Below are 56596 nucleotides of genomic sequence, written 5' to 3'. Positions count from 1 at the left end.
AACGACGGCCGCGGCAGCGACGACTGCAACGGCCACGGCACCCACGTCGCCGGCACGGTCGGTGGCGAGACCTACGGAGTGGCCCAGGACGTGCGACTCGTCGCGGTCCGAGTCCTCGACTGCCAGGGCAGCGGCTCCAACTCCGGCGTCATCGCCGGCGTCGACTGGGTCACCCAGAACCACACGGCGGGCTCGCCCGCGGTCGCCAACATGAGCCTCGGCGGCGGCGTCTCCAGCGCACTCGACTCGGCCGTGAGCAACTCGATCGCCGACGGCGTCACCTACGCCCTCGCCGCAGGCAACGACTCGGGTGCCAACGCCTGCAACGGCTCCCCCGGCCGTGTGGCCGCGGGTCTGACCATTGGGTCCTCGACGAACACCGACGCGCGTTCGAGCTTCAGCAACATCGGCTCCTGCCTCGACCTCTTCGCCCCGGGATCGAACATCACCTCGGCGTGGCACACGAGCAACTCCGCGACCAACACGATCAGCGGCACGTCGATGGCGACCCCGCACGTGGCGGGTGCGGCAGCCCTGCTCCTGCAGGCCACCCCGAGCGCCAGCCCCGCGTCGATCGCGAGCACGCTCGTGGCGAACTCCACGACCGGGAAGCTCAGCAACATCGGGACGGGCTCCCCGAACCGCCTGCTGAACATCGGCACCGGCGGGACGAACCCCGACCCCGACCCCGACCCGGACCCCTCGACGTGCACCGCGATGCCGGAGAAGGAATCGGGCTCGCTGAGCTCGGGCGGCACCGCCTACCACCCCGGAACGAGTGACTACTACTACTCGGCGTCCGGCACCCACGTCGGCTGCATCACCGGCCCGGCCAGCGCCGACTTCGACCTCTACCTCGAGAAGTGGAACGGCTCGAGCTGGGTCGTCGTCGCCAGCGGCCTGTCGGCCACCTCGGAGGAGCGAGTGACCTACACCGGGACCTCGGGCTACTACTCGTGGCGCGTGAAGTCCTACTCGGGCTCGGGCTCCTACACCTTCGGGTTGGACCGCCCCTGAGTGGAACCTGATTCACGAGCAGCGTGAATCAACCCCCTGAGACCAGCCGGCCCCACGACCTCGCGTCGTGGGGCCGGTTCGGCGCTGTCAGGCCACGGCGCGGAGGAACTCCTCGAGCAGCGGACCAGCGGTCGCTGCACCGCCCTCACCCTCGACCACGAGCACCGCCACGGCGAGGTCGCCCTGGATCGCGATCATCCAGGCGTGCTCCTTGAGGGCTCCGGCCTCGCCGAACTCGGCGGTGCCGGTCTTCGCGAGAACCGGCTCGCCGGGGACGTCGGAGAGGAAGTCGGCGCTGCCCTGCTCGACGACGCTGCGCATGAGCGCCTTGAGAGTCTCCGACTCGGCTGCGGTGACGGGCCTCGCGGGCGCCGACGCCGACGCCGACGCCGATGCGGACGCCGATGCGGACGCCGATGCGGACGCCGATGGGGAGGCGTCCGACGAGACGTCCGAACCCACTCCACCGCCGTCATCCGCCAGCACCAGCGTCGGCGTCACGGGCTTGCCTGCAGCGATGGACGCCGCGACCGTCGCCATGCCGAGGGGGGAGGCCTGAACCTTGGCCTGACCGATCATCGACGCAGCCTCGTCGGTGCCGGGCTGGGGTTCGGGCACCGAGCCGAGGAAGGCGGACACCCCGAGGTCTGCCTCTGCGGTCAGTCCCAACCCTGCGGCCGCGCTCGGGAGCGCAGACGGGTCGAGCTTCTCGCCCGCGCGGATGAACGCCGTGTTGCACGAGTTCGCGAAGGCCGTGCTGAAGGGCACCGACCCGAGGGCCGACGTCGGGAAACCGTCGACGTTCTTGAACGTCCGCCCGTCGACCGTGACCGTCGGCGTGCACTGGATGCTCGACGTCGGCGTCACGCCGGAGCGAAGCAGGGCGAGGGTCGAGACCGTCTTGAACGTCGAACCCGGCGCATACCGACCCTGCGTCGCCGTCGACTGGCCTTTGCTTCCCGGCCCACTCGCCGCCGCGAGCACGTGACCGGTGGAGGGCTGGATGGCGACGATGGCTGAGGCAGGAGCCACATCGGCGAGCACCGACTCCGCCGCTGTCTGGGTGGCAACGTCGAGGGTGAGCGTCACCGCGGAGCCAGGCTTCGCCTCCGTCGCGAAGAGCGTCCGCTCCTCGGGCCCGCCGCTGGTCACGACCGAGTGGCTCGGCTGTCCGCCCAGCTGATCGTTGAAGGCCGACTGGATCCCGCCGATACCGACGGTGTCGCCCGCGACGACGCGACCCTCGGACTTCTCGACGATCTCCGCCGTGGCATCTCCGACGACGCCAAGGATCGGGCGGGCGAAGCCGGCGGTCGGGGCGAGCATGCGCTCCCCTTGGAGGAGGCGGACCCCGGGCTCGTTGACTGCCAGCGCAGCGTCTGCCTCCTGACTGCCGACGCGCACGGTGATGGCCTCGACGAACGCCCGCTCCCCCGCTTTCTGCACCGCGGCGACGAAGTTGTCGACGTTGATGTTCATGGCCTCGGCGAGCAGTCGGGCGGATGCTGCGGCCTCGGCAGCGCTGGCCTGGGTCTTGTCGATCCCGACGCGATAGACGTCGCGCGCCTCCACGATGGGCTGATTCCCGGCTCCCACGACGTTGGCGCGGGGCGGCTGCTGCCGCTTCGTCCGGAGCGCCTCACCGTCGACGAGACCCGGCGCCACCATCGCGGGGCTCCACACGCCAGCCCAGACGTCGCCGGACTTCCGCAGTTCCAACGGCGTCTCGTAGGTCCAGGACTCCTCGGAGCCTGGGAGTCTCCATGTATGCCGCAGGGTCGCCTCCGCCGTGGCGTCCTGCGGCTCCGCGACGGTCACGACCGAGACGGCGTGCTCGGCCTTCCCCATCCCTTCGACGATGGGCTCGAGGTCCGGCCCTCCACCGTCGGCGACGACCGTGCCGTCCGCGAACTTCCCGGCGGCAAGCCCGGACGCGACCTTCTCTGCCGCCGCGCGCGCCTCCTCGGCGTCACGCCCGAACCAGGTCAGTCCGCCCCACACACCGACACCGACCAGCGCCGCCACGACGACCGCGATCCCGGCCTTCACTCCCCACCCACGTGCACCCACCGAGCAACCCTCCACGAAACGGACGTCCAGTTGACCCGATCACCCAGCGGACCGGCATACGCGAACTGTGTCATCCGAGGGGACGAAAGGCGCGGCGATATCGTCCCCAGTGGGGGATTCTCACGGAATCGTCACACCGGCGTCGGCGGTGAGAGCCAGCGAAGGATGCGCTCGACGGCGAAGGCGACGACGAGCGCGAGGGCGACCCCGAGTCCGGCGGCCGCGAGGGCGTTGTCCTGGACCCAGCGCCCGGCGAGAGTGCCCAGTCCCACCGACCATGCCGCCCAGAGGCCGCCCGACACGACAGTCAGCGCGGCAAAGCGCTTCTGCGAGAAGGCTGTTGCCCCGGCCGTGAGGTTCACCGCCGCGCGACCGACGGGAACCCACCGCCCGATGATGACGATGAGAGCGCCTCGCCGCTCGAACCGGGTCCGGGCCCAGGCGAGCGCGCGCCGCCCTCGATCGGTCCGCTCGAGGAGGCGGTCCAGGCGCGCGTGACGACCCAGGAGGTAGGCGATGTTGTCCCCGACCCACGCACCGGCGGCCCCTGCGGCGAACAGTGCAAACCAGTGGGGCGCACCGGTGGAGGCACCGACCGCCGCCAGCCCGACGAGCACGCCCTCACTGGGCAGGGGCGGCACGACGCCGTCGACGGCGAAGAAGACGAAGAGGACGGGCACGAGCCACCCCGCGCCGGCGTGCAGCGCGATGAACTCGTTGAGGGCCTCGACCATGACTCCAGTGTGACCGTTGCCCACCCACGCCCCTGCGAGTGGGCGGGCAACGGTTGGTCGTCATCCCGTGGGAGGGCAGATCAGGGCAAGGCGCGGATGATCGGGCAGCTGTTCACCGACGACGCGCCCTCGAACCGCTTCTGCATCCAGATCGATGCGGTCGGCAATCCCTCGGGGACACCTGCGATGTGGTGAAGGGTGCCCCGGTCCGTGTCTCCCGGCAGAGCCGGCAAGCCGAGCGGAACATAGGTGACACGAGCACCCTTGCCGCACCAGTCGACGGCCAGCTGACGGGCCTGCTTGTGCGGCACGGTGCCGTCGCTGAGCTTCGTGGTCACGAGGACCGGTGCGGTCGGCTTGCGCGTGCCGATCTGCTGCTCGTCGACGATGTCCCGCACGTGGGGGAGTTCGGCGATGATCTCGGTGAGCGACTTGCCGTCCTTGGTCCACTCGGTCGAGCTCGAGAAGCCATAGGTCGCCGCAGAGTCGGGGATGCACTGGGTGCTGATGTCCCGGAGCGCGGCGAAACCCTTGTCGTTCATGCGTGCGTCGACGACGGGCCGCAGCTCGGGGTAGGACTGGATGAGGCCGTTGAGCGTGTAGCCGAGAACTGCGGCGATCGCGTTCTTCTCGACGCCCTTGATGACCTCGTGGAGGTTGGCCGGCGGAGCTCCGGCGTAGGCGCCGACGAGGTTGACGTCGGGTGCGTATGTCGGCTGGAGCTCTGCTGCTGCAGCCACGGCCCCGCCGCCCTGGCTGTAGCCCCAGAGGCCCACCTTGGTGCCCGCCACGATGGGGCTGTCCGGGAGGTTGCGCACGGCGCGGACCACGTCGAGCAGCGCATGCGCCTGGTCGGCCCGGTTCATGTAGGTGTGCAGCCGGTCGGTCGAGCCGAGGCCGATGTAGTCGCTGAGGGCGACGTCGTAGCCCTTGGCGAGCAGGCCGGACATCTGGACGACCTCGTAGTTGGCGTTGAACGTGCCGCCGTCGGAGCCGATGCCGATGAGGAGTGGGTGCTCGAGACCGTAGGAAGGCGCGCACTGGTCGCCCTGACCGATGGTGCCGAACGCGAAGGCGACGACCGGGCGCGGCCCCGGGCCGCCCCACGACTTCGTCGACCGGATCAGAGCGCCGGTCGCGGGCGCGGGGAGACCGTTGGAGTCGGTCGTCGAATACATGAGCCGCGTGGACGTGCCCGGGAAGACGACCGGCAGGTTCAGAGCCGTCGGCATCGGCTCGGTCCGAATCACCGTGCCCGGGGTCGACGGGATCGACGTTGGCGGGTCGTAGAAGGCCGGCATCTCGACCCCTTTGGACTCGACAGCGACCGCTGGAGCCGTGGCGAGCACGGCTGCGGGACAGGCAAGGACGGCTGCCGCGACGATGGCGGCAGCTCTGGATGGACGCATGGGTTCCCCTGACGAAGTAGTGGCACGGCGAGCCCAACAACGAGGCCCCGTCGCGTAAGTTAACGCAGAGTAGCCACAGCGCGCACTGCGTCGTCCACGGGCTGGCCACCCTCGCCCGCATGCCGGACGCGGCGGCGCCCCCTCGCCACCTCACGAGGGAAATCGACTGCGGAGTCAGGCGACGAAGACGCAGAAGGTGTGCCCGGCGGGATCGACGAAGACGTAGAGGGGCTCCTCCTCGTCGTCGGTCCGGTCGAGGCGCACCTCCGCGCCGAGCCGCAACGCCACTTGCTTGTGCCGCTCGAGTTCCTCGACGCTGTCGACGAGGTAGTCGATGTGCACCTGCTGGGGCACGGTGCCCTCCGGCCACGTGGTGCGCTCGAGGTGCTCGACCTGTTGGAAGGCAAGCTGTCGCGTGCCGTCCGGCTGGGTGAGGACGAGCCAGTCGGCGTCGTCCGGTGAGCCGTCGGTCGGTGGTTCGTCGCCGTCGCGATAGACCAGTCCGAGGAACTGCCGATAGAACTCGGCCACCTCGCGCGGTCGCTCGCAGTCCAAGACGGTGTGCACGTATGCCGGGTGCTCGCCCATGCCTCCCACCTCACCGCAGACGTGGGGCCGTGGCAACCGCTGGGTAACACCCAGCAGTAGCCCAACCTTCGGACCCGTATGGCGCCACCCGGGGTTCCGCCCGGAGCCCGCAGGGTCTTGAATGAGCCTCATGATGGCTCACGGTGACCAGGCGAGGGCACTCCCCGTCACTGGCCACACCAGCGCGTGAACACCCGAGACGCCGCCGCTCGCGCGGCAGCGATCGAGCGCGTGTTGGCAGGAGACAAGGCTGCCTCAGTGGCGGCCGATCTCGGCGTGCACCCCAGCACTGTCCGACGCTGGGTCAAGGCGGCTGCGTCATCCGACGCGACCCCCACGACTCCCCCCACGGTCGCTCCAGCGACCACCCGACCCACCAGGGCTGCAGCCGTGTCGGCCACCCGGCAGTCACCGACGAGTGCGATCGCCGCCTTGCCTGCGCAGCACGAACCGGATCCGTTCATGTCGGCCCTGCTCAAGGCACCGGAACCACGCCGGGTGGCGGCACCCTTCGTCCTGGAGCCCGTGACGCTCGACCCGGTCGAACTCGACCCAGTGGAGTTCGAGCCGATCACCCTCTTCCCCGAACTCGATCCTGCGCCGCGCCCCGCGGCCCCTGCGTCCGCACCCGACTCCACCTCCGCCCTCGACACTGACGCCGCGATCGAGCGCCAGACGGCCGAAGACGCTGCGGCACAAGGCATCGGGGACCGGACGGTTCGGAAGTCGAAGGACGGTCGCGGCGACGTGACCGCCGAGCCATCGGAGTCCGTGGCCACGGCCGAGCCTGACGACGGGAGGGACCACGGCCTCGACGAACTCTCCGTCCTCGCGACCGAGTCCGGCGACCGGATCGTCCGCTGGGGCGAGCGCCTGCCGATGCGGGACCGCTACGCCCTCGTCATCACGGCGTGGCTCGGCTGCCTCCTGCTCGCGTGGGTGGCGCCGGAGTCGCACCCGGGCCGATCGATCCTCGTGGCGCTCCACCTCCTCGCAATGACGGTGTCCTTCGGGTCGGTCATGGCGCTCGACTGGCACGGCCTCCTCTGGGAGCGTCGCCAGCGCGCGATCGAGGAGTCGATCCGGCTCAGCCATGCGCTGTCCCCGCTCATCTGGTTGGGGCTGGCCGCGCTGTTCCTCACCGGCGGACTCCTCGGCCCCGACTTCAGCAGCCCGATCGCCTGGATCAAGCTCGTCGCTGTCCTCGTCCTGGCGCTCAACGGCGTCGCCACCGCGCAGTTGCGGCACCACCTCGCCTCGGCCACGTCCGACGGCCTCCGCAGCCTGGCGCCGGGCCCACGCAGGAAGGTGGTCTTCTCGAGCCTGCTGTCGCAGGCGTGCTGGCTCACCGCCGTTCTCGTGGGGATGGCCACCACCATGGGCCGCTGAACCCTGGATGTCCGAAATCTTGGGAACCCTGTCCGACCGCCACGGGCGCGGAAGGTGCGCACCCGGCATACGGTGAAGAAATGGACGCTGTTCGCCGTGTCGTCGTCGTCGGCTACCCGGGTGCCGAGCTCGTCGACATCGCCTGCGTGACGTCGGCGCTGCAGATCGCGAGCTACCTCAAGGGCCGGCCGCTCTACCGCATCGAGGTGGCCTCGCCCGGCGGCGCTCCCATCCGCACCGCAACCGGACTGACCCTCGCGAGCGACGTCGCCCTCGAGACGGTTCGCGGCCCACTCGACACGCTCGTCGTCACGGGCGGGCTCGGCTACGTCGACGCCATGGACGACGAGCGGCTCGTCGCCCACGTCCGCCGCCTGGCCCGTGAGACGCGGCGGGTGGCGTCGGTCTGCACCGGCTCCGGGATCCTCGCTGCGGCCGGCCTCCTCGACGGGCGACGAGCCGCGACGCACTGGCACCACGCGGCCTACCTCTCCGATCGCTTCCCCGAGGTCCGGTTCGACGACGCACCGATCTTCGTCACCGACGGTGGGGTGTGGACCTCGGCCGGCGTGACGGCCGCACTCGACCAGACCCTCGCCTTCATCGAGGCCGACGCCGGTGCGGAACTGGCCCGCCACGTGGCACGACACCTCGTGACCTACCTCCAGCGCCCCGGCAATCAGGCCCAGATGAGCATGTTCACCGCGGCGCCTCCGGCGCAGAGCGAACTGGTGCGCGACACGGTCGAGTTCGTGGAGTCACACCTCGGTGAGGACCTGTCGACCACGGCCCTCGCCCGCCGCGTCGGGGTCAGCGAGCGCCACCTCGGCCGGCTGTTCCACGAAGGGCTGGGGACCAGCCCGGGGCGCTTCGTCCGGCGCTGTCGCGTCGAGGCGGCGGCCCACCTCCTCACGAGCACCCGGCTCACCGTCGAGGCGGTGACCACGAGGTGTGGCCTCGGGACGGTGGAGACGCTGCGCCAGGCGTTCCACGCGCGCTACGGAGTGTCGCCGTCCCACTACCGCGCGACCCAGACCGGGGCGCCCGCCGTCGTGGGCGGCTGACCGCCGGCCCAGCACAAAGATCAGTGAACGCACGGACGACATCGCCCGCCCGCGGTGTCAGGGTGAGGCGTGCTCATCCAGATCACGCTCGACCACGCCAGGCCTCCGACCGGCAAGATCGCGGTGCTCGAGGGGGGCACCAGCGCGCCCTTCGGGGGCTGGCTCGAGCTCATGGCCGTTCTCGGGGACATCGTGGACTCGGCGGGCGACGAAGAGCACCAGCTCGGCCCGCGAGCGCAGTCCGAGCTTGGCGAGGACGTGTGACACGTGACTCTCGACAGTGCGTCGGGAGACGACGAGGATCTCCGCGACCTCGGGGTTCGACAGACCCCTCGCGACGTGCCTCGCGACGGTCTCCTCAGTCCTCGTGAGGGCTCCCCAGCCGGTTGTCGGCCGCGACTCCGCGCGGTGTCCCTTGAGCCGGACACCGCGGGAGGCGAGGCGCGCCCGGGCGGCGCGCACGTCGTGGTCGGCACCGACCGCGCGATAGGCGCACAGGGCCTCCTCGCCCACGATGACCGACTCCGCGGCATTCCCCTGCCGGGCGAGTGCGACGGCGGCGAGCTCGCTGGCCTGGGCATGGGCCAGACGCCGAGGCGTCGTGGCGAACAGGTCAGCGCCGGCGCGCACCTGCTGAGCGTCCTCCTCGACGAGACCGCCGACGACGAGGGCGGTCGCCCGAAGATGCGCGACGTCCGGGTTGGCCGCAGCGGCCACCGAGACCACGCCACGCGCCGCTTCGGCGCTGTCTCGCGCCCCCACCTCGACTGCCAAGGCCGCCAGTGGGACGGCAAGCTGGACGCAGTCCATGACCATGGTGCGAGCGAGACATCGCTCCCACCCGCTCCAGAGGATGTCGAAAGCACGGTGCGAGTCGCCGAGTGCGGCCGCATGGCTGCTGGCCGGACCGTAGATCCACGCGAGCCCCCGACCCAGACCGGACGTGGCGGCAAGGTCGCCGAGCCGGGTGATCCACGGCTGCGCCGCGTCCGGACCGTCACGGTGGAGCGCGACCCAGGCGCGCGTCCCCAGGATCGGGCCGTCCATCTGGAGGTCGACCTTGTCGCGCAGCGAGTCCCTCGCCTCGAGGTCTGCCTCGACGTCGTTGAGGTGACTGCTCAGGGCCCTCGACCGAGAGCCCAGATAGAACGCCGAGAAGACTCCCGGGAGGTAGCCCAGCCGCTCGGCGAGCCGCCGGCCACGCTCGAACATCGCTCGGCTCTCCGGAACGCGGTCGAGGTCGGCGAGGACGATTCCAGCGAGCTGGTGTGGGAAGGCCTCGATGGTCTCGAGGCTCGGCTCCGCATCCGCGACCTCGACGGCGCGCGACAAGAGCTCGAGTGCCTCCCCGAGGTCTCCACGACAGGCGGCGATGTGCCCGCGCAGCACGGAGGCCAGAGCACCGGCGGAGACGTTGCCGGCGTCGGCCGCCGCCTGCTCGGCGGTCCGTGCCCGGGCGAGTGCCTCCTCGGTGTCACCGACAAGGAGGCGAGGCCAGCCCGCGAGCGCAAGGTGTGCCGCGCGGTCCTTGGGCGACAGTCTCGGGCTGCGCCCCGCGCGCAGCGCCTCGTCCTCGGCGCCGAGGACGTCACCCCCGAACAGCACGGCCTGCGAGAGGGTCACCCTCAGATGGCTCTCGAATCCGTCGGCTGCGCCTCGTTCGAGCGCGTCGCGCGCAAGGTCGGCAGCATCAGCGGTCCTGCCCAGCCGCAGATAGACCCGAGCGATGCCAGCCATCGCGCGCACGTGCGCCGGATCCGTCAGCGCCGTGGCATCCATGACGTGGCGCCACAACTCGAGCGCGGTGCCGCCCGACATCGGCACGACACGGTCCGCGAGCTCGAGGGTCCAGGGCACGAACTCCGCAGCCGGTGGCGCTCGCAGCAGGTGCTCGGCCACGGCGACCGGGGGCGCCCCCACCTCGTCCAGCCGCCGGGCGATCTCGTGGTGCAGCTCGCCTCGAATCGTCTCGGGCACGTCGGCGAGGAGGACTTCCTGGATCAGTCCGTGGCGGAACGTCAGCGTGGCCGCGTCGACCTCCCCGAGAACGCCGGCAGCCATGACCTCGGTCAGGGCCGGCATCAATTCGCTGACGGGCTGACGTGCGATGAGGCGCAGGTCAGCGATGGGGAACCTGGCCCCGAGGACCGATGCGAGGAGGAGGAGATCCCGTGCCGGGGCGGAGAGGGCGGACAGGTGGTTCATGATCATCAGGGCCAAGGACGGCGGTCGGTCCGGCGACGAGTTGAGCCGAGCCGTGCCGTCCGGGGCCACCGTGAGGGACCCGTCGCGCTGGGCGACTCCGAGCATCTCAATGAGGAAGAGCGGGTTGCCGCCCGCCGACTCCAGCTGATGCGCGACGGTGTCGTCCACCCTGGCCCCGGTCACGACCTCGGCCAGTTCGGTGCAGGCACCGTGTCCGAGGGGCCCCAGGTCGATCGTCGTCAGCAGGTGGCGGGCCTCGGCCTCCGAGGCGAACTGGTCGAGGTCCCCGCTGTGGGGCAACGGGCGGGTGGAACACACGATGACGATCGGCTGCTGGGGAAGAGATCGGGTGAGCCGGACGAGGACTGCCAACGTCCCCCGGTCCGCCCACTGGAGGTCCTCGAGGACCAGGGTCAACGGACCGCGTGCGGCCAGCACGTCGATGAGGTCGAGGACGTGCTCGCCGAGGCCGAGGTCCGAGTGCCCGTCGGCGGCCTTCGGCCCGGCAAGAGACCCCTTCCCCTCTCCGACGTCCACGGCCAGGGCATTGAGGAGCGGCCAGTAGGGGCGACGCTGCCCCATGGCGTCCGCACCCGCACGAAGCACTCGACCGGCCGAAGCGCCCACCTCGCCCAGGGCCGCCTCGATCAGGGTGGTCTTGCCGATCCCGGGTTCGCCGCGCACCAGGACGACGCGCCCCTCCGCGTGCCCCTGCGGGCCAAGGGCGTGGGTGAGGGCCCGGAGCTCGTCGTCACGTCCGACGGGGCGCATGCGCTCGCCCCCCTGCGCAGCGAGCGCCATGGGACCCCTTCTGCCGGTCTGGCCGGCACCGGCGCGACTGGCAACTGCGGAGACAGCTGATGCCGCGACCCGTGCCCTTGACCTCTCACGGTACCTCTGGCCCATGGGTGCCGGAGGGCGTTTCCGCAGGCCCGGGGACCCTTCGGCCCTACGTTCCCCGACTCGTCGCGGAGTGGTTGGAGACCATGCCCGAGGAACGACATCGCGAGGTCGGGGGCACCGTCGTGCTCGCCGACATCAGTGGCTTCACCGCGCTGACCGAACGGCTCGCTCGTCTCGGCACGGTGGGTGCGGAGCAGATGAGCGACACCCTCGACTACACGTTCGGCGAACTGCTCACCGTCGCAGCCTCGGACCGGGCCGACCTGCTCAAGTGGGGCGGCGACGCTGTCGCCCTCCTGTTCGACGGCGAAGAGCATGTGGCACGCGCGGCTCGCTCGGCACACCGGATGAGGGCCGCGCTGCGAGGTCTCGTCCGCCGGCGCGCACTCCCCGTCCGAGTGGACCTCAGAATGTCGATCGGGGTCCACACCGGCACCTTCGACATGTTCCTCGTCGGCGATCCGACGAGCCACCGAGAACTGCTCATCGCGGGTCCCGCCGCGAGTGAGCTCGTGCGGATGGAGGCCCTTGCCGACGCCGGGCAGATTGCCCTGAGCGCAGACACGGCGGCACTGGCCCCCGCTGCCTGGCGCGGCCCCCTCGTGCCTCACCAGATGGGTCCACCGGGGCGCCTGTTGAAGTCCAGCCCGGCGCTCGCGGTGGTTCCCACCAACGCGGATCGGCCGCACCGCCAGCCCCCCGACACCGACGTCTCGCCGCTCGTCCCGCCAGCCATCCGAGCGCACCTGACTGCCGTCCACCGCGATGCGGGTGCGGCCACCGCGGTCGGGGCACCTGGCGAGACGGGCGAGTCGGGTGAGTCGGGTGAGACGGGCGCGGCGGGAACGTCCGAACACCGTCCGGTGGCTGTGGCCTTCGTGGCCTTCTCCGGCGTCGACGAGATCGTGCGCGAGCACGGCGGCCCCGCCGCGACGGAGGCGCTCGACGCCATGGTGCGCAACGTCCAGAGCGCCTGCCTCGCGCACGACGTCACCTTCTTCGAGTCCGACCTCGGTCAGGACGGCGGCAAGATCATGCTCACCGCCGGCGCCCCGCGCAGCACCGGTGACGAGAGCGAGCGGCTGCTCCGCACCGCACGCGACATCATCGACCGCGCTGGGGTCCTGCCCCTCCGGATCGGGGTGAATCGAGGGCCGGTGTTCGCAGGCGGATTCGGACCGCCCTTCCGGCGCACGTACTCCATCAAGGGCGATGCCGTGAATCTCGCGGCCCGGCTCATGGCCAGGGCTGGCCCGGGCGAGGTCCTCGCCACCGACGAGGTGCTGTCCCGCTCACGCACGCACGTGCTGACCGAGGCCCTCGGCCCGTTCGCCGTGAAGGGAAAGGCCGCCCACGTCCACGCGTCCCGGGTCCTGGGCCTCGCCGAGGGCCGGGCCGTCGCACGGCCGGAGGTCCCCTTCACGGGCCGGGTGCGCGAACTCGCGCTGCTGCGCGACACGGTCGACCGCCTCCACGAGCGGGCCGGCTCGGTGGTGGACGTCACCGGCGCACCGGGCATCGGCAAATCCCGCCTCGTCGCCGAACTCGCGCCCCCCGAGGACCTCGTGGTGCTCTTCACGCCGTGCAGCGACTACGACTCCAGCACCTCGTGGTTCCCCTTCCGCACGCTGCTCCGGGACCTCCTCGGCATCCGGCCGGAGGACTCCGGCGCCCAGATCCTGCACCGGCTGACCCTGCGCGTCCAGGACTCCGCCCCGCGCCTCGTTCCCTGGCTGCCACTGCTCGCCCCAGTCCTTGGCGTGGAGGTCCCACCGACTCCGCAGACGCGGGACCTCGCTCCGAAGTTCCGGCGGAACCGACTTGAAGAAGTGGCGATCGAGTTGCTCGGGGCCGCCCTGCCCACGGGGACCGTGTTCGTCCTCGAGGACGCGCATCTCATTGACGAGGCATCCGCCTCTCTGCTGCAACGGCTCCTTGCAGAGACCATGGATCGGCCGTGGTGCGTGATCCTGACTCGCCGCGACACCCTCTTGGTCGGGGCCACCGGTTTCGTCCCCGCAGCCGGCCACATCGTCGAACTCTCGCTGGGCCCCCTGTCGGCGGAGGACTCGGTGGACCTCATCGAGGCGGCCGCCGGGGATGCCCACCTCGGGATGCGGGCGATCGAGGCGATGGCCGCCCGCGCGGCCGGCAACCCCCTCTTCCTCACGTCCCTCGCCGGGGTCGCACAACTCGAGGGCGAGTCCGGCAGCCTGCCCGAGTCCGTCGAGGACGTCTATCTCCGGGAACTCGATCGGCTCACCCCCCGTGCGCGGACCATGCTCCGGTATGCCGCGGTGCTGGGTGTTCGTTTCCACCCGAACCTTCTCGAGGGCCTGGTCCCGCAAGCAGGGGCTGGGGCCCTCGCGGAGCTCGAGGAGTTCATTGAGAAGCAGCCCGACGGTGCCATGCAGTTCCGCCACACCCTCGTGCGCGATGTCGCCTACGACGGCCTCCCCTTCAGGCTCCGGCGACAGATGCACGCGCGAGTGGCCCGGTTGCTCGAGACGGACCACGGTGCGTCCGCCACCTCAGCCGCCCTGAGCCGCCACTTCCATGCGGCCGGGATGCACGAGCAGACGTGGACCCATTCACTCGTCGCCGGAGAAGAGGCCACGAACTCCTACGCCCACGGCGAGGCCGCCGTCTACTTCGGCCGCGCCCTGGAAGCCGCGGGGCACCTCCCCGCGCTGGACCACGAAACCCGCTCCACGGCATACATCCGCCTCGCAGAGGAACGAGACCTGGCAGGGCAGTCGGTGGGTGCGATCACGGCCTTCCGCGCTGCCCGAGCCCTCCTCACTGACGATCCCGTGGGGCAGGCACGGCTCCTGGAGCGGGAGGCTCGCGTCACGCTCAGGCTCGGACGTCACCCGCAGGCCCTTCGGACTCTCACGCGGGCGCTGCACACCGTCGGTGCCTACCCGGGCCCGGAGGCGGATGCGGTGCGCGCGGAGGTGACGACGCGCTACGGGTTCTGCCGACACCTGCAGGGCCGCCCGGACGACGCGATCCGCTGGACGACGACCGGCGCCGCGTGGGCGGAGTCGAGCGGCGACGTGGCCGTGCTCGCCCGGGCCTACAACGCGCTGCACCTCGCCTATGGCGCCTCGGCACGGGACGAGGACCGGCCCTACGGCCGGCTCGCCCTCGAGGCCTACGAAGGTCTCGGGGACCTCAGCGGCCAGGCGCACTGTGCCAACAACCTCGCCATCGACGACTACCACGCTGGACGCTGGTCCGAGGCCATCGCGATGTTCGAGCGTGCCGCGACGATGTTCCACCGCGTGGGCGACGAGGCCAACGAGGGCAACGTGACCTACAACGTCGGGGACGTGCTCGTCGCCAGGGGCGAGTTCGAGGAGTCGTTGCCGGTGCTGCGTCGGGCGCTACGCCTCGCCCGGGGAGTCGACGACGAGGAGCTCGTGGCGCTGGCCCTGCGTGAAGGTGCGCGGGCCCACGCGGCGCTCGGCAACGAGGAGCAGGCGTGGGAGCTGTTCGGCGACGCGCGCGCCAGGTTCGTCGACCTCCACCTGCCCATCGAGACGGCCCTGCTCGACGCGGCGCAGGCCGAGGCGCTCGTCGCCATGGGCGCTGTCGAGGACGGCCTCCGCCTTGTCCAGGAGGCGCTGGACCACGCGCTCGCGCGCAAGGTGACCGATGTGCTGCCGCGCCTGCACCGGGTCCATGCGTTCGCCCTGCTCGCCGCAGGTCGGGCGACCGATGCGATGGACGAGGTGCAGCGCGGCCTCGCGGCCGTGACCAGCGTGCAGGGCACCTATGACGAGGCGCTGCTCAGGCTCGTGCAGGCCGAGGCCATGGCCGCCGTCGTCGCGGAGGCGGAACGCAGTCGCGCCGAGGCGTGGGCGACGCTCGATCGACTCGGTGTCGTCCGGCTGGCCGCCCACGCGCTCGGTGCGGACTCTCAGATGCTCCCGCGGACGTCGTCGAGGAACAGCACCACCAGGTGAAGATCCCCGGCGTTGTCGCGCTGGCTCGCCCTGTAGTCCGTGCAGTACTCCAGCGTTGCGTCGATGACACCCTTCGCGCTGCACGCGGGGACGGGCGTGAGTGCACCGAAGGCGGTGCGCGACCAGAGAGCGGTGAAGCCGTTGACGCCAGCCCTACCGCACATGGTCTTGTCGCACACGAGCTCCATGCGGGCCGGGTTGGCCCGGTCATAGAGGTTGGTGCCGTTCGCCGTCAGGTTCGCGATCATCTGGGTGACGAGGCTCCCGCGCAGGCAGGCGTCGGTCGTGCGGCACTCGGCCAGCGTCAGCGCCACGTGACTGGAGGCTCCGCGAGGCAGGATGACGATGCCGCAGAGGGGCGTGGCACGGTCCACGGTCGTGCACGCGGCACCGTCCGCGCCCGCGGTTCCGTTGCGCAAGGCCGCCGAGTCGCCCTCGACGAACTCAAGGAACCGGGTGATGTCGAAGGTGTTGCTCGTGGCGCGAATGGCCTTCTTTCCGTTGCCCACGGTGGCGGTGATCGCGACTCCGTTGGCCTCCGCGGAGTAGCTCACGGTGAAGACCGCAGTCGTCGTGCCGCCCGGGATCGTCGCGGACGAGGGGCTCAGCGTGCCCGGTCCGGACGCCGAGAACGTCACGGTCTGGGCCGAGGGATAGGCCGCGTCGAGCGAGCCGCCCGTGCCCGCCCTCAGGTCGACCTCCACGAGGAAGGAGTCGCCCTGCGCCGCCAGCACCGCCGGGATGGCCGCAGCCGGTGCACCGCCGAGGCGCTCGGCGATGAACGCCGGGTCGCTGTAGGCGCTCACGACCATGCTCGTCGGTTGCGGAAGGGGCGGGCCAGCAGACGCCGGACCCATGGCTCCCTGCGCGAGCGCGAGGACGAGCGCGAACGCCGCGGCGAGAATGAGGGTGACCCTGGAGCGGGGCCGGCGCCGACGGTGAGACCTGGGCAATCGAGGTGACGGGTGTGGCTGACGCTCGGTCATGACAACTCCTGGCAACACTGGAAGGTCGACCAAGCGTGCACGCGTGGCCGCGGCTCTTCCCACTCTGGCGTCGATCACCTGACGGGGCATCCGTGTCCTCACTGATCTTTCGATCCGATCCGGCCGGTGGATTCCGGTATGCCGTCCGCACACCTTCCCGGCGAAACTTCCGTGAGTTCACCGATGCCCTTGGGGTCGCGCGACCCAAGGATCGAGGCATGACCTCGACCCTCGGCAGGGACGTGAGCGTGAGCGAACCCGGATCGGGCAACACCCTCAGCACGGCGGCCCTCCCGCGGAAGGGGCGAGTGGCTCCTCGGACCGTGCTGCTGGTCGCGTCGTTCGGGGCACTCCTCGCGTTCCTGGACGCGACAATCGTCAACGTCGCCTTCCCGAGCATCCGCGAGTCGTTCCCCGAGGCCACGATCGGATCGATCTCGTGGGTCCTGAACGCCTACAACATCGTGCTGGCCGCGTTCATGATCGTGTGTGGGCGGCTGTCCGACCTCCTCGGACGCCGCCGGGTCTACATCTCCGGCATCCTGCTCTTCACCCTGGCCTCGGCGTGGTGCGCGGCGGCGACGTCGATCGACGTGCTCGTCATCGCCAGGATCTTCCAGGCTCTGGGGGCGGCGATGCTCATCCCGGCGTCGCTGGCCCTGGTCGTCGAGGCCTTCCCCGGCGAGCACCGCGCCCACGCGATCGGACTGTGGGGTGCCGCGGCAGCCGTCGCTGCCGGCCTCGGACCGCCGATCGGGGGCGCCCTCGTGGCGAGCGGTGGATGGCGCTGGGCCTTCCTCATCAACATCCCCCTAGGCATCGCCGCCCTCGTGCTGTCGCGACGCGTTCTCGTGGAGAGTCGCGCCCCTGGCCGCCGGAGGATGCCGGACCTCCTGGGTGCCGTCCTGCTTGCGGGCGCGATGGGTCTGGGCACGACCGCCTTGATCAAGGCCCACGAGTGGGGTGCCGGCGATCCCCTCCTGTGGGCGGTGGTGGGCGGGTGCCTCGCGCTCTTCGGCGGGTTCGTCCTCAGCTCGCGCCGTCATCCTTCGCCGCTGCTCGACGTCGATCTGCTCAGGAGCCGACCGTTCCTCATCTCGAACGTCGTCACCCTCATCGCCGGTGCCGGATTCTTCGCCTACCTTCTGACCAACATCCTCTGGCTCCAGTACGTCTGGAACTATGACGTGTTCCGGGCCGGGCTGGCCCTGGTCCCAGGGGCGCTCACGGCTGCCGTCGTGGCGGGCGTGCTCGGACCGGTGGCAAGCCGACGCGGTTATCGGGGCGTCATCGTGCTCGGCTCCCTCGTCTGGGTCGCTGCCTTCGTCTGGTATGTCCGCGGCGTCGGCACGGACCCCGCCTTCCTCCGCGAATGGCTCCCCGGTCAGATCCTCAGCGGCATCGGTGTGGGTGCGACCCTCCCGCTCCTCGGGAGCCTCGCCCTCGAGGCCGTGCCGGGCGGGCGATCGGCGACCGCCTCCGCGATCATCTCGAGCACTCGCCAGGTGGGCGGGGTCCTGGGCATCTCGATCCTCGTCATCATCCTGGGCACCCCGACTCCGCAGACCGTCGTGGACCTCCTCCGGGACGGCTGGACCCTGAGCATCGTCTGCTTCGTCCTGTGCGCGATCGGCGCCCTGTTCCTTGGTGCCGACCGCGCACCTGCGGAGGCACCCACGCCGGCCACGCTCCTGACCGGCTCGGGTCGCGAACCGGCGGGGTTGGCAAGGGGATCGCGCGAGGCGTCGGGACCCGCCACGGGAGGCCCCTTGGCGTCGGTCCAAGCAACGGGCTCCTCACTGTTCTCACAACTCCCGGCCGAGACACGGGACCGCATCACCGGTCGCGCCACACCATCCACGATCCCTGCCGGAGCCCTGATCGTGCGTCAGGGCGACGTCGCCGACTCCCTGTTCGTCCTCGTCTCGGGGCGGGCCGAGGTCGTCATCGGCGACCAGTCCGTGCGCGAACTCGGACCCGGCGCCGTCATCGGAGAGCTCGCCCTCCTCACGGGCAGCACTCGATCCGCATCCGTCCGGGCGCGCCGTGACTGCGAGGTCCTGGAGATCGATCGCAGCGACCTCGAGGAGTCTGTCTGGAACGACCCGGCAGCGATGTCTGCCCTCGTCGCGACGCTGGCACACCAATTGGCCGAGGCCCGCCCACCTCAAATGGAGGTCATGCATCCGGGGGTCGTGGCCGTGGTGGCCGCCACGGCCGGAGCGCCCGTCCACGAGGTGGCAGAAGCCCTGCGGGACAGGCTCAGCACGCATCTGCGGGTGGCGGTCCTACGGGCGGCCACCGACGGTGCGCTCGACCGGGTCGAGCGTGCCCACGACAGGGTCCTCCTCGTGTCCTCCGGAGAGGATCCCGGATGGACCGATGCGTGCCGTCGCCAGGCCGACGTCGTCGTCCTCGTCGCTCGCGCGGGCGAGGTGCCGACCCTGCAGCCGTCCGATCGGCACCAACCGGATGTCGTCGTCGTCGGGCGGCCGGCGTCCGAGGCCGAGTTGGCGACGTGGTCGTCCTTCGATCCATGGCAGGTCACCGTTGTTGCGGAGCGCGAGCTGGGCGGCGGGGTGGCGCGACTGGCCGCACGGCTCGCCGGCCGATCGCTCGGACTCGTCCTCTCGGGTGGAGGGGCGCGCGCCCTGTCGCACGTGGGTGTCCTGCTCGAGTTGGAGGAGTCAGGGATCCACATAGACCGACTGGCCGGTGCCAGCTTCGGTGCGATCATCGCCGCGGCCTACGCGAGCGGTCAGACCGCGGAGCAAGTCGAAGCCCTCACCTACGGCGAGATGGTGCGGGGCAAGCCGTTCAGCGACTACACGGTGCCTCGGGTGGCCCTGGTGCGCGGACGTCGGACTGATGACGTGATGGAGCGCACCTTCGGCGACCTCCAGATCGAGCGGCTGCCACGCCAATTCCGTTGTGTCAGTGTCGATCTCCTCACCCGAAGTCTGGTCGTCTTCCGCAACGGGTCGTTGCGTGAGGCCGTCCGGGCATCGTCGCGGCTGCCCGGCCTGTTCCCACCCATTGCCACGTCGAGCCAGCTTCTCGTCGACGGCGGGGTTCTCGACAACACCCCGGTCAGCGTGCTCAGGGAGCGCCGCGAGGGCCCGCTCGTCGTCGTCAACGTGACGATGGGGGCCAAACCGTCGCCGCCGCGCGTTCCCGGAACCGCCACCACGACGCCGCCGCCGTCCGCGAAGCCGACGAGGGCCATCCGCGTCCCGATGCTGGGCGAGACCCTGCTGCGCACGATGATGATCGGCGGCTCGGCGGACGCGGCCCAGCAGTATCCCGACGCCCACGTCATCAGTCCGAGCCCCATGGGTGTCGGGCTCCTGGAGTTCCACCAGCTCGACCGGATGATCGAGTCAGGGCGGGCCGCAGCTCGCGACCTGCTGGACCGCGTCGGAGACGACCTCGGCGCGTCCTCCCGTCAGTGACGCCTGCCGAGCGGCCACCGCCCCTCAGTGCCCCCACCCTCTCCCCCTTCCCCCGCTCTCCCCTCCCCCGAACGTCCCGAAGTCACCGAATTCCTCGGTTCGGGACATCGAAGATTCAACGTCCCGAACCGAGGAATTCGGTGAGTTCGGGACGGCTGGGGCCGCCATTGCGGAAGTCAAACGTCCGCAATGCGGCCTACGGTGTGGCGCATGACGTCACCACACGAGTTCCGGGATCGCCAGATGCACGACGCGACGTTCGAGCACGTCGACCTCACCGGAGCGACCTTCGATCGGGTCGACCTCAGTCGCACGACCCTGCGCTCGATCAACTTCGACGGTGCCGACATCCGCAACGCCTCCTTCGCCGACGTCCGGCTACGCGGCGTGGAGTTGCGGAAGGTCGAGATCTGGGGTGAGTTGATCGACGTTCGCCTCAACGGAATCGACGTCGGCGCCCTGGTCGAGGCAGAGCTGATGCGGCAGCACCCCGAGCGAGCTCAGCTGCATCCGGCCGACGCCGACGGCTTCCGCGGCGCGTGGGAGGTCATCGACGACCTGTGGACGGGCACGCTCGAGCGGGCCCGACGACTCGAAGCCATCGCCCCGCAGGCGCTTCACGAGTGCGTCGACGGCGAGTGGTCGTTCGTCCAGACCCTGCGCCACCTGGCCTTCGCCACCAGCTCCTGGCTCAGCCGGGCCATTCAGGGCGACCCGTCGCCGTGGCATCCGTGGGAACTCCCGTGGGACGAGATGCCACCCACGCCCGGGGTCCCCCATGACCGGGAGGCGCGACCGACCCTCGACGAGGCGCTGGAACTGCGCCGTGACCGCTTCGAGCGGGTCCGGGCTCACCTGTCGTCGCTCACGAACGAGGACTTGGCCGGGACGAGGGAGGTGCCCGCTGGCGCGGGCTGGCCACCCCCGGGCGAGCAGGTGCCCGTCAAGGAGGCACTCGACACTCTGCTCAACGAGGAGTGGTGGCATCGGCAGTTCGCCGAGCGAGACCTTGCGGTTCTCGAGAGCCGCCATGAGACCGAGACGAGCCGGCCGACGGAGGCGACCGGACGGCATACCGGCTCGACGCCGCAACGGACCTGAGCAGGCACCCCGGCCGCGGCCCCCGACAGCCCCATAAGGTGTGCTGGTGCCCGGGGACCTCACACCGCTCGAGATCGTCGGTGGGCTCGTCCCGCTGGTGGTCGCTGTCATGACGCTGGCCGCCTTCCACTGGCGACGCCGCGACGAGGTGTTCACCGAGGTGACCCCCGGAGAGGTGCCACGGCTCGGTTCGGGCACCGGCTCGTCGCGTGTCCGCCGCGGCGTGGAGTGGGCGGGGTCGGTGGCCCCGCGCTTCCACGCGCCCGACGAGTCCACCCCGGCGCTGTCCGGCACGGTCCTCGACGGGATCGTCCATGGACGCGACCTCACCGCGACGCTCGTTGACCTCGCCCTGCGTGGCATCGTCAGCCTGGAGAAGGAGGGCGACGACTTCAGGGTCAGCCGCACCGGAGTCGGTGACGACACCATGGCCGACCACGAACAGGTGCTGCTCAACTCCCTTCTCGGACAGGCAGATTCGGTCCGCCTCGGGGAGCTGCGGCGGGCCGATGTCGCGCAGCGCTGGCGGGAGGCCGAGATCGCCGTCTATCGCGCGGTGGTCGACCGAGGTTGGTACTCGAAGCACCCGCGCTCTCGCAACGGCTGGCTGTCCGCGCTCGGGGTGATCCTCGTGCTCGGTGCCGTGGTGGCCGGCGTGGCGTCCGGAATCGCCGACGATCACTGGCGTTGGGTGCCACTGGGCGTGGGGCTCGGGCTCGGCGGCGCCCTCCTGGTGCGCCTCGGCCGCGGCCGGACACCGCGCACCGCGGCGGGTTCCGCGGCGCGGATCCAGGCACTCGGCTACGAGAAGTACCTCGCCACCGCGGAGGCGAACCAGCTGCGCCGCGAGGAGCTCGCCGGCGAAGTCCGTTCCATGCTCCCGTATGCCGTCGCGTTCGGCGTTGCTCCGCACGTCGCCTCAGTCCTCGCCGACGCCTTGCGCGCGGCGAAGCTTGCCGAAGGCGCACAGAACGCGCTGGCCGTGGCGGTCGATGCCTCGCTCGATCCCGGTGTCCTGCACTTGGTTTCGGGGCTGGTCGACCTTGGCGGTGCGCTCGACGTGCCCGACCTGGGCGCCTTGGGGGATCTGGTGCCGGACGATGCGGTGTCGGCGCTGGTCGAAGGTTTCGAAGGTCTCGGGTCGGCCCTGTCGTCCTTCGCCGGCGGCATCGGCGACCTGGTCCCGGACGGGGACTTCCTGGACGGTTGCGACAGCGGCTGTCTCGACTTCTGAGTCCGGGACGCCACACTCCCAACAATCACGAGGGCGAGGAGGGCCAGTTGCAGGACGCACAACGGGCCGTGCTCCGTCGGAAGTACCTAAGCCTCGGGGCGGGTGAGTTCGTCGCTGCCGCGGTCTTCGCGGGCGCGGCGGTGTTCTCGGTGGCCCCGCGCCTCGAGGGTGACGACGAGGTGAGGGCGCTGTGGAGCGCTCTGGGCCCTCTGCTCGTCGTGCTCGTCCAGGGTGGCGGGTACTGGCTGTTGGCGCGGCGATGGGTGGGAGCCGGGCGCATGACGAGAACGGTTGCCACGGCATACCGGATCTTCCGCATTGGGGACGTGGTGCTGCTGGGCCTCGGCCTCGCCGGCCTCCTCACGTGGTGGCCCGAACGGACCTGGGTGGCGGTGCTCTGCCTGGCCGTCTGGGCGTTCGGAGTGGTCGAGTACGTCAACTACTTCGTGGTGCGGCTCGCCTATCCGCCACGTCAATGGCTCGCGCTGGTCGGTGGGTGGAAGACCCCGCGGCTGGTCCTTGACCTCGAATCGAGCCGCTAACTCCAGCCGAACCAGCGGCGCTTCCGGTGAGGCTTCTGGACAGGGTGGTGGAAGGTCGTCAGGAGTCCGCGGACATCTTCCTCGTTGCCGCTCACCGCGACGACGCCCTCGGCGGTCGGGTAGCCATGCAGCCACCAGAGGAGGTCCACGGCGGGTCCTTCCACGACGGCGGAAGGGGTCTGCGGGGAGGCGCGCCGGAAGTCCGTCGGGTCGTCACCATCGGACGCCACGATGTAGTGAACCTGGCGGGTGTCCGTGTCCCTGACCGCGAACGGTCGCGGCCGCCAGGTCGCGCCCGAGGTGCTCGAGGCCCAGTGCGTGATGACATGGTCGATGGCATCGACTGCCACGGGGACTCTCAGTGTCGGCACCTCACGACCTGCTGCCACACAGGCCGCGTGCGCCGTCGCGACGGCTTCGTGCGCGAGCAACCGCGCTACCTGGGCCACGTTCCCGGGATGTCCGAAATAGTCGATGTCCCTGTCCGGACCCGCTGCCGGCAGCGATTCACGGAGCCGGTCGAGTTGGGTCGTCACACCAGCGAGGAGCGCCTCGTGGTCGGTCGGCGAGGTGGGCTCTGCCCGCCCACTCCAGTGTTGGTGGGGGTGCTCCAGAGACCATGCCCAGATCTCAAGAGTGGCCCAGTGGGCCGACGCCACGTCGCGTACCGGCTCATTCCGCGGGGGCAGTCGGTCCTTCGGGCGCAGCCGTCCGAGCGCCGCGACAGCGGACCGGCCATGCCGGTCCAGCAGGTCGAGGTGGTCAAGGAAGGGAAGCGTCACCGCTCGAGCCTATGCGCGCCGCGCGTCGTGTGTTCCCGTCATCGGAACTCGGCCACTGTTGCGGGGAGGGCGCGCAGCAGGCTGGCGACGACACCGCCCAGTTCCCACCTCGACCGAGGCTCGCTCGCGTTGATGATGTTGTCGAAGGTGACCGCTTGGAAGACCAGGTCGACGAGCGGCGCGAACGAGGGCACACTTCGGACGCTCAGCGGTAGGCGCGACGCTCGGATCGACTCGTGAGCAGCTCACTCATGACTCGTGACGGCGTGATGCCCAACTCTGACTCGAGCCGATGCCGGTAGCGCTGGAACGTGTGGACGGCCGACGACCTGTTCCCCTCCGCCAGGTGGGCCTCGATCAGGAGCCGGGTCCCGCTCTCCAACAGGGGCTCCAACAGCAGGGCTTCCTCAGCGAATCGGATGGCGAGCGAGGCGTCGCCGTCGTTGAGAAGCCGCCTACCCATGTCTTCGAGCGCACGAATTCTCCGGAGGTGCAACCGTTCTCGCTCGAACAACACCCAGTCCTCATACCAGTCCGGCAGGAGATCCGGCCTCCGCAGCAGACTCAGCACGTCGGTCGGTTTGAGGCCGTTCGAGCCGGAGCCGCGTTCGATGGTGTCGAGGCAGTCGTGCAGCTCCCACACGTCGACGTGAACGCCGGGACCAAGGACCAGGTCGTTGCGGACGGAGGTGACGAGATCAGTGCCGAAGCCGCGCAGGCGCTTCAGGGCTGTGCGCAGATTGGCGCGCCCCTGGGGCTCGGCACTGTCCGGCCACAACGTGGCAGCAGTGGCTGCTCGGGACTGATGTCCGCGCAACGCCAGGAGGGCCATGACACGTTCTTCGCGAAGACCGAGGTGGACGGGTCGGTCGTGCTCGGCCAGACCCCATCCACCCAGCAGGCTGACTCGGCACCCCTCAACCCTGGTCTCCATGGACACCCCTCACACGTGACCGACCCGCGCGGCACCCTGAGGCGACGATCGCTGCCGTCCGGGGCTGGACCTACGCACGTTTGGACCGTTGTCTGGCCCAGTATTCACTCATTCGGTGGACCCTGCACCCCAAAAGGAGCAGGTCAGGGGTACTCAGATACATCAACCCCGAGAGGCGCGACGTCAGGAGTCGTTCGGATCGCCGGCTGGGGGGCTCTCGGCGCCGTCGAGCCACTCGTCCAGGAGTGCGTGGACCTGCTCGCGTGAACTCAGTCTGCGCATGTCCGCGCCGCGTCCCGCGACGGACAGCGTCGCCCGCACGAGCAGCGCCCCATCCGGGGGCTCGTGCCAGTAGCTGAGCACCAGCACCGGCTCAGCCCGACCCGACTGGGGGGCCTCTGGGGCTGCCTCTTCCATGGGGGTCCTTTCCGGCTACTCTCCGGTGTCCATACCGGGAGTAGCCCCCATTCTCCACATTTGTCTGGGCATTCCGAGGATTACGCCGAACACAGTCACATCAGGGTCACACCCTGGTCACGACGGAACGGCTGCACTGTTCGGCGTCTCGACATTTCGGGGGAGGGGAGGTGACTAACCATGGAGATGACCTACGCCGAGCTCGACTCTGAGCTCGTGACGCTGCTTCCGTCCAAGGAGACCCTGTTCTTCAACAACAACTGGGTCGGCATCTACGCCAGCAACTCTTCGGTCGCACTCAACGCCGCCACGGTGCTTTCGCAGGCCAACAGCGCAGCCGTGCAGACCATCGTCGTCGGCCAGGGCTGACCTTTCGTGGCGCGGCCCCTGCTCTGACGGGGGTCGCGCCGCACAGTCTGTGAGTTCGTCGCACAGGAAGGGAGGTGGCCGGAATGACTCTTCGGCCACTGATCGACACTGCAGAGCTCGACACCGAGACCGCGGCCCTGCTGCCTCGGCGCGACACGTTGTGCCTCGCCGCGTGCAACTTGAACGTGACCACGATCGTGGGGGTGAACCTCGCCTTTGCCATCAACGCGGCGTCGGCGAACGCCACCGCGAACGCGGTCGCTGGGCAGTACCTCGTGGTTCTGCAGTAGGACCATCGACCGTCGGGTCGGTCGCGGCACCACTCGTCGTGTTCGGCCCGACGCTCGACCGAGGGAGTGGGGATGAGCAGCACACACGAGAAGAACGACGTGAACGACGTTGATACCGGGGGGGATCCGGATCTCTCGCAGGCCATGGGCTGGCGAGCGGCGGAGGGGTTGCAGGACCTGGGTCCGGTGCAGGACTCCGGGCTGTCCTCCCCCACCTATCTCGTGCGGCGCCGAGACGGCCAGGTCGTCCAGCTCTCCGAGTTGCTCTATCTGGTGCTGCGTGGCCTCCACCCCAACCGGTCTGCCACCCGGATCGCCGACGCCGTGACCGAGGCCTACAGCAGGCAACTCACGACGGACGGCCTCATGCATCTGGTGACGAAGCGCCTTCAGCCCCTGGGGCTCGCCGACGTGGCTCCGACCGGTGACGCATTCACCGGCGACCCCGGCGAGCCCCTTGGTGCGTCCCGAGGCGCCGATCGGCGCGCGCTGCCCGGCGAGGGTGAGCGTGCGGCTGGCGCCTCGGGCTCCGGGTCCGGGAAGGGCGCGACGGTAGGCGCCCTTCCCGGCGCTGAGGCGCAGCAGCTCGCGCCCAAGCACCCACCCAAGGCGGTCCCGCTGCTGTCGCTGTCCCTGCGGGGCGTGATCGTTCCCGAACGAGCTGTCCCCGTCGTGGCCAAGCTGCTCGCCCCGCTCTTCTGGCCCCCGGTCGTCATCGTCGCACTCGCTGCCGTCGTCGCCCTTGACATCCAGTTGGTGATGAACGCCGACCTCGCCAACTCCTTCACCACGCTGCTGACCACGCCCACGACCATGCTTGCGCTGTTCGTGATCCTGACGTGCGGTGGCCTGATCCACGAGATGGGCCACGCGGCTGCCTGCGCCTACGGGGGCGGCAAGCCGGGCGCCATCGGGTTCGGTGTGTACCTCCTCTTTCCGGCGTTCTACACCGACGTCACGGACTCCTACCGCCTGAATCGGGCCGGTCGCCTACGAACCGACCTGGGTGGCCTGTATTTCAACGTGCTCACCCTGATCCCCCTCGGCGCCCTCTCGCTCGCCACGGACGAGCCCGCTTGGCTCATCGCCGTCGTGCTGATGCACATCGAGATGGTCCAGCAGCTCGTTCCGGCGGTCCGCCTGGACGGCTACTACATCCTCTCGGACCTTGCCGGCGTCCCGGACCTGTTCGCGCGGGTGGGTCCGGTCCTGCGCAGCGTGCGCCCCGGCGCGATCACCGATCCGCGGGTCGCGGAGCTGCGTCCGGCGGCCCGCCGCATCGTCATCGCGTGGGTCGCGTTCGTCGTTCCGACACTCACGGCGGGCATCTTGTGGCTACTGTGGAACCTGCCGTTCATCGTCAGAACCAACCTCAAGGCCATCGGGGTGCAGGCCGATCTATGGGCCGCGGCACGGGGCGGGGGCGACCTGGTCATGGTCGCCATCGCGAGCATCTCGATCCTCCTGCTCGCAGTTCCTCTGCTCGGACTGTCCGTCCTCCTCTACCGACTGATCCGCACGCTGGCACGGCTCGTCGCCCGTCCAGCCACGCTTCGACTGACACGCAGCCGAAGGTCCCACTCCCACGGCCCGCTCCCGACGCCGGAGGTTCAGATGGACCCGGACACCGCCACTGACACGCCCCCCACGACCGAGCGTGACACTCCCGATCGGGGCGCTCCCGATCGCGGCGCCGCTGCGGCCAACGGTGCCAAGGTCAAGGCCACGTCGAACGGCCAGGCCAACCGCAAGGCCAACAGCAAGGCCAACGGCAAGGCCCAGGCCGAGGTCACCTATCCGCGGGACTTCTCCGACGACGAGGCCCCAGACGTCAGCACCGAGGTTCCGACACTCAATGCGGATGCCTTCCGTGACGACCTGATCCTGCCCAGCGTGGCGCCCGTGCCGTCCACCGGTTGGCGCCGGGCCGTCTATGTCGTCAGCGGAGGAAGCGTCAACCCGGGACTGAGTCCCGCCGAACAGCGCGAACTCGACATCGAGTCACGCCTGCGCGCCCCCATCCGGGGGTCCCGCCGGATCGTCGTCATGAGCCGCAAGGGCGGCGTCGGCAAGACGACGATGACCTTTGCCCTCGGCAGCACCTTCGCCGGCTTGCGGGGTGACCGGGTCATCGCCGTCGACGCCAACCCCGACGCCGGCAACCTCGCGCACCGCGTCGCCGAACCGAACGAACGCAGTATCACCGACGTCCTGCGCGACCGAGAGTCGATCTCCAGCTACGCCCAGCTGCGCGAATACACCGCTCAGGCCGACGAGTCCCGACTTGAGGTGCTGGCCTCCGACGACGACCCGAAGATCGGCATGGCCCTGGGGCGGGACGACTACCACGACCTCATCGACCTACTCGATCGGTTCTACAACCTCATCGTCCTCGACACCGGCACGGGGATCCTCGACAGCGCCAACCAAGGACTGCTGTCCGACGCGGACCAGCTCGTCCTGGTCCTGCGCGCTGGGGTCGACGGCGGACGTGCCGCCGCGCTGACGCTCGACTGGCTCGACCAGCACGAGAACAGCACCTTGGTCGCCAACGCAGTCGTCGTCATCAACGCGGTCCGCAAGGGCGTCGGTGCCCCCATCGAGCCGATCGTCGACCACTTCTCCCGCCGGTGCCGCCGTGTCGTGACCATCCCGTGGGACCCCGCCCTTGAGGTCGGTGCCCAGACCCACCTGTCCGCTCTGCGCCCCATCACGCGCAACAGCATTGTCGAGATGGCAGCCGCCGTCTCCGACGGATTCGCCCACCACGAAGGGACTGCTCGATGAAGATCCGAAACCTCAGTTCAGTCCTGGCCGTCACAGCAGTGACGGCCAGTCTCGCGCTTCCTGGTCTGACGAGCGGCATCTCCGCAAGCTCTGATTCGGGGGGCGGCTCCAGTCGCATCGACGTCGCCGCACTTGCTCTCGCGGCACCGCACGCCACGCCCGCGATGGACTCGATCGAACAGAACGCCCGCCTCAAGGTGCGGCCTCGCAAGGCTCCTGCACAAGCCAACTCAGTGGCCGGAGCGACCGCCGACTGTGACGGCTGCACCGCGACCGCCTCGGCCCTGACCATCGTCTCTGCCACCGATGGCGGCCACCCCTACAGCCGCGTCAAGGCGACCGGCCGGGCCGTCGTGGACAACATGGCGACCACGACCACGAGCGACTGCACCGGGTGCGGGACGGTTGCCGTGTCACTGCAGGTGGTGCTGGCCCGCACCCAGACGCTGCTGTCGGTCAACAACCGTTCCATCGCCGTCAACGCAGGGTGCACGGAATGCAAGGCTGCCTCGGCGGCATACCAGATCGTCATTGTCAGCGAGGAGCTGACGCGGCTCACCCAGAGCGATCGCGCCGAACTCCGGGCCTTCCTGGCATCCGAGGTGGATCGCCTCAAGAACGCTGCCCCGCAGGCCCGCCAGAGCATGGCCGGGTCCGCGCTGGATGATCTGGAAGACCGCCTCCGCGCTTCCCTCGGTCCCGCGGCGACCGTGACCGGCGAGGCTGACGTCAAGCTTCTCTAGCCGGAGCGCACCACAACCCATCCCGTATGCCGTGGCGCTGGTTCGTCCGACGCCGACGGTTCCGGACGTCGGCGTCAACGGCTCGTGCGGCCGTTGACGCTGACACCACGGATCACGAGTCAAGGAGTCCCATGCTCACGCGCGTCGCAGACAGGGTGCTGGTCCACGAGAGCGAGTGCATCCAGAGCAACACCGTTGTGGTGCAAGGCAATTCAGGTGTCCTGCTCGTCGATCCCGGGCTCACGGTCGACGACTTGCTCGCCATCGCCGACGGCTGTCGCGAGTCGGGTCAGCCCGTTGTCGCGGGCTTTGCCACGCACGCCGACTGGGACCACGCGCTCTGGCACGCCGCGCTGGGTGACGCTCCGCGCTACGCCACCGCCCGCTGCGCGGAAGGTCTGCGTGAGGTGCTGTCGAGCCCGGACTGGGAGTCCCACCTCGAGGAGGGGTTGCCGCCGGAGATTGCCGGGGAGGTTCCGTGGAACCTCTTCGGCCGGGTCAGCGGCCTTCCGGAGGGCTCGACGCAGATCCCGTGGGACGGGCCGCGCACTCGCCTCATTGAGCATCAGGCGCACGCGCCGGGTCATGGCGCGCTCCTCATCGAGGAACTCGGGGTACTCGTCGCCGGCGACATGCTCTCCGACGTTCTGGTCCCCATGCTCGACGTGAGCACGGCTGACCCGATTCAGGACTATCTCGACGCCCTGGGACTGCTCGAGAGTGTGGCGAGTGACGTGGCGGTCGTGGTTCCCGGACATGGGTCGGTGGGCGGAGCCGACGAACTCCGCGCACGCCTCGAACTCGACCGCGCCTACGTCGAGGCGCTCCGCACCGGCGGTGGCTCCGACGATCCGCGGATCGGTCCGGAGGCCAAGGAGGGTTGGGAATGGGTCAGCGACGTCCACGAAGGGCAGCTCCAGAGCCTCTCCGAACGAGGGGACTCGTAGGGCACTGGAAGCTCGGTCGATCCACCCACGACGGACGCAGGGCCATTCCACCGACGTCGCGACTCCCGGCCAGCGATCAGCTGATGGCCTCGGTGTACTCGACTATCGGCCAGCGCTCGGATTGTTCGGAGGGTTCGTAGGCCTGAAGGGTTTGGGTGAGCGTTTGACCGTCGCCCAGTTCCACTTTGACGCGACACTCCACGAGGTTCGGACGGCAGTCGTAGAACGGAGTCGTGACTCCGCCTCGTCCACCGGCGGGCACATCGAAACCAGGTTTGAACAACGGGTACAGGTTCTTGGCCTCAGGAACCTGAAACGAGAGCACGACATTCTGGACCTTGGCGTCCATGCGGCCCGGGTTTCTGAGCTCAATGCTGATCGCCGCCTCAACGGGTGACGAGTCGGCGCCGGACTGGACCGAAATCGTGTGCCCACTGACGACAAGCATGCGGCCTGACTCCTGATGCATGCTGCGTTGGAGACGGAAGGAGGCCCACGCGACCCAGGCCGCGGCTCCAGCTGCAACGGCACTCAAGCCGGCACCGAGTGCGGACCACTGTTCTACCGACATGAGGCCTCCTGCGCATGGAAACAACCCACGGAGTTCTGCAGCTTCACGCCCAGCCTGACCGATTTGAGTTGCCACGTCAGGCAAATCCTCATGGCTTGCCGTCGAGGACCCTGATCAGTCGTGAGACAAGGCTGAGGGCGTCCCCTCCGCGAGGGCCCGGACCGCTCAGCCGAGGCGTTCGGCCAAGGCGACGATGATGCCCTCGGGGCCGCGAACGTAGGTCATGAGCCAGGCGCCCTCCATCTCCCCGACATCACCGACGAGTCCATAGCCGGCCTCGGCCAGCTGGTCGAGGATGTCCCGGAGTCCTTCGACCTCGAAGCAGATGTTGCGCAGGCCGACCTCGGTCGACACCGCATCGGGTGAGCGTGTGTGCTCGGGGCGGACGAAGCTCGACAACTCGAGTTTGGTCCCGCCGCCGGGCAGCCGCAGCGTGAGCACCTCGCTGCGGGAGTTCGGGATACCGATCACCGCGTCCACGAACTCGCCCTCCAAGAAGGCGCGCCCCTCGGTCTCGAACCCGAGGAGCTCGAAGAAGGCGGCCGCAGCGTCGATGTCGGCGACGGTGATCCCCACGTGGTCGAACTGCCGGATCTGTCCCATGCACCCATCCTCGGCCACGAGTGAAACCGGGGCGCGGGAACGCCCGCACTCGCCATAGGCTCGCGCCATGGCGACCCTCCACCAGGCGACGATCACTCCGACGAAGGACGAGCTCATCGGTCCCTGGCTCCAGACGCGCACGTGGTGGGACGGAGAGAAGTCCCGCGGCCCGGTCGGGACGTTCCGGTTGGACGATCCCGCGGGTGAGGTCGGGATCGAGTGCTTCCTCTTCGGCTCCGAGGCAGGATCGACACTCTTCGTACCCGTCACCTATCGCGGCGCGGCCCTGGCTGGCGGCGAGGCCCACCTCATCGGCACGATGGAGCATTCCGTGCTCGGCCAGCGCTGGGTCTACGACGCGTGCGGTGACCCGGTCTTCGTGTCGACCCTGATCGACACGATCCGGACCGAGGGCACCCACGCCAACCTCGTGATGCAGATGCGCGACGGCTCCGAAATCGTCCGCGAACCCGTGGCCCGCGCCCAGGGCAGCGGCGGCGACCTTCCCACCGACCTGCCGGCGCCCGCCTCACCGGTGGACGAGATCGATCGGACCCTGGTGCCGGTCGGTTCCCTCACGCTGGGGGTCGCCCGTCGCGTCGGCGCGGAACTGGCGCCGGGGCCCAGCCTCAACGGTGACTACGAGGGCGGAGACGGCTTGCTCCTCGCGACGTTGTCATGAGCGAGCAGGCGGGGCCGATCGCGCAGACACCCGCACCGCCCTATACCGCGGTCATCTTCACGTCGCTTCGCACCGAAGGCGACCACGGGTATGCCGTGATGTCGGCTCGCATGACCGAGTTGGCTTCGCAGCAGCCGGGCTTCCTCGGGGTCGAATCAGCCCGGGAGGGCGTGGGCATCACGGTGTCCTACTGGCGGGACGACGACGCCGCGGCAGCGTGGAAGCAGGTGGCCGAGCATCTCATCGCCCAGGAGCGAGGCCGGGCGGTCTGGTACGACGACTACGTCGTTCGCGTCGCGACGGTCACTCGCGCCTACGGCCCCAAGGGAACGAGCTAGGCGGATCAGCGGCTCGGCGCGAGGACGCCCTGCCGCTCGGCGGGCGGCAGTTTCCGGGCCGCGAGACGCAGCGCGGGACGAGGCATCGACGGACCGTGCTCCCCCAGGAACCGCAACAGCTCAGCGCGATCGCGCCCACCGGCATACGCCAAGAAGATCCCGACGGAGTTGGTGACCACCGGTTCTGGGTCGTCGTGGAGCAACGCGGCGAGGGCGAACCCCTCGGCGAGATCGGCCGTGCTGCCGGCTTGGGTGAAGAACAGTGGCGCGCTGATGGCACTGCGCCGTCGCAAAGGGTCCGAACTCTTGGCGAGCTCGTGGAGCACGTCGTAGGGCCCTCCGGCGACCGCGCCGCCGACGACGCGAGGTGCGGCCCGGTCGACCATGTCCCACGTCGTGATCCTGTCGTGCCGACGCAGATAGACCTCGCACAGCTCCTCGCTGCCGAGCGACTTCCGAGCCTTGAAGTCGAGGATGCAGAAGGCCGCCAAACGCGGTTCGTATGCCGGGTCGTCCAGGAGCGCTTCGACCTCACCGAGCGGCATCCCTGCCGCTTCCTTCGCGGTGTCGAAGAGCGCTTTCATGCGCAGTCCGATGGCCGGCTCATCGGGCGCCAGTCGCTTGCGGACCTTGGCAAGCTCCTCCGGCGACGCCAACTCCTCGAGCCGAGCGCGCACGTCCTTCGCGGTGGTGAGAGCCATGGAGGCCATCTTCCTCGTGATCAGTTCGCTTGGGCTGCAAGCAGACCGGCCGAAGGACGACGTCGGCGGATGAGAGTCATGGTCCAGAGCAGGCCCAGCCCGGCTGCTCCCGCGCCGACGGCAAAGGCTGCAGGGATGCCGAGCGGCGCGGCCACGAGACCGAACACGATGGGACCGCCACCGAGCCCGAGGTCGATCGCCATGGTCGCGGTGCCCGAGGCTGCACCCCGCTGGCTCGCGGGCACGGTCGCAAAGACGGCGGCGAAGAAGGCCGGGGTCACAAAGCCCATACCGAGGCCAATGACTGCGGCAGCGACAGGCAACATGTAGGAACTGGTGGCAGCAGCAGCCATGAGGGATCCGAGGACGATGATGGCGATCCCGGAGGCCAGCACCCGCAAGGGCGGGAACCGGTCAGCGACCGAAGGAAGGCCCACCCGGACGGCGATCACCGTTCCGCCGTAGGCCAGCAGCACCACGCTCGGACTCGTCAGGCCGATCTCCTCTGCCCGGATGATGCAGAACGCCATGAACCCGGAGGCGGCGAATACGCCGGTGAGGAATCCGAGTGACGGTGCGATGGTCGGGCGATGGATCAGCTGCTGGACGGCGGGATCGCCTGTCTCACCGGGGGTTTCGCGCGGTGGCTCTGTGAGGGTCCAGGCAAGCGCGACCGCGATCAGGCACAGACCGGCAGCCGTCCAGAAGGCAGCCTCGAACCCGCCCAGCGCCACGACTCGTTCGGCGAGGACCGGGCCCGTGGCGATGCCGAGGTAGAGGGCGACGGAGTTGAGGCTGAGGGCTTCGCCCTGCCGTCCCGCTGGGGCGAGATCCGCGAGGATCGCGAAGCCCGCGACGAAGACGAACGCCTCCGCGACGCCGGAGAACAATCGGAGGGCGATGACCGCCTCGATCGACGTGGTGAAGAGGAAACCCAAGGTGCACGCCACCGCGAGCGCAGCCCCGCCGACCAACAGCGGGCGTCGGCCGACACGATCAGTGAGGCGGCCGGCATACGGACGAAGAACCAGAGCCGTCAGGGTGAAGGCGCCGAACGCGAGCCCAGCCCCGCGCTCGCTAGCTCCGATCGGTCCGACTACGTAGAGGGGCAGCGCGTAGATCATGATCCCGGCCGCGAGGAAGTAGGCCAGGTCCATGAACGTGATCCGGACGAAGTCGGGCGTCCACAGGCGTCCGCCCGCCGGCGGCGCGGATTCCACCCTTCGACGGTACGCCCGTGGTCGTCGGCGCCGCCGTGATTCACGCAAAGCCTTGACCTTGGAGTCAGGTCCAAGGTTTACCGTCGATGTCATGAGCATCGCGACAGCTTCTCGAGGGCTCCGTGTCGGTGATCTCGCCAAGTCAGCGGGCGTCAGCACCGACACGGTCCGGTTCTATGAGCGCGAAGGGCTGATCCCGCCACCCGAGCGCACTTCGGCGGGATACCGGAGCTATGGCCAGAGCGCCGTCGACCGGCTGGCCTTCATCCAGGGCTGCCAGCGAATTGGCCTGCGGCTCAGCGATATTCGCGACCTGCTCGCGATCAGGGACACCGGCGAGTGCCCGTGCGAACCTGCCGAGGAGCACCTGCAGCGTCGCATCGCTGAGGTCGATGCCGAGCTCGAGCGGCTGACCGTGCTGCGAGCCGAGATGGCCGCCATGGCGGCGGCCCTGCCTTCGGACGACTGCCAACCACCACCGGGGTCCACCTGGTGCCCACCCGACTCCGGAGGGAGGTGACCTCCATGAGTGATCTCACCCTGGCTGCGTGTTGCGGCGACGTGCCCTGTCCGCCCGGCTGCGGCTGCGGCTGCGGCTGCTGACGGCAAAGTCTCGGCCGGAGCGCGCCCGGCCGGGGCTCACATCAAGGGCTTGAGGAGCGCTGCGTCGCCACCTGCCGCCACGCGATGGCGGCTTGAACGACGGCGAAGGCGACCAGGACGGTGAAGAGCTCCCAGTAGCCGAACTGGACGACGATCCACCCCACGGCGAGTGGGAAGGAGAGGATCGCGGTCTGGAACACGAGGCCAGCCAGTGGAAGGACCCGCGGCCGCAGTGCCTCGGCGGAGACGGCGACGGCGTGGGCCTGGGTGGCCGGGAGGGCCAGGCCGTAGCCGAGGCCCATGGCGGCGGAGGCGGTTGCGTAGGCGATGGGGTTGGCGCCCACGGCAAGGAAGGACGCGACAGCGATCAGCATGACGGTGATCGCGGTGGCGATGACCCGGGTCTGGTCGAAACGTCTGACCCTCGGCGCCACCAGGAACCGGACCGCGATGACGGCGACGGTGTAGGCGACGAAGAAGATCGAGAAGTCGAGGTCCTGAGCTGCGGCGAAGGTCGTCTGGAACTGCGTCATCGTGGTGAAAAGGCAGGCAAACAGGGCGATCACCAGCAGCCACGGCCCGGCGGGTGACCGAACGATCGACTTGCCTTCCTGCCAGAGGCCGCTTCGCTCTGCGTGCTTCAGACTGCTCGGATGGGTCTGCCGCCGGTCGGGGGTCAGCGCCGCCGCAAGCGTCGTGGCCGCCGCAGCAGCCGCACACACCAGACCGGCGATGAGGAAGGTGCCGCGCAGGCCGACGGACGTGTGTGCCAGCCATCCCGCCAGGACGGGACCGGTGCCGATGCCGAGTTGTTGGGTGCCGGTCAGATAGCCGAAGTAGGTCACTCGGCCGGAATCGGTCACCATCTCGTTCACGACCATCGGCGCGACGGTGTAGACCACCGCCCACGACGTGCCGAGCAGCAGACCGACTCCGATCAACGGTTCCCAGCCGCTGGTCACGGTTGCTGCGAGGACGCAGCCGGCACCGAAGACCGCGATCGCCAGCGTCAACATCCACTGAGGGCGGAGGGCCTCAGGTCGGCTGCTGACTGCCAGAAGGGTGAGTACTGCGGGGACCACTGCAGCCGACAGCACGAGGCCGAAACTCGCCTCGTTGCCGCCGAGGCCCTGGACGTGCAGCGGCAGGAGCAACAGCATGCCGTAGCTCGTCGAAATGCCCCACGCCGACAGCAGGACGGCCACGATCGCTGGAGCTCCAACGCCGGGGTGCAAAACCTCCGATGAGTCGCGGCGACCCGCGACGCCTGCGGGATCCCTGGGCACGGTTCTATGATCGAACAGAGGAACACCGACCACCATGCCGATACGAAGGCAGTGAGGGCACATGACTTCAGACTCGAGGCGTCCGGGCGGGTTCGACCTTCAGAACGGAAGTTCGCACCTCGACGACACCAACCGGCGCATCCTGACCGCCCTCGCCGACGACCCGCGGCTGAGCACCGCGGCCCTCGCTCGCAAGGTCGCCATGTCCACACCGGCCGTGCGCGAGCGGGTCAAGCGCCTCGAGGAAGCCGGTGTCATACGGGGCTACCGCCTCGACATCGACCCCGCTGCGATTGGACTGCCCGTGGCGGCCTGGGTCCGGATCCGCCCCGGCCCCGGCCAGTTGCCCAAGGTCGCGGAGCTCGCGGCCAAGATCCCCCACGTCAGCGAGTGCCATCGCATCTCCGGCGAGGACTGCTTCCTGGTCAAGGTGCACGTGGCACGGATCGAGGATCTCGAGGGCGTCCTCGACCAGTTCCTCCTCTTCGGCCAGACGACCAGTTCCTTCGTCGTGTCCTCACCAGTCCCGCCCAGGGCTGTCCTGCCACCCAACGGCCGATAGCGCTCCGTTCGCCGCATCCGCTTGCGCGAAGGGCTGGGCCAGTGGACCCATGCCGACGAGCCCATGTTGGGGATGTGCGACCTCCGGGGCCTGCGGAACGCTTGGAGCACAGGGTGATCGAACTCCTGAAGGGAGTGAGGTATGAGTCGAGGCGACGTGTTGATCGCGCTGGGTGTTGCGCTGTTCTTTGCCGGGCTGGTCAGCGGCTTGGTGATCCCGAAACTGGCCATCCCCAGGCTGGGGCTGACCAGTCACCTCGAAGGCACCATGAACGGGATGTTCCTGATCCTTGCCGGGCTGATCTGGGACCGTCTCGAACTGGGCGACCTGTGGCTCCAGATCGCCTTCTGGGCTCTCGTCTACGGCATGTGGGCAAACTGGGCCGCCACCCTGCTCGCGGGCGTGTGGGGCACGGGAAGACTCACCCCCATCGCTTCCGGCGGACGCGTTGGGAGCCCGGGACACGAGCGGGTGGTGACGACAATGTTGATCGGGGTGGGGATCGCCGACCTGGTCGCCGTGGCAATCATCTTCGTCGGGCTGATGCGTTGAAGCGCTCGCCCAACCTCCCTTTGCCACCGCCGATAGGCTCGTTCGGGTGAACCAGGTTCGCGACTACTACGACGCCAACACCTGGAAGTTCCTGCTCAGCGACCGAGGGGAGCGGGCCCTCCACCGGGAGTTGTGGGCCCCCGGGATCACCGACGCGAAGGCCGCGTTGCACCATGTGCACGACCTGGTCGCCGACGAGCTCACCGCTGATGACCGGCGGGTTCTCGACCTGGGCTGCGGGGTCGGCACGGCCGCCATCCGCCTCGCTCGGCACCATCCGGTCGACGTCACCGGCGTCTCGATCAGCCCGGAGCAGATCCGGATGGCGCAACGGTTCGGTCAGCAGGCAGGCGACTTGCGTGGCAGCGTCCGGTTCGTCACTGCGGACTTTGCCGACCTGCCCGACGACCTGGTTGGGTTCGACGTCGCCTTTGCCATCGAGTCGTTCGTGCACGCGAACCCGGCAGCTGGGTTCTTTCGTGAGGCCGCCCGTGCACTGTGCCCGGGTGGGCGTCTGCTCGTCATCGACGACGTGCGCACCCGAGCCCCTGACGACCCCCGAATCGACGAGGTCCGCACCGGCTGGCGCGCCGAGTCCCTGCTCTCGTTGGACGAGGCTGAGGCGCTCGCGGCCGCGGTGGGTCTGGACCTCGACGCGACGATCGACCTTTCGGGCTACCAACGCCTGGGTCGTCCCCGTGACCGGCTCGTCGCCGCGGCCCAGCCAGTGTTGCGACGGCTGCGGCATCGCTCAGAGTGGGCGAGAGCCCTCGTGGGCGGCCATGCCCTTCAGCAGTGCCACCGCGCCGGTCTGCTCGAGTACCGGCTGCTGCGGTTCGTGCGGCGCGACCCCTGACCTGTGACCGAGCCGGAGGTGTCCGGTCAAACTCCAATGACCACTGCTCCGGCAGGGCCTCAGGTTTCGAGCAACGCCTTCAGCCTCGCCAGGTCCTTGGTCGTGGCCCGCCTCATCGCGCGTTCCATGATCGGCCCTGCGGCACGGGAGAAGCCCGAGGGATTGCCCCTGTTCCGCAGCGTCATCCTCGTCGCCGACTCCCCAGCGGACTCCCATTCGTAGGTGGTCTCCATCGGGAACGGACCGTCCGCAGTGCTCATCACCAGCCGACGCTCGGCCTCGAACTCGACCACTTCGTAGGTGTAGGCCAGACGCCTCCCGAGGAACTGGGCGACGAAGTCCATGCGGGAACCGACGGACAGGGGAGGCGGCGTCTGCCACTGCACCGACGCGATGTTGGCGTACCACTTCGGCGCGTTTGTGGGGTCACCCGCGAAGGCTGCGACGATCGGGGGCGGCTGCTCGATCGTGGTCTCGACCTGGACATCAACGCTCACGGCGGACAGTCTGGCAGTCCACGTGGACCGTCAGCAGCGGCGACGCTCCATCGCCTTCACCAGGGCTATCTGCACGAGCCCGTGGGCGAGTGGTGGCAGGTCGTCGATGTCGAACCAAGCGATGTCTTCGTGTTCTTCGGGCGCCACGTTCGCTGGTGTTCCCTGCCATCTACGGACGATCCAGGCGCTGATGTGCGCCGGCTCCCCTGCCGGTCCACCTTCCACCCGGCCAAGGTGCGATGCCGATGATGTCGCGATTCGCACCCCGAGCTCCTCGTGCAGCTCCCTCGTGAGGGCCTCCAGCTCAGACTCGCCCGCCTCGACAACTCCGCCGGGTAGATCCCACACTCCCGGGTAGGCACGCTTGTTCGGACTCCGATGGGCGAGCAGTACGCGACGTCCGCGGACGAGCGCTCCGATCACGACCTGTTGCATCCGACCATCAGAGCAGGGTGATCCGACAGCGACACCACCTGTTGTTGTCCGCTCTTCAGGGAATTTGGGCACTCGAGGTACGGGAATCGACGAAACTGATCCCGCCCTCGAAAGGACTCTGAGCACACGTGTACGACCATGACCCCCGGACGCGCCCTCTGCTTGCGCTGGTGTCGACTCAGGCAGCGCGCGGGGCGTACATGATGACCGCGACGCCGACGAGGCAGACGAGCGCACCGGCGATGTCGTACCGGTCTGGCCGGAAGCCGTCCATGACCATCCCCCAAGCTAGGGAGCCGGCAACGAAGACGCCGCCGTAGGCCGCCAGGATGCGTCCGAAGTTCGCGTCGTCCTGGAGGGTTGCGACGAACCCGTAGACGCCGAGGGCGATGACTCCGGTGCCGATCCAGGCCCAGCCCTTGTGTTCGCGTACTCCCTGCCAGACCAGCCAGGCGCCGCCGATCTCGGAGAGGGCGGCCAGGGCGAACAACGCCAGGGACTTCACGACGGACATGGAGCAGAGTCTTTCAACTCGACGGGGTTGGTGCGTCGGTGCGTTTGGGTTCACGAGTTGGCGCCCGGGCTGCGCAGCGCTGCGTTGTGGATCTCGAGGCCGAAGGTGAGTCATGCTCACCTCATGACCGCACCACCCGGGACCCAGGCGCCACGGGCCTCGCAACCTCCGACGCGAAACGGATGGGCGGCCGCGGGTGCCGGAGCCGCTGTCGGTCTACTGGGCGGCATGATCGGCCTTGGGGGCGCCGAGTTCCGATTGCCGCTGCTTATCGGGGTGTTCGGGTTCCTCGCCCTCCAAGCAGTGATCCTGAACAAGGCGATGAGCCTGCTCGTGGTCGCCACCGCGCTGCCCGCGCGCTTGGTCGCGGTGCCCTTGGACCAGCTCGCTCCGCACTGGCCGATCGTCGTCAACCTCCTCACGGGAAGCCTGCTGGGTGCCTACCTGGGCGCAGGCTGGGCCACCCGCATGGCCAACCGCACCCTCTACCGGGTCCTGGCGATCCTGCTGATCCTGATCGCGGCCGCTCTCCTGACCACCCATCTGGGCGACGTGCACCCATCTGGCCTCGACGGCCCTCTTGTCACGATCACCGGCATCGCCGCAGGGGCCGGTATCGGAGTCGTCGCGGCGTTGATGGGGGTCGCCGGAGGTGAACTTCTGATCCCTACGATCGTGCTGCTGTACGGGTCCGACATCAAACTCGCGGGAAGCCTGTCCCTGGCAGTGTCGCTGCCCACCATGCTTGTCGCGTTCGCCCGCTACAGCCAAGACCAGTCCTTCACCGTTCTTGCCCGCAACCGCACCTTCTCCTGGCCATGGCCACCGGATCCATCATCGGCACCGTCGCCGGCGGCGCACTGTTGGGCGTCATCCCTACCGAACTCCTCGTGCCATTGTTGGCCGCACTCCTCGTCGTGTCCGCGCACAAGGTCTGGCAACACGGGTAGCTCAGCGCCCAAAGCCCCGGGCGGTGCCTACCCTTACCTCCCACAGGTCGTCAGCCCGTGGCGCTGACGACCTGGGCGGACAGCCGAGCCACTCTCGCGGTGATGGCTTCGAGGGCGTCGTCGAAGGCTCTGTCGGTGCCTGCGGGTACGGGGTCGGGAATGGACCAGTGGGCCCAGTCGCGGCCGTCGAGGTCCTCGTGGGCACGGTCGCACACGGTGACGATGAGATCGTTGGCAAGGTCCGAATGCCCTAGTGCGCGCGGGGTGATCGCCGGGAGGTCGAGGTCGTGACGTTGGGCCGTAGCGATCGCGCCTTGGTGGGTGATTTCGCCCGGGTGGGTTCCCGCCGATGTCGCGGGGATGGCGCTGACACGTCGCCAAGCGGCGGTCGCCAGGTGGGAGCGCGCGGTGTTCGCGGTGCATACGAAGACGACGCGGGAGGCGCTCACCTGAGATTGCCCCGGACCCAGATCTCGCAGGAGCCACTCGTTGTGGCCGTTGAGGGAGAGGTACGAGCGGCGTGCGTCACCCTCGGAGCGGCGGCGCGTTACAAGCCCGGCGGAATCGAGGACCTTGAGGTGGTGTGCGAGCAAGTTGGACGGAATCGCCAGGGCCCTGCCCAACTCGGTCGCCGACCAGTCACTGACAGCGAGCAGATCGACGATGCGCAGCCGTGTGACGTCGGCGAGGGCGCCATGAAGAGCTGCTCGCCGCTGCAGAATCTCTGTTTGCTCAGTGTTCATTGACTCAAGTTTGACTGAGTGACTGGGTTGAGTCAACATTCTCGTGTGACCGACATTGAGACACCGCCCCTGCCGCGCCGCTTGCTCGCCGAGTTCCTCGGCACTGCCCTCCTGGTGGCCGTGGTCGTCGGGTCCGGCATTGCGGCAGCGGAGCTTTCCCCTGGGGACGTCGGGCTCCAGCTCCTCGAGAACAGCACGGCAACCGTGCTCGGCCTCGCGGTGCTCATCCTCATGTTCGGCCCGGTGTCCGGGGCTCACTTCAACCCGGTCGTCTCTCTGGCCGATTGGTTCATCGGGCGGCGCGCAGGGACGGGCCTTTCCCTCTCGGAGGTCGCTGCCTACGCGGTCGCGCAGGTCGTGGGCGCGATCACGGGTGCCGTCCTGGCCAACGCGATGTTCGGTGCATCGATGGCGTTGTCGACCAAGGAACGCGCCACCGGCCCTCACCTGCTTGCCGAGGTCGTCGCCACGAGTGTTCTGGTCGCTTTGATCTTCGCCCTGGCGCGCAGTGGCCGCGGCGCCATGGCCGCCCCGGCCGTCGGTGCCTACATCGGTGCCGCGTACTGGTTCACCAGCTCCACCTCGTTCGCCAACCCGGCGGTCACCGTTGGCCGTATCTTCTCCGACACGTTCGCTGGCATCGCCCCGAGTTCGGCCCCGGGGTTCGTGGTGGCGCAGCTGGTCGGCCTGGTCGTGGGCGTCGCCATCACCTTGGCTCTGTACCCCGACGCCGCCTCGAGCGCCGACGACGTCGTCGTCCCTCACCCCGCTCCATCAAACTCGGCCTAAGGAAAGGGCTCCGTCATGAGCACTGTCTCCCCCTCGAAGGACCCGTACGCGGCGATCACCGAGGACCTCACCTACTCCTACGAAGGTGTCTTCTCCTCGCAGAGCGTCGCCGCTGCCGTCGACGCCGCACGTCTGGCACTCGAGCCGGTGTCCACCGTCCAGACCTACCTTCCCGTGCTGGTCGCACGCCAGGCCCGGGAACAGCTGATGGCCGCAGCCCAGGCGGAAGGTCACATCGCCAAGACGGTCCCCGAGATCGTTTTCGTGTGTGTCCACAACGCCGGCCGCTCCCAGATGGCCGCAGCGATGACCGAACACCTCTCGGCCCGCCGGGTCCACGTCCGCTCCGCCGGCTCCGCCCCGTCGCGAGAGATCAACCCCATGGTCGTCGACGTTCTCGCCGAGCGCGGCATCTCACTGGTCACGGCCTACCCGAAACCGCTGTCCGACAATGTCATTCGCGCAGCCGACGTGATCATCACCATGGGTTGCGGCGACGCGTGCCCCATCTTCCCGGGCAAACGCTACGAGGACTGGGACGTCGCCGACCCGGCCGACCAGCCCATCGAAGTCGTCCGCGACATCCGCGATGACATCCAGGCCCGAGTCACCACCCTCCTGCGCGAAATCCTCAACTGACCCGAATCCGCCACACCAGAAGGAAGCCCACCCATGAGCACCGCAACCAAACCTTCGGTCCTGTTCGTCTGCGTGCACAACGCCGGACGATCGCAGATGGCCGCCGCGTACACCCATCACCTCTCCGGCGGCGCCGTCGAGGTCCTCTCGGCCGGATCCGCACCCGCAGACCAGGTGAATCCCTCCGCCGTCGAAGCCATGGCCGAAGAGGGCATCGACATCACCGCCGAAACCCCGAAGATCCTCACCACCGATGCCGTGCAGTCCAGCGACGTGGTCATCACCATGGGATGCGGCGACACCTGCCCCATCTTCCCGGGCAAGCGCTACGAGGACTGGGAACTCGAAGACCCCGCAGGCAAGGGCGTCGACTCCGTCCGCCCCATCCGCGACGACATCAAGCAGCGGGTTCTGACCCTCCTCGACGAGCTCGGCGTGACGCCCGTGAGCGCCTGAACGTCCCACGAGGAGAACGCACGTGACCACCGACGTCCGCAACGTCATCATCATCGGGTCCGGCCCGGCCGGCTACACCGCCGCCGTGTACGCCGCCCGCGCCAATCTCCAACCCGTGCTGTTCGAAGGGGCCGTCACTGCTGGTGGCGCCCTCATGAACACGACCGAGGTCGAGAACTTCCCCGGCTTCCGCGACGGCATCATGGGCCCGGACCTCATGGACCAGATGCGTGCCCAGGCCGAGCGCTTCGGCGCCGAGCTGGTCACCGACGACATCGAGTCCGTCTCCCTCGACGGCGAGATCAAGTCCGTCATCGACGGTGAGGGACGCACCTGGCGCGCCCGCTCGATCATCCTGGCCATGGGTTCGGCCTACCGCGAGCTCGGCCTGCCCGACGAGAAGCGCCTCTCCGGCCACGGTGTCTCCTGGTGTGCGACGTGCGACGGGTTCTTCTTCCGCGACCAGGACATCGCCGTCGTCGGTGGTGGCGACTCCGCCATCGAGGAGGCCACCTTCCTGACGAAGTTCGCCAAGTCGGTCACCCTCATCCACCGTCGGGACGAGCTGCGCGCCTCCAAGATCATGGCCGAGCGCGCGTTCGCCAACGACAAGATCAAGTTCGCCTGGAACAGCGGCGTGGACGCGGTCAATGGTGGCGACAAGCTGACCGGTGTGACCCTGCGCGACACCACAACCGGTGAGACCAGCGACCTGGCCGTCACCGGCCTGTTCATCGCGATCGGCCACGACCCCCGCAACGAGCTCATCAAGGGCGTCGTGGATCTGGACGACGAGGGCTACGTCCTCGTCCAGGGCCGTTCCACGCTCACCAACCTCCCCGGCGTCTTCGCCTGTGGCGACCTCGTCGACCACACCTACCGTCAGGCCATCACCGCTGCCGGCTCCGGTTGCGCCGCGGCCCTCGACGCCGAGAAGTTCCTCGCCCACTGACCACCGCGCGAGGATCGACGGCAGTCTCCTAGGCAGGGAGCTGAAGCAGCGAGGCCAACGCCCCGAGCACTCCGGGTGACACGGCGTAGTGCACCCAGGTCCCCTCTTTACGACTGGTGAGCAGGCCGGCTTCACGCAGCTTCTTGAGGTGGTGACTCACCGTCGGCTGGGAGACCCCCACATCCAGGACGTCGCACACACACAACTCGCCCCCCGGCGACGAGGCGATCATCGAGAAGATCCTCAGCCGCACCGGGTCACCCAGAGCCTTAAACATGGCCGCAGCCGTCACGGCCTGACTGACCTCGAGGACTGCGCCCGACAGGGGCGGGCAGCACCCCACCGCCTGGGCAGCGGTGCGGGGCGCCTCGATGACGGATGACTTCGACATTCATCTATCTTGACATCCGTCGATACGTTGGAGCAAGATCCTTATATCGACAGTTATCGATTCAAGGAGTGCGTTATGACCGATCCCCTGTCCGGCACCACCCACCCGGTCGCCGTCATCGGGGCGGGCCCGTCCGGCCTGGCCGCCGCCGCCAACCTGCTCGAGCGCGGACTCGACGTCGTCGTCCTCGAGGGCGGAACCCGTGCCGGCGAAGCGGTGAGCCAGTGGGGCCACGTCCGCCTGTTCTCCCAGTGGTCCGAGCTCGTGGACCCGGCCGGTCGCCGCCTCCTCGAGTCGGCCGGCTGGTCCGCGCCCAACCCTGACGACTACCCGACGGGTGAGCAGTGGTCGCAGGCCTACCTGCAGCCGTTGGCCGAAGCGTTGCACGCGTCGGATCGGGTCACGGTGCGGTACGACGCGCGCGTCGTGGGGGTCACCCGCCAGGGTCGCGACCTGGTCGTTGACTCCGGGCGAGAGACCGCACCCTTCGTCCTCCAGGTTCAGAGCGCCGCGGGCATCGAGCGCCTGACCGCGCATGCGGTCATCGACGCGTCGGGCACCTGGGGCGGCCCGAACCCACTGGGAGGAGACGGGCTCGCGGCCATCGGTGAGCGCGCCGCTGCGGACCGCATCACCTACCAGGTCCCGAACCTGCGGGACGAATCCGTGCGGGCCCGCTACGAGGGCCGCCACGTCGTCGTCGCCGGCGCCGGCGCCTCCGCCCAGAACGCGCTCGTCGAGCTTGCGGCCATCGCCAAGGACAACCCGAAGACTCGCGTCAGCTGGCTCGTGCGACGGCCGACGGCCAGCGGTGCCTTCGGGGGCGGTGACAACGACCAGCTCGTCGCCCGTGGCGCGCTCGGCACCCGCGCCAAGGAGGCCGTCGACTCCGGGGCGATCACCCCCATTACTGGATTCCGCACGTCCGAGGTGACCAACACCAGCGACGGGACCCTGTCGTTGACCTCGTTCGACGGGCAACAGGTCACCGGTGTCGACGAGGTCATCGTGGTCACCGGCTTCCGGCCCAACCTCAGCATGTTGTCCGAGGTCCGCCTGGACCTCGACCCGGTCCTGCAGGCCCCAGCAACACTCGCTCCCCTGATCGACCCCAACGTGCACTCCTGCGGCACGGTCTACCCTCACGGAGCCAAGGAGCTGGCCCAGCCCGAGATGGGTTTCTACCTGGTCGGCATGAAGTCCTACGGTCGCGCGCCGTCCTTCCTCGCGCTGACGGGCTTCGAGCAGGTCCGCAGCGTCGCAGCCGCGATCGCCGGCGACCACGAGGCAGCCGAGCGAGTCGAACTCACCCTGCCGGACTCCGGGGCGTGTGGCGGCTCAGGCCTGTTCGACGAACCCGCCCCCGCAGACGCCCAGGCAGGCGGCTGCTGCGGCGCACCCGCACCACAGGAACTCCTCAGCATCGGCACCACACCGTCGCGCTGACCCTGCCGCGCCCCTGGATGCCACCCGCGTGGTCGGCGTCCACGGGCGCGGTCCAGCAGGGCTGAAGATGTGGAAGGTTTCGACGAAGCGCACCTGGCGCCGTTGAGGCCCGCCACGTCAGCCGCGATCCCGGCCACGACCAACCCGGAGAGCCAATGACCACCGCGCCGAGCCCACCGGTCCTCATCATCACGGCCCGCGGCAGCACCGAACCCGCCAGTGGGTCCCGACTCCTCACACCCATCGCGCAGACCATCGCGCGGCGATACGCCGGCGACGTGCGCATCCTGAGCCTGGCCTACCCGGCCACCTTCACCAGTTTCGACCCGACGTTCCCCGCGCGCATCGACCTCGGACGCAGCCCAGCGATCGGTGTCCGCAACCTGGTGGCGGCCCTGCATGACCAAGCGGCCACTCGCCCTGAGCAACGGATCGTCCTGCTCGGCTGGTCCCAAGGGGCCCAGGTCATCACCGACACGCTCGCTGCGCCGCACCATCGGCGGGCCGGACACGACGCACCCGCACTGAACCGAACGGCGGCGCGACTGGTGCACGCGGTGGCACTGTTCGGCAACCCGACCTTCACGGCCGGGCAGCCCCACAACGCCGGCGAGTACGCGCCCGGAGTCAGTGGAGTCACCCCACACCACGCGGGTGCGCTCGAGAAGTTCACCGACCGCATCCGCGACTACTGCACTCTCACAGACATCGCAGCACAGAATGCTCCCGGCTCCGACGTCGATGGGCACGTGGCCTACTTCCACAACGGCATGCCCGACCAGTCAGCAGACTTTGTCCTCGAGCAGCTGTCCAGGACTCCCAGCACCTCCCACAAGAAGGCACCTCATTTGGGATAATTATCCAGTATATTTATCGCGTGCCTCGACCCGCGCTGACTGAGCAAGATCATCAGAAGGGACGCGCCCTCGGCCTCGTTCTGGTTCAGGCGCGAGGCGCACGCAGTTGCGACTCCGTGGCGCGCGCCAGTGGCGTCGTCGTCGACACGTTGAGGGCCATCGAACGTGGGAGTGTGGCCTCCCCGGGAGTGTTCGTCGTGTCCGCGGTGGCGCGCGAGTTGGGCCTGTCGGTTGATCAGGTCCTGGCAGACGTCGCCTACCGTGTCGACCCGGACCAGACGCGGATGAGCGGCCACCGATCATGAGCCGGGACGTCGCCTCGGCCCTGACGCCACGGGCGCCTGCCTGGGTCGAGAACGGGGCCCGCCTGTCGGGGGCCAGGGCCAACGCAGTGGTGACCATCAATCCGTTCGAGCATGAACGCCGCATGCAGGCGCACCTGGGTGCGGTGACCGACCTGGCCCTGCTAGACCTGTTCCTCACCCTTCCGCAGGGGTGGCCGGTGGCCACCACAGCGTTGGACCCCGAGGACTGGGACCACCTGCGACGGGCCCCGCGAGGTTGCTGGACCGGCGATCACGGCGTGGACATCGTCAGGTTGCTGCAGCGGCCCTGCCAAGTCGAAACGGTCGTGGTGGACGGTGACCGTTGGCACAAGAGCCTCGAGACGGCCCGACGGTTCGCTGCAGCCGCTCCCGTCGTGGTTCGAACCCCTGCAGATGCTCGGGTGGACTCGTCGATGCTGTGGGCAGCGCAGCTCTTGGGCATCGGGGTGTGGCAGGTCGAAGGCGCCGACCACAGGGTCCTGGTCGCGCCCGAGGTCCCTCCCGGCGGGGTCGTCAAGGCGGCCAAGTGGCGTTTCGAGGAATGGGCCTACCGCCAGTGGCTGACCACTACAGGATCGCGGACACCTCGTCGGGAACCGGAAACAGTTCTCGATCCAACCGCAGCAAGTTCATCAGAACCCGGTCGTAGTCACTGACCGGGAGGACCCGGCTCAGCGGCAAGTGCGCCAGGGCCGCACCGATGCGCTGATGGTGTGCGGATGCCGGTCCAGGAGTGGAGAACTCGGCGTCCATTTCGAGGGCGGCCAGGGCCTGCGAGACGGCGTGGATGTTGTGATCCACGACCCTCAGTCGCGAGCCCGGTGTCGGGGTGTAGCCATCGACAGAACGACCGCACACCGGACAACGCGGCGCGTGGGACGTCACGTACCAGTCGGCGTAGACCCCTGGGCTGCGCATCTCGAGCAGGTCAGGGTGCAGCAGCCCGGGCACGAAGTCCTTGGCGTTCTTGTTGAACCCGTTGACGCCAGGCGGTGACGGAAACCGCAGAGTGGAGTTCGTGCCCACATAGGCCCTCTGTGCGCCGTGGGCGATCGCGTCGAGCGCCACCAGCGGTTGTACCCCGACCAGCCACACCCGCTCGAGCTTGGTCACCATCCAGCGCAGCCCGTCCAGGACTTCACTGCTCTGCAAGCCTTCCCCCTTGGCGGCGAACAGCAGCGCAACCGGCCCTTCGGGAAGCGCCGACACCTGATCCACGAATTGGTCCCGGCTGCCGCGGCGGAGCATGCCTTGATCCGTCGGGATGAACGGGATGACCCTGTCCACTGATTCCTGCGTCCAGTGACGCACCTGGGCCTGAAGGGTTCCCCAGTCCTCGGCAGGGACGAACCCCGAGGGGGCGAGCAGTGTTGCCCCAGGGGGGAACCCAGACGCCCACTGCGTCAGGGTCACCCCCAGGAGGCCATCGTCGCCCCCCAGCTCTGATGGTCGTTGCGCGGTGGCGACGTGGCGCCGCCACGAACCGCAGTCAAGGGTGACCTGGTCCGCGGCCGCGCGAGGCCAGCAGGCTCGCTGCACCACCCCTGGCTTGGCGTCGTGGATCAGGACCGGGCGGGTCCAGCTCTCGTGTGCCGACGCGACCGTGTGGGCATGGCCGTGAACGGTGTAGGTGCCGATCGACTCCATGGTCTGCTCCAACTCTGCTGCCACTGGGCTTTCGAGTGTGGCATCGAGAATTAGTGTCGAAATGATGCGCGCCCTGTCGGCGCGTCGCTGGCCGGGTTCCGATCGCCTTATGGGCTTTGACCAGTACAGTCGAAGGGAAGATATTGCGCGGATTGATGGTGGTTGGAGGTGAGGGCATGCCAAGGTCGGCGAGACTTGTCCCGGTGCCTTCCCTGACTCCGGAGGACCTCAGCGCGTTCTGCCTGCGGTGCCACACGGAGTTCACGCGCCCCGCACAACCGGGCCGGCCCGCGTTGTACTGCACCCCGGTATGCCGCACGGAGGCCTACCGGGAACTGCGTCAGGCCCGGGCCCGGTTGGCTCACTTCGAGGGCGTGGTGGCTGACTTGCGGCGCACGGTGTTGTATCTCGAGCGCGGCGATGACTCCGCCCCGCAGGAGCACATCCGCCACGCCCACCTCCAAGACTTGCAGAGGGCCCTGGACCGGGCCCGGGGCACGGCAGAGGCCCTCGCGGGCGGGCCCGAAAGGTCGCTGCCGCCGCTGGAGGCCTTGGTCGAGGCAGCCGCCCAGGTGATGACCGACTTGTCGTCCGAGTAGTGCCCAGGTGATGACCGACTTGTCGTCCGAGTAGTCCTGCGCTCGCCCCTGCCGGTTACGAGTAGGTGGCGCGTTGTCTCAGCGCCGTGGCAATGGCAGCGCTCCCCGCGAACCGCGCGACCGGCCGAGCACGACAGGCCCGATCGTCAGATCACGAGACACGCTGCCCGCTGGTGCGCGAGGCCTCGGCGGGCACGTCGGTGCTCGCCAGGAGTCGTTGGGCTGTCGCGGCGACGGCCCCGAAGTAGTCCGCCAGGAGCCCCCGGCTCTCGAGGTTCCACCAGGTACGACGCAGGGCCATCTGATGACGGCCCTGGTTCCCTTGGTGCTCGCCCGCCGTTCTCATGTCGTCTCCGGTGACGATCATGAGGGCCGCCAGGCCCGCGGCCCGTTGCGCCTGCGGGATGGATAGCCAGGGTGTGAAGTCGCTCAATTCGGGCACGACGAGCTCGCGCGGCAGGAGCGGCGGGAAGGTAGTGCGTGCCCGCACTTTCGCCTCAGAAGTCGCCAACAGGAGGTGCTCGGCGGGGATACGAATGTCTTTGGCCCAGAGCCCCAAGTACTGGCCGTGCTGCCCGGCGTAACGCAGGAGATCGGCGCGCAATCCAAACGGCGAAGTGGCGCCGTGCCTTTCCAGAGCCCAGGAGAGCGCTCCGCCCGGGTGCTTGGCGCCGGCGAGGTCGAGAACGGTGTCAGGCCAGGTGTCCATGGGCGTCTCGATGGCGGTGAACGCATCAGGCAGGATCCGCGCAATGAACCACGGCTCGACCAGTCCAGTCATCTTGAGACGAAGGCCACCGCGGACACGGGAGAGGACCTCGACGGCGGCGTTGAGCTCGATGAACCCGTCGCGCCGGCTGAGCCGGGCGAAGCTGTCCTGACCCTTGATGATGGCCATGAACTGCTCTTGGACCTCGAGCAACTCATCGAAGTCCGTGTCGGCGTTCTCGTCGGGGTTGTGGGGACGCAACAGGCAGAGGTGGATCGGGCAGATCGTGTACCAGGGGTAGCGCCATTCCAGCCGGGTGATGTCGGGGGTCTGCCGGTCGCAGGCACGGCAGAATCTGTCGAAACGGGCATCGACCAACCACCCGAGGGTTGCCTGATCGGCCAAGGTCGCGGTGCCGGTGGCGGGGTCGAACGTTGCGGCAGGGACACGGTCGAAGCCGATGGTGATGTCCTCATCGGTCGAGGCCAGCATGGCGCGGACCTCGTCGGGGGTGAGGTTGAGTCGCCTCGCGGTGGATGCCACAGTACGGTCCGTCATGGCGATGCCGCTGCTGCGGGCGCATCTGCCGGCACGGATCCGGGTGGCCCATCGTGCACTGATGGGGGCGACCACGGCGGCCGGGCTGGCCGAGAAGGTGACGGCGACACGTTTGAGGTATCCGGGCAGGGTTTCGCGCGGTTGCGGCTCCAACCGCAACGGAAGCGGTCGTGGTGCGTCGTGGACGTCGTCTGTTGTCATGGTGTCCTCGCCGGCACGCTACAGGGGCACCAAGGGCTGGTCGGGTCGACACGACGACACGTCGCGTCCTGGGCTCCACGCAAGGACAGCAGCCCGTACGCGTCGGGCAGCACGGGGTGGTGTGCCCAGGCGGCACGTTCCGGCTGGTCCGCCAGCTGGGGGCTCAACGTGCGCGCGGCGGCAAGCAGGTCGCCTCGCAGGCCCGGGAACGCGCTGGAGAAGCAGTACCGGGTCCACTGCCTCGCCTTGGCCGGCGGGATGCCGAGCCGGGCGCCGGCTTCGGCCCATGGGTGGCCGTCGTGGATGCGGGTGAGGACCAGTGAGGTCACGGCTCGCAGGATCAGGACATCTGGCTTGCGGCTGGATCGGCGCTGCGGCGGGAGCGCGCACGGCCAGACCAGTTGGGGGACGTCGTCGAGGGTCCAGTCCTGGACTGGCAGCTGCTGTTGGGCGATCAGCCGTTCCCGGGTGAGCAGGATGTGGACTCGGCCGGTGCGCTGCAACGCCGTGGCGATCGCCGGCGTCAAGGCCGTGGAGGGGGCGGTGACACGGCCGAAGGTGTCGGCGTGAGGGCTGCGGATGCCGGCGTCGCGGCACCACCGTTGCAGGATGTCCGCGGCCTCGTCGGGGGTGGCCGCGTCGAGCAGGGGCTGGACCGTCATCACGAGGTCTGCCATGACCGCCGGGTCCCGTGGCGGGGTTGCCCGCCGGTGGGTGCGCCCCCAGTCAATGGTGGGTGTGCGGCCCAGGGCGACGGCGATCCCGATGGCGGACTGCCACGCCCGCAGCGTCTCAAGTGAGGGGTAGTCGATGCCGTGGACCGCTGCGTGGCCGCCCGCGATGACCTGCTCGAACATGGCGCTGGCCCGGATCGTCTCCCACGGAGCGGGAAGCGGATCTTGGGCGGTGAGGTCGGCACCGCAGGTGCCCGGCGCGCGGTTCAGGGACGGGAGGTCGCATCGCTTGCCGTCGGGGCGGCTCATGGCCCGGGAGGGGGCGCTGGCGTGCAGGTGTGTGTACAGGCCAGGGGTGCCGCCGCACCCCGGGCAGGTGTGGCGCAGCCAAGTGGCGTGCGCGCGGCAGGTGAGGACCCAGGGAAGGCGCCAGGACAGCCGCCAAATCCCGTCCTCAGCCAAGCAGGTGGGGCAGTAACGGCTCCCGGCCAAGAAGACCCAGCCCTGGTTGGCCACCCGGCGAGTGCCGTCGATTCGACGCCGTCCGTCGTGGTCGAACAGGCCGGTCAGGTCGAAGGCTCGCTGGTCGAAGCGGGACAGGTGCATCGCGTGGACGTCGTCGGGGCTGATGCCCAGATGGTGCGCAACGCGGGTCGCATGATCAGGAGCCAGGACCACGCCGTGGTATCCGGGCCACCGGCCGTTGTGGAGCAGGCCGATGTGACGAGCCAAGGACTGCAGGGTGCACAGGTGGGCGGCGGCGCTGCGGGACAGGTAGGACTGCCACGTTTCGTCGTCGTGGGTCGCGGTCCGCAGGGCAACGGCGGGCATGCGCGGTCCTTCAGGCCGGGGCTGCGTCGTCGAGGGCGGGGCGGGTCGCGGCCAGGGCTGCCCCGTCCAGCGTGCTCTCGTGGGTGATGGCGTGGATGGCGGCCTCCTTGACCCAGTTGATCGCGATGCCAGGACGTCCTGCGGAGCCCTCAGCTAGCGAAGCGATGACCCCCTTCTGGTTGAGTCGGCACTGCTTCGGTCCGCCGGGAAACGCGAGCCGTTCACTCATGGTGGCGGCCAGCCGTTCCCACCCGGTGACGCGCTTGCCGTCCGGTGGTGGCCATTGCGCGCAGGTGACCCAGGTTCCGGCGCTGCGGAGCCGGACCTGTTCACCGGCGCTGCCGGAGAAGATTCCCTGCTCGCGCAGGTTGGCGCCGACGATGACAGCGGTGGCCGGGATGCCGGTGATCAACCCTTTGAGCGTTGTCGCCAGGCTGGTCGAGTCTCGGCTGCGGGCGCCAAGGATTCCGTGGCTGTCATCGACGATGTAGCCGACCATCCCCACCTGGGGTGCCAGATCGCGGATCTTGGACAAGAACTGCGGGGTGCGGTCCCGGCTGTCTTTGACGATGCCGATGGCGTCGCCCAGGGCCTCGGTGATGGAGGCGGCGCCGTGGTGCTGGGTGACTTCGGTGTAAGCCCATGCGGTGGGGTGCAAGCAGGATGGGTCCGGCGGTGGCTGCTGCCGGGCAGCGCGGGTCTGTTCGAGGGCGCAGCCCAGGACGGCATACGTCTTGCCGGCCATGGGCGGTCCGTCGACGACCACCACGTGCTGTCCGTGCAGGGGTGCGTGCCGGTTGCGGAGTTGGGCGCGCTCGATGGCGTCGCGGATGGCTCTGACGTCGTCGGTGGGGATGGGCCCCAAACTGAGGTTGTAGGCCACGAAAGCGTCCAGGGTGTCGGCGTCGAGGGTGGCGCCGGTGACGCTCGGTCGAGCAGGGGTGGCCCGGTCGAGATACGCACCCCAGTCGTCGGGGTTCTGCGGGTGGAAGGTCGCGTTCACGCCTGATCCCACAGGTCGTCGGCGAGCCCGGTGAAGTCGAGGGTCTCGTCCGGGTCGTCCTCGTCATCGGCGAGGTCGGCGTCAAGGATCTCGTCGCTGTCGGCGGTCGTGTCGACGAGTTGGCCGGTGACGACGTCGTCGTCACCGAAGGCAAGCTTGCGGAACTCGGGGCTGGCGTCGGCGAGGTCGTGGGCGTAGTCGCGTGACCTGGACGCCTCCAGGGCGGCAAGCCGGGCCTCGTTGCGGGAGGCGAAGGCGTCCTCGGAGTGGCGGTTGATGAACTCGGCACGCAACTGGGAGACCTGCGGTCCGGTCAGAGGGCGTCCGGTGGAGGTGACGATCTGGGCCCGAACGGCCCGGTCGAACAGTTCCGTGGCGGGCATGCGGGTGGGGATGGCCGCGCCAGCTCTGGGGATGCACAGGTAGTCCCCGGTGACGGGGTGGCGGGCGTACACCCGGTCGGTGTCCCACCGATCCCAGTACACCGTCAATGGTCGGGCGGGGGCTCCGACGCCTCGCGCCAGGAGCGCGCGCAGGGAGCGCAGTTCGGCGCTGTTGTATTGGCGACCGTCGACGTTGACGCCGTAAGGGTGGACGATGCACTGCTGGTCCTTCATCGCCCGGATGTGATCCCACGGGTCGCTGGGCATCTCGATCCATCCGCCACCGGCAATGTAGGCCGTGAAGATCCCGGCCGGGCACAACGGCACCTGGGACTGGTGGAGCTCGGCGAGCCCGTCGTGGGGTTCCCAGTTGTAGATGTTGAGGATGTACTCCCACAGGGCGTCGCGCAGATCCTGAGCGGTCAGGCAGGCGCGGCTCTCAGCGTCGGCCGGGTGGTTGCCCGGGTGCTCGCCCTTGAACCCTCCCAGGATGGACTCGATCTCCCGGTAGGTGTTGTGCAGCGCCTCGATGGTGCCTTTGGCGTGCGCGGCTTTCGGCGGGCAGAACACGACGTCAACGCCGGCGCGGGCGCACACCGACATCAGGTGAAGCGAGTCCATCTCCTTGCCGTGGTCGAGAACGATGGTGCTGGGGACGATGGCGGGTTTGCGCCCGATCAGGTCCACCACGGCGCCCGGCTCGGGGTCGGTGTCGACCTCGTTGACGATGGAGACCAGGCGGGGCATGCCGTGGAAGTTCTCCAGCTCGTAGGGCCATCCGGCGCGGGTCACCATGGGTCGCCCCATGTCGCAGATCAGCATGGACACGTCGCGGCTGGTCGCCTTGCCCAGGACCACCCGCAGGGCCACGACGCAGCGGGTGAACACGTCGATCGCGGACAGGATGGTCGCCTTGGCCCAACCCAGCCGGGGATCCCACACGTGGATCGTGGTGTCGGTGGCGTCGATCTGGACGATCTCCCCGGGTCGCGACACCTGCCGGCGGCCGTAGACGGTGTCGGGTTTGATCGCCACCCGTTGACGGCCCTTGGCGTCCAGGTGCAGGTCGAGGTCTCTGGACAGCTCCCCGATGACGACGCCGAGCTTGTACTGCGAAATGCGATCCGGCACCTTTTCGCGCAGCAGCGCGGCCAGGACCTTGTCCCGCAGGGCGCGGTCGCTGATCCTGGCCCGGTCCGGTTCTTTCCGAAGGGCCTCGGTGATGACGGTCAGGGCATGATCGGACACTCCTTCGAGGCGGCGGGTGTGCAGTTTGCGGTTGCCGTGGATCAGGGCGTCGATGCCGCCACGTCGGATGTGCCGCAGCTGCCGGCGCAGGGTGGGGACCGAACCGTGCGCCACCTCGCGTGCGGCCAACTCACGGGACTTGCGTTCCAGGCGCTGGGCTTTGGTTGTGGTGTCCGGGTCGTAGTCCGGCGACAGACGGCCCTGGCGGCGGTCGCCGTCGGGGTCGCCGCGGCGGCTGCCCGTGTCGACCTGCAGGAGGTCTTGGTATCGCTCCTCGACCTGGGCTCGGACCGAGGGTGGCAGGTCGGCCAGGACCGGCGAAACAGGAGGGTCGTCGTCGTTCTGACTTTCGTCGGCCGCCTCGGTTGAGGTGGCGGTGAGGCGGCCGACCAGCTCCAGCCACGACACCCGCTCCAACCCCTCTCCCGTGTCCAGCAAGGCGGTCAGCTTGCCGGAGGCGTCCCGGTCGAACATCTCGAGCCGCACTGTGCGTCCGTCGATCTGCAGGTACTCGCCCGGCTGCAGTCGGGTGCGTCCGCGGGGCGGGTCCCCCGGCTCCTCATCCTCGGGGGTCACAGCGAGATCTGACATGAGGAACTCCTTCGGGTCAGGGGGCGTCGCTGGACGCGACTGTCGATCCGGATCGGGGCGGTCAGGTCAACGAAGAGCTGCCGGGTGGCCACCAGGTGCCACAAGGCGCCGTGGTCGGGCCGGCTCTGCCCCAGAGCGGCCGCGGCGTGTTGCACGGTGCATGTCTCTGGGAGGCCACGGGCGGCCTGCACCCATCCAGGCACCCGTTCCGGGGGCGCGTGCCGGTGGGCGTACACGAAGGAGACGTTGCGTTGGTGCTGGGCCGACAGTTCGCCGCGCAGCTCGTAACGCCAGCCCAAGGCGGTGGCCGTCGCCTGGGCAAGGACGAACACCGCGTGCGCCTCCGCGGAGTCCAGGCGGGCACGCCGTGTCACGTCGAGGAGGGTGACGACACCGTCGACCGTGACATAGAGCGCGTCCGGGACGTGGGTGCGCACCCCCGACGCGAAGGGCCACTCCAGTCGCAGCGGCTGGGTGGTCATTTGGGTGATCGGACGCGTCAGCAGCAGGTCGCGGTAGCTCTCCTGCTCGTTGCGGGACTCGAACCACCCAGCGTGGGCTTCCCGGTCCACCGACGGTAACGCCATCCGGCCGATGTAGTTCCGCATCCCTTGGTAAGACACCGGGCGACGCACCTCGGCCAGCACATCCGGTGTCAACGTCGCGGCGCTTGGAACATCGCACGTCTTCTGCCGGTCACGACCCGAGACCAGGTCCACCTCCCGGATGGTCACCGACGAGGTGAGCGCGACCTGGCGAGCCAGAGCGGCGTCCTGTGCCGCCGAAACGACCTCTTCCCACGGGGCTCGCGGCCCACGAAGAGATTCGAGGAAGTCCACTCGGGTTCCGCGACGATGCGACACGCTCGCGCGCGTGACCGTCACAGCGGCACCCGGACCTTCGACACAGCGTTGACACAACGTGGGCTGTCCCCAAGAATGGCAAGGCAAAGCCTCCTTGCTTGATCTGACAGGTTTCGACGCGCGACCACGAATCGCGCGGTACACCACACACGCGCCGGGTTCCCGCCCGGCCTTGTGTGTGTCTGGGGTGTTTGAGGCTCCCAGCGCCGCCCCGTTGGCGCTACGTACTCCCTGTCACCAGACCGCCTCTCACGCGTCGCGGACCAACCACAACGCCGTCACCGGGTGCGATGCGCCCCCTTGGCGCACCCCGCCATCAAACGTACCCGTGCGCGCAAGGGCGACGCAGAGATTGCGGGCTCTTCCCAGATGAGGGTGTAGGTCGG

55 protein-coding genes (1 of these 55 cut by a window edge) are annotated in these 56596 nt (G+C 69.1%); 29 read left to right on the top strand and 26 right to left on the bottom strand.

The features are described from left to right. A protein-coding gene (locus tag N802_RS14380; RefSeq protein WP_035917581.1) for a S8 family peptidase crosses the window boundary here: on the top strand, positions 1–1017 show its 3' portion. It extends 561 nt beyond the left edge of the window; 1017 of the gene's 1578 nt are visible here — the last part of the coding sequence; its start codon lies off the left edge, out of view; it ends in the stop codon at positions 1015–1017. Positions 1018–1104: 87 nt separating this feature from the next. On the opposite strand, the gene N802_RS14375 is transcribed toward N802_RS14380, so the two are convergent. The 4 genes from N802_RS14375 to N802_RS14360 all read right to left on the bottom strand — a co-directional run bounded on the left by N802_RS14375 (position 1105) and on the right by N802_RS14360 (position 5818). Then, positions 1105–3087: a penicillin-binding transpeptidase domain-containing protein gene (locus N802_RS14375; protein WP_084072242.1), complete on the bottom strand. Its 1983-nt coding sequence runs from the start codon at positions 3085–3087 to the stop codon at positions 1105–1107. Positions 3088–3218: 131 nt separating this feature from the next. Further along, on the bottom strand, positions 3219–3821 hold the full coding sequence (locus N802_RS14370; RefSeq protein WP_035917578.1) for a DedA family protein: 603 nt from the start codon (positions 3819–3821) through the stop codon (positions 3219–3221). A gap of 80 nt (positions 3822–3901) precedes the next feature. Beyond that, positions 3902–5230: a lipase family protein gene (locus tag N802_RS14365; RefSeq protein ID WP_035917575.1), complete on the bottom strand. Its 1329-nt coding sequence runs from the start codon at positions 5228–5230 to the stop codon at positions 3902–3904. 174 nt (positions 5231–5404) lie between these two features. Next, positions 5405–5818 carry a VOC family protein gene (locus N802_RS14360; protein ID WP_035917574.1) on the bottom strand — a complete coding sequence of 138 codons (414 nt, stop codon included), beginning with the start codon at positions 5816–5818 and terminating at the stop codon, positions 5405–5407. Positions 5819–6004: 186 nt separating this feature from the next. On the opposite strand from N802_RS14360, the gene N802_RS19595 reads away from it, so the two are divergent. Next, a complete protein-coding gene (locus tag N802_RS19595) occupies positions 6005–7207 on the top strand; it encodes a helix-turn-helix domain-containing protein (protein ID WP_052109974.1) in 1203 nt (400 codons plus the stop codon). A gap of 80 nt (positions 7208–7287) precedes the next feature. Beyond that, the gene (locus N802_RS14350) at positions 7288–8271 is read left to right on the top strand and encodes a GlxA family transcriptional regulator (protein ID WP_084072241.1); all 984 of its coding nucleotides are present in this window, start codon (positions 7288–7290) and stop codon (positions 8269–8271) included. Positions 8272–8328: 57 nt separating this feature from the next. Here the strand turns inward: N802_RS14350 and N802_RS14345 are convergent, their stop codons facing one another. After that, positions 8329–11277 (bottom strand): helix-turn-helix transcriptional regulator, encoded by a 2949-nt coding sequence (locus N802_RS14345; RefSeq protein ID WP_035917571.1) that lies wholly within the window; start codon positions 11275–11277, stop codon positions 8329–8331. A 185-nt stretch (positions 11278–11462) separates the two neighbouring features. On the opposite strand from N802_RS14345, the gene N802_RS14340 reads away from it, so the two are divergent. Next, a complete protein-coding gene (locus tag N802_RS14340) occupies positions 11463–15350 on the top strand; it encodes an AAA family ATPase (protein ID WP_035917569.1) in 3888 nt (1295 codons plus the stop codon). Here the strand turns inward: N802_RS14340 and N802_RS14335 are convergent. Continuing rightward, the gene (locus N802_RS14335) at positions 15305–16336 is read right to left on the bottom strand and encodes a hypothetical protein (RefSeq protein WP_035917568.1); all 1032 of its coding nucleotides are present in this window, start codon (positions 16334–16336) and stop codon (positions 15305–15307) included. The two genes, N802_RS14340 and N802_RS14335, sit on opposite strands and share 46 nt — an antisense overlap. Before the next feature lie 218 nt (positions 16337–16554). Here N802_RS14335 and N802_RS14330 point away from each other — a divergent pair, with 218 nt between their 5' ends. The 4 genes from N802_RS14330 to N802_RS14315 all read left to right on the top strand — a co-directional run bounded on the left by N802_RS14330 (position 16555) and on the right by N802_RS14315 (position 22665). Then, positions 16555–19788, top strand: a complete 3234-nt coding sequence (locus N802_RS14330) for an MFS transporter (RefSeq protein WP_052109973.1) — start codon at positions 16555–16557, stop codon at positions 19786–19788. A 210-nt stretch (positions 19789–19998) separates the two neighbouring features. Beyond that, on the top strand, positions 19999–20889 hold the full coding sequence (locus N802_RS14325; protein ID WP_084072238.1) for a DinB family protein: 891 nt from the start codon (positions 19999–20001) through the stop codon (positions 20887–20889). Between the two features lie 46 nt (positions 20890–20935). Further along, the gene (locus tag N802_RS14320) at positions 20936–22123 is read left to right on the top strand and encodes a DUF2207 family protein (RefSeq protein WP_035917566.1); all 1188 of its coding nucleotides are present in this window, start codon (positions 20936–20938) and stop codon (positions 22121–22123) included. A 47-nt stretch (positions 22124–22170) separates the two neighbouring features. Then, positions 22171–22665 (top strand): hypothetical protein, encoded by a 495-nt coding sequence (locus N802_RS14315; RefSeq protein ID WP_035917565.1) that lies wholly within the window; start codon positions 22171–22173, stop codon positions 22663–22665. Here N802_RS14315 and N802_RS20295 read toward each other — a convergent pair. The 4 genes from N802_RS20295 to N802_RS14300 all read right to left on the bottom strand — a co-directional run bounded on the left by N802_RS20295 (position 22662) and on the right by N802_RS14300 (position 24798). Next, positions 22662–23447, bottom strand: a complete 786-nt coding sequence (locus N802_RS20295) for a hypothetical protein (RefSeq protein WP_035917563.1) — start codon at positions 23445–23447, stop codon at positions 22662–22664. The two genes, N802_RS14315 and N802_RS20295, sit on opposite strands and share 4 nt — an antisense overlap. 38 nt (positions 23448–23485) lie before the next feature. Further along, a complete protein-coding gene (locus N802_RS20290) occupies positions 23486–23641 on the bottom strand; it encodes a hypothetical protein (protein ID WP_156971426.1) in 156 nt (51 codons plus the stop codon). Positions 23642–23652: 11 nt separating this feature from the next. Further along, positions 23653–24381 (bottom strand): AfsR/SARP family transcriptional regulator, encoded by a 729-nt coding sequence (locus N802_RS14305; RefSeq protein WP_035917684.1) that lies wholly within the window; start codon positions 24379–24381, stop codon positions 23653–23655. 183 nt (positions 24382–24564) lie between these two features. Further along, positions 24565–24798 (bottom strand): hypothetical protein, encoded by a 234-nt coding sequence (locus N802_RS14300; protein ID WP_035917561.1) that lies wholly within the window; start codon positions 24796–24798, stop codon positions 24565–24567. Positions 24799–24978: 180 nt separating this feature from the next. Here N802_RS14300 and N802_RS14295 point away from each other — a divergent pair, with 180 nt between their 5' ends. From N802_RS14295 to N802_RS14275, 5 genes are all read left to right on the top strand, one after another. Continuing rightward, positions 24979–25167 (top strand): hypothetical protein, encoded by a 189-nt coding sequence (locus tag N802_RS14295; protein WP_035917560.1) that lies wholly within the window; start codon positions 24979–24981, stop codon positions 25165–25167. A gap of 83 nt (positions 25168–25250) precedes the next feature. Continuing rightward, entirely contained in the window at positions 25251–25457 is a 207-nt protein-coding gene (locus N802_RS14290; RefSeq protein WP_035917558.1) for a hypothetical protein, read from the top strand. 72 nt (positions 25458–25529) lie between these two features. Further along, complete coding sequence (locus N802_RS19590) at positions 25530–28244, top strand: MinD/ParA family ATP-binding protein (RefSeq protein ID WP_052109971.1); 2715 nt, start codon at positions 25530–25532, stop codon at positions 28242–28244. Further along, positions 28241–28987 carry a hypothetical protein gene (locus tag N802_RS14280; RefSeq protein ID WP_035917557.1) on the top strand — a complete coding sequence of 249 codons (747 nt, stop codon included), beginning with the start codon at positions 28241–28243 and terminating at the stop codon, positions 28985–28987. The genes N802_RS19590 and N802_RS14280 overlap by 4 nt, the downstream gene beginning before the upstream one ends. Positions 28988–29118: 131 nt before the next feature. Then, positions 29119–29934 (top strand): MBL fold metallo-hydrolase, encoded by an 816-nt coding sequence (locus N802_RS14275; RefSeq protein ID WP_035917556.1) that lies wholly within the window; start codon positions 29119–29121, stop codon positions 29932–29934. Between the two features lie 76 nt (positions 29935–30010). Here N802_RS14275 and N802_RS14270 read toward each other — a convergent pair whose 3' ends face one another. Then, complete coding sequence (locus N802_RS14270; protein ID WP_156971425.1) at positions 30011–30382, bottom strand: ubiquitin family protein; 372 nt, start codon at positions 30380–30382, stop codon at positions 30011–30013. A gap of 288 nt (positions 30383–30670) precedes the next feature. Continuing rightward, positions 30671–31108 carry a VOC family protein gene (locus N802_RS14265; RefSeq protein WP_035917680.1) on the bottom strand — a complete coding sequence of 146 codons (438 nt, stop codon included), beginning with the start codon at positions 31106–31108 and terminating at the stop codon, positions 30671–30673. A 67-nt stretch (positions 31109–31175) separates the two neighbouring features. Here N802_RS14265 and N802_RS14260 point away from each other — a divergent pair, with 67 nt between their 5' ends. Together N802_RS14260 and N802_RS14255 are read left to right on the top strand one after the other, a co-directional pair. Continuing rightward, a complete protein-coding gene (locus N802_RS14260) occupies positions 31176–31790 on the top strand; it encodes a CG0192-related protein (RefSeq protein ID WP_035917554.1) in 615 nt (204 codons plus the stop codon). Next, a complete protein-coding gene (locus N802_RS14255; RefSeq protein ID WP_035917553.1) occupies positions 31787–32128 on the top strand; it encodes an antibiotic biosynthesis monooxygenase family protein in 342 nt (113 codons plus the stop codon). The genes N802_RS14260 and N802_RS14255 overlap by 4 nt, the downstream gene beginning before the upstream one ends. Before the next feature lie 5 nt (positions 32129–32133). Here N802_RS14255 and N802_RS14250 read toward each other — a convergent pair whose 3' ends face one another. Beyond that, a complete protein-coding gene (locus N802_RS14250) occupies positions 32134–32829 on the bottom strand; it encodes a DNA alkylation repair protein (RefSeq protein ID WP_035917678.1) in 696 nt (231 codons plus the stop codon). Between the two features lie 20 nt (positions 32830–32849). After that, a complete protein-coding gene (locus N802_RS14245; protein WP_035917552.1) occupies positions 32850–34049 on the bottom strand; it encodes an MFS transporter in 1200 nt (399 codons plus the stop codon). A gap of 91 nt (positions 34050–34140) precedes the next feature. Here N802_RS14245 and N802_RS14240 point away from each other — a divergent pair, with 91 nt between their 5' ends. After that, positions 34141–34569 carry a heavy metal-responsive transcriptional regulator gene (locus N802_RS14240; protein ID WP_035917551.1) on the top strand — a complete coding sequence of 143 codons (429 nt, stop codon included), beginning with the start codon at positions 34141–34143 and terminating at the stop codon, positions 34567–34569. A 124-nt stretch (positions 34570–34693) separates the two neighbouring features. Here the strand turns inward: N802_RS14240 and N802_RS14235 are convergent, their stop codons facing one another. Then, positions 34694–35938, bottom strand: coding sequence for an MFS transporter (locus N802_RS14235; protein WP_169743440.1), 1245 nt, complete (start codon positions 35936–35938; stop codon positions 34694–34696). A 61-nt stretch (positions 35939–35999) separates the two neighbouring features. Here N802_RS14235 and N802_RS14230 point away from each other — a divergent pair, with 61 nt between their 5' ends. From N802_RS14230 to N802_RS19585, 3 genes are all read left to right on the top strand, one after another. Further along, on the top strand, positions 36000–36500 hold the full coding sequence (locus tag N802_RS14230) for an Lrp/AsnC family transcriptional regulator (RefSeq protein WP_035917549.1): 501 nt from the start codon (positions 36000–36002) through the stop codon (positions 36498–36500). Positions 36501–36641: 141 nt separating this feature from the next. Further along, entirely contained in the window at positions 36642–37052 is a 411-nt protein-coding gene (locus N802_RS14225; protein WP_035917548.1) for a styrene oxide isomerase, read from the top strand. 46 nt (positions 37053–37098) lie between these two features. Further along, a complete protein-coding gene (locus tag N802_RS19585) occupies positions 37099–37908 on the top strand; it encodes an SAM-dependent methyltransferase (RefSeq protein ID WP_052109970.1) in 810 nt (269 codons plus the stop codon). 59 nt (positions 37909–37967) lie between these two features. Here N802_RS19585 and N802_RS14215 read toward each other — a convergent pair whose 3' ends face one another. The 3 genes from N802_RS14215 to N802_RS14205 all read right to left on the bottom strand — a co-directional run bounded on the left by N802_RS14215 (position 37968) and on the right by N802_RS14205 (position 39354). Next, a complete protein-coding gene (locus tag N802_RS14215) occupies positions 37968–38405 on the bottom strand; it encodes an SRPBCC family protein (protein WP_035917547.1) in 438 nt (145 codons plus the stop codon). Positions 38406–38435: 30 nt separating this feature from the next. After that, positions 38436–38840, bottom strand: a complete 405-nt coding sequence (locus N802_RS14210; protein WP_035917546.1) for an NUDIX domain-containing protein — start codon at positions 38838–38840, stop codon at positions 38436–38438. A gap of 178 nt (positions 38841–39018) precedes the next feature. Next, entirely contained in the window at positions 39019–39354 is a 336-nt protein-coding gene (locus tag N802_RS14205) for a YnfA family protein (protein WP_035917545.1), read from the bottom strand. Between the two features lie 123 nt (positions 39355–39477). On the opposite strand from N802_RS14205, the gene N802_RS14200 reads away from it, so the two are divergent. Further along, on the top strand, positions 39478–40371 hold the full coding sequence (locus N802_RS14200; protein WP_211254427.1) for a sulfite exporter TauE/SafE family protein: 894 nt from the start codon (positions 39478–39480) through the stop codon (positions 40369–40371). On the opposite strand, the gene N802_RS14195 is transcribed toward N802_RS14200, so the two are convergent. Beyond that, positions 40355–41047, bottom strand: a complete 693-nt coding sequence (locus N802_RS14195; protein ID WP_035917544.1) for an arsenate reductase/protein-tyrosine-phosphatase family protein — start codon at positions 41045–41047, stop codon at positions 40355–40357. The two genes, N802_RS14200 and N802_RS14195, sit on opposite strands and share 17 nt — an antisense overlap. Before the next feature lie 45 nt (positions 41048–41092). Here N802_RS14195 and N802_RS14190 point away from each other — a divergent pair, with 45 nt between their 5' ends. From N802_RS14190 to trxB, 4 genes are read left to right on the top strand one after another with little or no spacing between them, the layout of a single operon-like run. Continuing rightward, positions 41093–41836, top strand: coding sequence for an aquaporin (locus N802_RS14190; RefSeq protein ID WP_084072234.1), 744 nt, complete (start codon positions 41093–41095; stop codon positions 41834–41836). A gap of 15 nt (positions 41837–41851) precedes the next feature. After that, the gene (locus tag N802_RS14185) at positions 41852–42475 is read left to right on the top strand and encodes an arsenate-mycothiol transferase ArsC (protein WP_035917543.1); all 624 of its coding nucleotides are present in this window, start codon (positions 41852–41854) and stop codon (positions 42473–42475) included. Positions 42476–42508: 33 nt separating this feature from the next. Continuing rightward, positions 42509–42931, top strand: a complete 423-nt coding sequence (locus tag N802_RS14180; protein ID WP_035917542.1) for an arsenate reductase ArsC — start codon at positions 42509–42511, stop codon at positions 42929–42931. Positions 42932–42953: 22 nt separating this feature from the next. Further along, complete coding sequence (gene trxB / locus N802_RS14175; protein WP_035917541.1) at positions 42954–43883, top strand: thioredoxin-disulfide reductase; 930 nt, start codon at positions 42954–42956, stop codon at positions 43881–43883. Between the two features lie 28 nt (positions 43884–43911). Here trxB and N802_RS14170 read toward each other — a convergent pair whose 3' ends face one another. Next, complete coding sequence (locus N802_RS14170) at positions 43912–44274, bottom strand: ArsR/SmtB family transcription factor (protein ID WP_035917540.1); 363 nt, start codon at positions 44272–44274, stop codon at positions 43912–43914. 75 nt (positions 44275–44349) lie between these two features. Here N802_RS14170 and N802_RS14165 point away from each other — a divergent pair, with 75 nt between their 5' ends. The 4 genes from N802_RS14165 to N802_RS20285 all read left to right on the top strand — a co-directional run bounded on the left by N802_RS14165 (position 44350) and on the right by N802_RS20285 (position 47559). After that, positions 44350–45720 (top strand): FAD-dependent oxidoreductase, encoded by a 1371-nt coding sequence (locus tag N802_RS14165; protein WP_035917539.1) that lies wholly within the window; start codon positions 44350–44352, stop codon positions 45718–45720. 155 nt (positions 45721–45875) lie between these two features. Then, on the top strand, positions 45876–46577 hold the full coding sequence (locus N802_RS14160) for a cutinase family protein (RefSeq protein ID WP_052109969.1): 702 nt from the start codon (positions 45876–45878) through the stop codon (positions 46575–46577). A gap of 20 nt (positions 46578–46597) precedes the next feature. Beyond that, positions 46598–46882, top strand: a complete 285-nt coding sequence (locus N802_RS14155; protein WP_052109968.1) for a helix-turn-helix domain-containing protein — start codon at positions 46598–46600, stop codon at positions 46880–46882. Then, positions 46879–47559, top strand: a complete 681-nt coding sequence (locus N802_RS20285) for a hypothetical protein (protein ID WP_156971424.1) — start codon at positions 46879–46881, stop codon at positions 47557–47559. Before N802_RS14155 ends, N802_RS20285 begins: the two co-directional genes overlap by 4 nt. Here the strand turns inward: N802_RS20285 and N802_RS14145 are convergent. Next, positions 47471–48574 carry a hypothetical protein gene (locus tag N802_RS14145; RefSeq protein ID WP_156971423.1) on the bottom strand — a complete coding sequence of 368 codons (1104 nt, stop codon included), beginning with the start codon at positions 48572–48574 and terminating at the stop codon, positions 47471–47473. The two genes, N802_RS20285 and N802_RS14145, sit on opposite strands and share 89 nt — an antisense overlap. Positions 48575–48753: 179 nt before the next feature. Here N802_RS14145 and N802_RS14140 point away from each other — a divergent pair, with 179 nt between their 5' ends. Then, complete coding sequence (locus N802_RS14140; RefSeq protein WP_035917535.1) at positions 48754–49149, top strand: hypothetical protein; 396 nt, start codon at positions 48754–48756, stop codon at positions 49147–49149. Between the two features lie 151 nt (positions 49150–49300). On the opposite strand, the gene N802_RS14135 is transcribed toward N802_RS14140, so the two are convergent. Genes N802_RS14135 through N802_RS14115 form a run of 5 tightly spaced genes read right to left on the bottom strand, consistent with a single transcriptional unit; the run spans position 49301 to position 56186 of the window. Further along, the gene (locus tag N802_RS14135; RefSeq protein WP_035917534.1) at positions 49301–50617 is read right to left on the bottom strand and encodes a TniQ family protein; all 1317 of its coding nucleotides are present in this window, start codon (positions 50615–50617) and stop codon (positions 49301–49303) included. Then, positions 50614–52122, bottom strand: coding sequence for a TniQ family protein (locus N802_RS14130; RefSeq protein ID WP_035917533.1), 1509 nt, complete (start codon positions 52120–52122; stop codon positions 50614–50616). Before N802_RS14130 ends, N802_RS14135 begins: the two co-directional genes overlap by 4 nt. Before the next feature lie 10 nt (positions 52123–52132). Beyond that, complete coding sequence (locus N802_RS14125) at positions 52133–53125, bottom strand: TniB family NTP-binding protein (protein ID WP_035917532.1); 993 nt, start codon at positions 53123–53125, stop codon at positions 52133–52135. After that, positions 53122–55347, bottom strand: coding sequence for a hypothetical protein (locus N802_RS14120; RefSeq protein WP_156971422.1), 2226 nt, complete (start codon positions 55345–55347; stop codon positions 53122–53124). Before N802_RS14120 ends, N802_RS14125 begins: the two co-directional genes overlap by 4 nt. Next, entirely contained in the window at positions 55329–56186 is an 858-nt protein-coding gene (locus N802_RS14115; RefSeq protein ID WP_156971421.1) for a hypothetical protein, read from the bottom strand. The genes N802_RS14120 and N802_RS14115 overlap by 19 nt, the downstream gene beginning before the upstream one ends. Positions 56187–56596: the final 410 nt, after the last annotated feature.

Origin of the sequence: Knoellia sinensis KCTC 19936 (assembly GCF_000768705.1) — a bacterium.
GTDB lineage: Bacteria > Actinomycetota > Actinomycetes > Actinomycetales > Dermatophilaceae > Knoellia > Knoellia sinensis.
Note: the sequence above shows the minus strand (reverse complement) of the source record. Positions and strands in the feature narration are given on the sequence as shown.

Excerpts from the sequence above, each read along its gene's own strand:
- N802_RS14370 (WP_035917578.1), bottom strand. The coding sequence starts at position 3,821 with ATGGTCGAGGCCCTCAACGAGTTCATCGCGCTGCACGCCGGCGCGGGG.
- N802_RS14365 (WP_035917575.1), bottom strand. The coding sequence starts at position 5,230 with ATGCGTCCATCCAGAGCTGCCGCCATCGTCGCGGCAGCCGTCCTTGCC.
- N802_RS14360 (WP_035917574.1), bottom strand. The coding sequence starts at position 5,818 with ATGGGCGAGCACCCGGCATACGTGCACACCGTCTTGGACTGCGAGCGA.
- N802_RS14350 (WP_084072241.1), top strand. The coding sequence starts at position 7,288 with ATGGACGCTGTTCGCCGTGTCGTCGTCGTCGGCTACCCGGGTGCCGAG.
- N802_RS14345 (WP_035917571.1), bottom strand. The coding sequence starts at position 11,277 with ATGGCGCTCGCTGCGCAGGGGGGCGAGCGCATGCGCCCCGTCGGACGT.
- N802_RS14340 (WP_035917569.1), top strand. The coding sequence starts at position 11,463 with ATGCCCGAGGAACGACATCGCGAGGTCGGGGGCACCGTCGTGCTCGCC.
- N802_RS14335 (WP_035917568.1), bottom strand. The coding sequence starts at position 16,336 with ATGACCGAGCGTCAGCCACACCCGTCACCTCGATTGCCCAGGTCTCAC.
- N802_RS14330 (WP_052109973.1), top strand. The coding sequence starts at position 16,555 with ATGACCTCGACCCTCGGCAGGGACGTGAGCGTGAGCGAACCCGGATCG.
- N802_RS14325 (WP_084072238.1), top strand. The coding sequence starts at position 19,999 with ATGACGTCACCACACGAGTTCCGGGATCGCCAGATGCACGACGCGACG.
- N802_RS14305 (WP_035917684.1), bottom strand. The coding sequence starts at position 24,381 with ATGGAGACCAGGGTTGAGGGGTGCCGAGTCAGCCTGCTGGGTGGATGG.
- N802_RS14300 (WP_035917561.1), bottom strand. The coding sequence starts at position 24,798 with ATGGAAGAGGCAGCCCCAGAGGCCCCCCAGTCGGGTCGGGCTGAGCCG.
- N802_RS14295 (WP_035917560.1), top strand. The coding sequence starts at position 24,979 with ATGGAGATGACCTACGCCGAGCTCGACTCTGAGCTCGTGACGCTGCTT.
- N802_RS14290 (WP_035917558.1), top strand. The coding sequence starts at position 25,251 with ATGACTCTTCGGCCACTGATCGACACTGCAGAGCTCGACACCGAGACC.
- N802_RS19590 (WP_052109971.1), top strand. The coding sequence starts at position 25,530 with ATGAGCAGCACACACGAGAAGAACGACGTGAACGACGTTGATACCGGG.
- N802_RS14280 (WP_035917557.1), top strand. The coding sequence starts at position 28,241 with ATGAAGATCCGAAACCTCAGTTCAGTCCTGGCCGTCACAGCAGTGACG.
- N802_RS14275 (WP_035917556.1), top strand. The coding sequence starts at position 29,119 with ATGCTCACGCGCGTCGCAGACAGGGTGCTGGTCCACGAGAGCGAGTGC.
- N802_RS14270 (WP_156971425.1), bottom strand. The coding sequence starts at position 30,382 with ATGCTTGTCGTCAGTGGGCACACGATTTCGGTCCAGTCCGGCGCCGAC.
- N802_RS14265 (WP_035917680.1), bottom strand. The coding sequence starts at position 31,108 with ATGGGACAGATCCGGCAGTTCGACCACGTGGGGATCACCGTCGCCGAC.
- N802_RS14260 (WP_035917554.1), top strand. The coding sequence starts at position 31,176 with ATGGCGACCCTCCACCAGGCGACGATCACTCCGACGAAGGACGAGCTC.
- N802_RS14255 (WP_035917553.1), top strand. The coding sequence starts at position 31,787 with ATGAGCGAGCAGGCGGGGCCGATCGCGCAGACACCCGCACCGCCCTAT.
- N802_RS14250 (WP_035917678.1), bottom strand. The coding sequence starts at position 32,829 with ATGGCTCTCACCACCGCGAAGGACGTGCGCGCTCGGCTCGAGGAGTTG.
- N802_RS14240 (WP_035917551.1), top strand. The coding sequence starts at position 34,141 with ATGAGCATCGCGACAGCTTCTCGAGGGCTCCGTGTCGGTGATCTCGCC.
- N802_RS14230 (WP_035917549.1), top strand. The coding sequence starts at position 36,000 with ATGACTTCAGACTCGAGGCGTCCGGGCGGGTTCGACCTTCAGAACGGA.
- N802_RS14225 (WP_035917548.1), top strand. The coding sequence starts at position 36,642 with ATGAGTCGAGGCGACGTGTTGATCGCGCTGGGTGTTGCGCTGTTCTTT.
- N802_RS14210 (WP_035917546.1), bottom strand. The coding sequence starts at position 38,840 with ATGCAACAGGTCGTGATCGGAGCGCTCGTCCGCGGACGTCGCGTACTG.
- N802_RS14205 (WP_035917545.1), bottom strand. The coding sequence starts at position 39,354 with ATGTCCGTCGTGAAGTCCCTGGCGTTGTTCGCCCTGGCCGCCCTCTCC.
- N802_RS14200 (WP_211254427.1), top strand. The coding sequence starts at position 39,478 with ATGACCGCACCACCCGGGACCCAGGCGCCACGGGCCTCGCAACCTCCG.
- N802_RS14195 (WP_035917544.1), bottom strand. The coding sequence starts at position 41,047 with ATGAACACTGAGCAAACAGAGATTCTGCAGCGGCGAGCAGCTCTTCAT.
- N802_RS14185 (WP_035917543.1), top strand. The coding sequence starts at position 41,852 with ATGAGCACTGTCTCCCCCTCGAAGGACCCGTACGCGGCGATCACCGAG.
- N802_RS14180 (WP_035917542.1), top strand. The coding sequence starts at position 42,509 with ATGAGCACCGCAACCAAACCTTCGGTCCTGTTCGTCTGCGTGCACAAC.
- N802_RS14170 (WP_035917540.1), bottom strand. The coding sequence starts at position 44,274 with ATGTCGAAGTCATCCGTCATCGAGGCGCCCCGCACCGCTGCCCAGGCG.
- N802_RS14165 (WP_035917539.1), top strand. The coding sequence starts at position 44,350 with ATGACCGATCCCCTGTCCGGCACCACCCACCCGGTCGCCGTCATCGGG.
- N802_RS14160 (WP_052109969.1), top strand. The coding sequence starts at position 45,876 with ATGACCACCGCGCCGAGCCCACCGGTCCTCATCATCACGGCCCGCGGC.
- N802_RS20285 (WP_156971424.1), top strand. The coding sequence starts at position 46,879 with ATGAGCCGGGACGTCGCCTCGGCCCTGACGCCACGGGCGCCTGCCTGG.
- N802_RS14135 (WP_035917534.1), bottom strand. The coding sequence starts at position 50,617 with ATGACAACAGACGACGTCCACGACGCACCACGACCGCTTCCGTTGCGG.
- N802_RS14130 (WP_035917533.1), bottom strand. The coding sequence starts at position 52,122 with ATGCCCGCCGTTGCCCTGCGGACCGCGACCCACGACGACGAAACGTGG.
- N802_RS14120 (WP_156971422.1), bottom strand. The coding sequence starts at position 55,347 with ATGTCAGATCTCGCTGTGACCCCCGAGGATGAGGAGCCGGGGGACCCG.